This is a genomic window from Thalassospira sp. SN3W (assembly GCF_038070535.1).
In the GTDB taxonomy this organism is placed as follows: Bacteria; Pseudomonadota; Alphaproteobacteria; order Rhodospirillales; family Thalassospiraceae; genus Thalassospira; species Thalassospira xiamenensis.
Window position 1 is genome coordinate 2,931,339 of the sequence record NZ_CP121124.1, and the last position, 56,738, is coordinate 2,988,076.

Sequence of the window (56,738 nt, forward strand, 5' to 3'; positions counted from 1 at the left end):
CGGCGCGGTGCATGGTATTTTCAAGTTCGCGAACATTGCCACGCCAGTGATGGCTACGCAAACGCGTGATTGCCAGCGGGCTGATCGGGCGGATCGGCACATCGTTGGCTTCGGAATATTTTTTTACAAAGAATTCCGCCAGAACCGGAATATCGTCAGGCCGTTCGCGCAGCGAAGGAATATCGAGATTGACGACGTTCAGGCGGAAATAAAGATCTTCACGGAAGTTGCCCGCATTGACTTCGGCCTCAAGATTGCGGTTCGAGGTCGCGAGAATACGGACATCGACCTTGACCGGGCTTTTACCGCCCAGACGGTCGATTTCCTTTTCCTGAATGGCGCGCAGCAGCTTTGCCTGAAGGCGGACATCCATTTCGCTGATTTCATCAAGCAAAAGGGTACCGCCATTGGCTTCTTCAAACTTTCCGATGCGTCGGGCCTGCGCGCCGGTAAATGCACCTTTTTCATGGCCAAACAGTTCGGATTCAAGAAGATTGTCGGGAATCGCAGCACAGTTCACGGCAACGAATGGTTTGTCCGCCCGGTTGGATTTACGATGAACAAAGCGTGATATGATTTCCTTGCCGGTACCGCTTTCGCCCGTAATCAGGATGGAGGCGGAACTGTTGGCGACCTGGGTTGCCAGACGAAGGGTTTCCGCCATGCGGGCATCGCGATGGATCAGGGCATGGCTTTCTTCGGTGACGGCCTCGAAGATGGCGGCAATCAGGTCGGCTTCGGGGGGCAGGGGGATGAATTCCTGGGCACCGGCCTTGATGGCATTGACCGCACCATTGACGTCATTGCCGATGCCACACGCGACAACCGGGACATTGATCCGTTCACGATGCATGGCTTCGATCAAGGCTGCAACATCAAGGGTGATGTCAGCCATGACAAGATCGATACGGTTGCCTGCGCGCAGGATATTCAGCGATGTCGTGACACTTTCGGCCAACTGGACTGTTGCGCCGCGTGCCATCGCGATCTTGCTGGCTGCGCCGATCTGACCGCCCAGTCCACCAACGATCAATACCTGCATAGTCTCATCTCTTTCCGCTTCGTTCCCAATGGCAATTTCAATTGGCGGGTTTCACCGATCAATCGAAATAGCTGACCCGTTTTGACGGGGGCAGGATGGAGTTGATCAGCATTTCCAGACGACGGGGGTTTTCCTGTCGCCCGATGGAGACGGCCCCCACCATATAGACCGAATTCAAAAGTTCTTCTTCGCCCGAGTTGCGTTCAAGTTTGGCAGCAAGCGGCATAAAAACCATGTTTGCCAGAACCGCACCATAGAAAGTCGTCAGAAGGGCAACTGCCATGGACGGCCCGATCGAGGACGGGTCATCAAGGTTGCCCAGCATCTGCACCAGACCGATCAGTGTCCCGATCAGCCCCATGGCCGGCGCGATATCGCCAGCCTTTTTCATGATGTTTGCACCTTTCTGGTGGCGACCGATGGTGGCGTTCATGTCCTTGCGCATGATGGCTTCGACTTCTTCGGGTGGTGTGCCATCGACGACAAGCGACAGTCCCTTCCAAAGATATTCCTCGCTTTGCAGACTGTCGAGATGCCCCTGAAGCGATAGGACCCCGCCTTTGCGGGCGATTTCAGCCAGTTGCAGGATTTGCAGGGCAGCATCGGCAGGGTTGCGCGATTTGTGGAAAATCGTGCGCATCAGAACCTTGCCAGCCCCCAGGAATTCGCCCAGCGCAAAACACACAGCGGTAATCGCAGCCGTGCCGCCGATCACGATCAGAACGGATGGAATATCAATAAATGCCCCGGGCGATCCCCCCAATACGATCGCCGCGATAATAAGTGCGAAGCCAATAGCCAGCCCCGCAACCGTCGCGATATCAAACGACGTTTTAGTCCCCCCGTCCGCCATACCCGCTCATCCTCTCAAAAGACTAGTTTTTCTCGGACTTGATGATTTCCGTCATGGTTACCCCCAGACGGTCTTCGACAACCACCACTTCGCCGCGTGCGACCAGACGGTTGTTTACATAAATATCAATAGCTTCCCCAACCTTGCGGTCAAGCTCTACCACTGCGCCACGCCCCAGTTTTAGCAGCTGACTTACCTGCATGGTTGCTTTTCCAAGGACTGCCGAAACCTGAACGGGAATGTCGTAAACCGCTTCGAGATCCTTGGAGGTCTTCATGGCATCGCTGCCGATCTCGGCGGCGGCCAGAAGTTCGGTACCTTCGCCCTCTAGCTCGATATCATCATTATCGAGTTCCGAGAGTTCAAGATCGTCATCATCGGCCATTTTCGTCTCCTGATCCTTGAGCTTCCTGCGTCACATCGGCTTCTGTTTCGTCCCGGGTATCGGGGTTGCGATCTTCCTGCAACGGGTTCCCATCCTGTTGTCGCGGATCGCTTTTCTCCTCATCCCGGATCTGAGTGTGCGACGCATCATCCTTGGGGGATGTTGGCATATTAACCTGTTCTGTGCCATGACCTTCTTCGATCTGGCCTGTCGGTTGACCGGCTTGGTGTGATCCGGTTCCACTATCCCCGATATGATTATCACCTGTCGGGGCGGCCTGCATTTCGGAAGTATCAGGTTCTGTCGCATAGGTTGGTGTCAAATCATGCCCCGAAACGGTTGTTTCCGGTTTCGCCGACGGGGTTTCTGGACTTGCCGGGCGGGGGGCGGGCGGAAGGTCAGCAAGCCGGGTGTTCTGGACATCAGGATCGCCCATGTCATTTTCTTCAAACTCGTGCTCCTCGCTATGATTTTGAAGGACACGTTCGACGATATCGTTGATTTCGGCCCAGATGCGTTTGGTTTCCCGCACAGCCGTTCCGTCACCCCACGATACATGGCAGTCACCCAGATCAATATCGGGCTCGCCAACAACCGCGACCTTACCCGAAAAACCCCGCGACTGTGCGATTTTTTCAACACTTTCGGAAACCATGTCGCTGATATCGGGGTGGACCTGAACGATCACCTTGGGAACATCGAACAGATTGGCAAGGCACTGACGGACTATGCTTTCGATTTCAGTCAGTTCGAACTGTTTTGACCAGGCTGGGGCGATTTTGCGCATGATGCCGACGGCAACATGAATGGCATCCTCGTTGATGCGGGCATTGGCGCGTTTCTGTTGTTCGTCAATTTGCGCAAGTTTTTCGGCAAGTCTTGCTGACGTATCTGTCAAAGCCTGTTGCAGGGATGACTGGATTTCCGCGCGGCCCTGTTCGACACCGCGCGCAAAGCCCTCTGCGTCGGCGGCCTCGCGCGCAGCTGCCTCGGCCTCTGCGATCATCTGGGCGGCCTGTTCTTCGGTATAAACCGCCGGAGGCGGAGGCGGGGCTTCGTCCTCTTTCTTCTTTTTCTTTTTGCCCAGAGAATAATGTTCATCATCCGAACCGGACGAACGAATGACGTTATCGGCATCATCGAAACTGAGCGAGAATTTGAATTTTTCAATGGCCGTCATATCGAACCGCTGGTTTGATTTGTGCGACAAGCAGGCCGGCGGCCTTACGCCAACCTGCCCATGAATGAACCTTCAGGCATATCAGGTTTCCTGATAAAGCCAGTTGCGAATGATCGACAGGGCCTCTTCCGGGTGCTTTTCGACAATTTCACCAATTTTCTTGACCGAAGATGCTTTAACCCGGCCCTCGACCATCGACAGGTTGATCAGTTCTTCGCCTTCATCACTCATCCCCGGCGCCATCGGTACGGGGGATGGGCCTGTCAATGCGGGGGTGCCGTCTGCGGACATGTCTTCAGACAGCAACTGGCGCTGTGCCATGTCGGCGGCACTTGGCAGTGTTTCGAACGCACGGGTCAGCAGCGGCCTGACCACCAGCAGGATCACAAGGATCGCGACAATTGCCAGCACCAGCATTTCTGCGATGCGGAAGATTTCTGCCTTATCAAGACCAAGGAATGTTTCGACAGCTTCATCCGCGAAGAGGTCTGCTGTATCGGCAAATCTCATATTGATCACTTCGACCTGATCACTGCGCGCCGGGTCATAACCGATTGCGCTACGAACGAGGGCCGCAATCTTTTCCAGATCTTCAGGCGAGCGCTCCTGATAAAGCCGTTCGCCGTTTTCATCTGTTGTGTAGGTGCCATCGACCAGAACCGCCACAGTCACACGCGAAATTTCGCCGATTTCCTTGACCTTGGTGGTCGTGGTTTTGGAAATCTCGTAATTGACAGTTTCCTCGGAACGGGTTTCCTGACTGTTGGTGCCAGCACCCTGTGCTCCACCAAGATTGGGATCCGGAAGATTGTTCTGCAGCGTAACCGGGTCTGCACCCTCTGTCTCGCTGTTGGTCGAGTTTTCATCAATCGTCTGGCTAGAGCGCACCACCCGTTCGTCGGGATTAAATCGCTCGTCCGCTGTCGTCACCTTGTTGAAGTCCATTTCGACAGACACCTCGGCACGAACTTCGCCATAACCAAGGGACCGGGAAAGAAGATCTTCGATCGTGTTGCGCAGACGCGTTTCGTTGCGGATGCGCATCTCATCGGCGGTCTGGGTCAGGAAGGTTGAAGATTGTTCTTCACCCTGACCACGCGCCAGAAGACGACCGCGTTCATCAATGATGGAAACCTTGCTTGGTGTCAGCTGGGGAATAGCCGCAGCAACAAGATGCTGGATCGCTATAACCTGTTCGGGTTTCAGTTCCCCACCGGCCATTTTAACGGCAATTGACGCGCTGGCTTCCTGGGTCTCGCGCGAGAACATCTGACGTTTGGGCAAAACCAGATGTACACGAGCCTGTTGAACGGACTGTATGGAGGCTATGGTACGGGCCAATTCGCCCTCAAGGGCGCGAACATGGTTAATGTTCTGTTCGAAACTTGTTGCACCAAGGCCGCTGCCACTATCGAACACTTCGTACCCGACGGAGCCGCCGGTCGGCAACCCGCTTTCCGCCATTGACAGGCGCATTCGATTGACCTGATCGGCGGGTACAAGAATTTCGGTGCCGTTATTCAGAAGCTGGTAGGAAACCTGCTGTTCTTCGAGACGGTTTACGATCTGGCTCGCATCCGCCGGGTTCAGATCACGATATAGCAACTCCATATTCGGTGCCGAAACACGCAGAATAAGGAATGCAAAAAACACAAGCAGCAACACCCCGACGCCACTGATGGCCATCAGGCGTGTCGGTCCAAGACCTTTAAGCGTTTGCAATAAACCGCCCACGTTCGACTGCTCCGGATCGATTGTTACCACTGTCCCCAATACCGGCAGATGTCCGCACAATAGCTACCAGTATCATCAACGAATAGAAGCGCATATTGAAGAACAGGTTAACGACCGGCAATTATTGCCCAGTAATGTGTTCAAAATTCGCCAGCGATTTGAATCATTTGAATCTTTGGCACGTTCAATATGCTGCCCCCTATGTAGGTATTCTGTTCCCAAAAAAGAAGCCCGGCTAAAAAAAGCCGGGCGAGTCCCTGTAAACATGCAGTGCATCGGGGCAGGAAAACCGCCCCGATGGCCTCAATCAATTACTGTTTGATACGGATCAGCTCGCTGAGCATTTCATCGGTCGTGGTGATCGTCTTGGTGTTTGCCGAATAGGCGCGCTGGGTCACGATCATGTTTGTGAACTCCTCGGCAAGGTCGACGTTCGACGATTCAAGCGCGGATGCCACAACGTTACCTGCACCATTCAGACCCGGCTCACGCAGTAGATAGTCACCCGATTCACGTGTCTGGCGGTAAACGTTGCCAGTATGGTTTTCCATCTCGTCAGGTGCCTCGAAGGTGGCGATCGCCAGTTTGTAAATCGGGCGTTTTACACCGTTGGCAAATTCGACCTGAAGGAAGCCATCTTCGGTGAAGCCGTAGTTAACCATCGAACCTGCCTGCGCACCGTTCTGGTTAATGAAGCGGGTGTCATATTCTACGAGGTTGCCGTTCGAGTCCGAACCTGCGCCAAACTGCGTGATACCATTCGTCAGGCCAACTGTACCGAGATCAATTGTGATCTGGTTTGCATTTGAACCATTGCTCCAGTTAACAGCAATATCCTGATCCACCAGACTTGTTGTTCCGGCATTATCGGTAAAGGTCCGCAGGCTACCATCACCGTTAAAGGTAATGATACCGGACTGGATCAATCCGTTAGGATGAAGGGTCGGATCAAGTTCGTCCGCACCAGTACTGCCTGTCAGTTCAAACCCCCAGCGGTTTTGGCCCAATTTGATAACCTGCAATTCGACAACATGTGCCGATCCAAGGGAATCATAGATTGTCACGGGCATCCTGTTGTTTTCAGCAACAGCCCCTGACGCCAGATTACCTCCTGTATAGGTTGCTGCCAGTGTCGCCGGGAACGGGCCTGTAAAGCCAAGGGCGGTCAGAGGGGTGTTGTTGTTGTTGGTAATCACAACATCCTGATCGGCAAACGAACCGTTAATGGTCAGGGTATCATTGGCACCGGTTGTGGTGGCCGTCGCACTGACGCCCGTCACCGCGCTGATTTTTGTCGCGATGTCTGCCAGCGTATCCGTGCCGGTTATCGTTATTGTCGTGGTGGTACCGTTATAGGTGATATCAAAAGAGTCACCGGCGGCAATACCGGCCTGACCGGCAAGGGCAGCCGTCCCGTTGATGCCCAACGTTGTCGAAACATTCGACCCACCGGCCAGCGGTGTTTCGTTGGCATTAAGGTTTGCCCCGAACTCGATGGTTGTGGTTGACGCCGCTGCTGTCAGGATCGAGTTGATATCAAGAACCTGCAAATCAGAGATCGCCGAACTGTTCGACGTCGTTGCCGTTCCGGTCGGATCAAGAAGACCACCGTTACGATCCGTCGCCCAACCCTGAACGTAATATCCGGCGGTATTGCGCAGATAGCCGTCATCATCCGGTTTGAAATCACCTGCACGTGTGAAGAAAATCTCGTTGTCTGAACCGGGAGTATTCGTATCACGGACAACAAAGAAACCATCACCGGAAATTGCTGCGGCTGTATTTGACGATGTCGCCTGCAACAGGCCCTGTTTGCTGATCAGGGCCGTCGGATGGAACCGCACACCACCGGGGGTGTAACGGGTGTTGGTTGCAGATTCCGTGACAAGCGTTGAAAAACGCCCGACGGTACCCTTGTAACCAACCGTGTTGAGGTTCGAGATGTTATCCGAAATGACGCCCAGGTTTTGCGACTGGGCATTCAGGCCGGATACACCGGAAATCATAGCACCAAAAAGGCTCATTGTATTTCTCCTGCACCTACAGGGTGTTGATCAAAATCCGGATGAAAGCCCTCAGGCTGCTTCGTCCTGTTCGTCTGTTCCGGTATTATTGTTGTCGCCGGTTTCGGTTCCGGTATCCGTGCTGTTCGCGCCAAGTTTGACGTTGGTCAGCGTTCCGAACGGTACAGAAACGTCACCGATACGCAGATAAATATCGTCATCACCAATATCGACGCTGTCGACATTGCCAATGATGCCAATCGCCATCGAGGCCGGTTTACCTTTTTCGTCCTTGAACGTATCACCGTTGGCGGCCATCGGTTTAAGCACGAGGGTATAAGCACCTTCGGCCTGCGCGACGCCGCTATTGTTTTTGCCATCCCAGGTAAAGTTCTGGAGGCCGGAAATGTCGGTGAGATCTTCGGAATAAACCGTCTTGCCGTCTTGATCCTGAACCTGCAATTGCAGGCGCGGAACTTCTGGCGAGATGTTGTATTTGTATTTGAGCTCGCCACCCTCTTCGAGCCAGTTGGTATCACCAACAGCCTCGATTTCTGCCCCGACATAGGACAGGGCGGAAAGCTGACGCTGCTGGCTTTGCATCGCAAGCAGGTTTTCAAGGTTCTTGTTGCTCTGGATTCCTTGCTCCACCTGGGCGAACTGGCTCAGCTGGTCGGTGAATTTGTCACTTTCCATCGGCGAGGTCGGATCCTGGTTCTTGAGCTGGGTGGTCAACAGCGTCAGGAACGTGTCGAAGTTCTGGGCCAACTGGCTGGCGGAGCTGCTGGAGGCAGCATTTGTATTGTTTCCTGCCACGCCAATATTGGTAGTTGATGAAACGGTCATGGTCCTGTTCCCCTACCTTTCCTAAATCCGGATATCAACGAGGCCGTTGGGATTGATCCCATAGCCAATCGCGACATGCTCAGCGAGCTCGGCACCACTCATGACATCGCCTTCATCAGGCATGCTGCCAGAATTGTTTGCCATTCTGGATTGGCCGTTGCCTTCCTGGCTTTGGCCGCCTTCGTTCCTGTGCTCGAAGGTGAAACTTTGGCTGTCTGCGTTCAGGCCAGCATCCTTGAGCGCCTGTTGCAGAGCACGTGAATCCTGACGGAGCATGTCGAGTGTTTCGCGTGTATCGGCCTGAATGACGCCCTGAACACGGCCATCATGGCTGATTTCAAGTTTCACATCGACCCGGCCCAAATGTTCGGGGCGCAGTTGGACCGAAATTTTGTCCACACCCTCGCTGGCGGCATTGCGGATATGAACCGCGACCTGCTGTTGCACCTGCTGGGCGGGGGCGCTGCGCGCCGTATGCGCGGTTTGCCCGGCAGAATTGCCTTGGGTCAGGTTGCTGTTGCCGGTAAGCGTTCCATTGGCTGTCTGACTTGTACTTTCGCTTGATCCGGTTGCATTGATGGTTGTTGCTGCATTACCGGTCGTTGCGGTCTGTGCCTGTACGCCTGGTTGCATATTCGGCACATTTGCCGCAGCAGCCATTGCCTGCTGAGCGGCCTGACTGGTGCCGTTCGCAGCCGTCGCATTACCCGTCGAAGCAGGGTTTTGCTGAGCCGCGCTGCTGTTTGCGTTCGCAGCACTGGTGCTGGTGCCCGAGTTCTCTGTTTTTGTGCCGGATTTGCTATTACCTTCGCCGCTCATGGCATCAACGACCTTGGCGATAAAGCTGTCATTGTCGTCGGCAGCGGAGCCGGTTCCATCCAGACCGTTAAGAGCAGATTTTGCCGTTGCACCCGCTGCGGGTTGCGATAGGGCGGTGGAATTCATCAATCCGTCAGTAGTGCCCTCGGCATTCTGCGCCGGATTTGCTGAAACAGGCTGAGCCGTTGTTCCTGCGACTTCCGTCGCTGTCCGCGTAACCGTACTTCCAGATGTTTGCGGGGGAGCAGCCGGATTGACAGCGGGTACCGCGACCATATTCGGATCAATCGTCTGCTCATCTTGCGAAGCAGGATCTGCAGAAGCGACAGTTTCGTCTTTCACCTTCGCAGGCTGATCGGCATTGGCCGCTTCATCATTCTGCCCGCCAGAAGCTTCTTTGGAATCATTCGTTGGTGCCGTTTGGGTTTCATCCAGATCGTCGCGTGTGTTGTCACCCTTTTTATCGGCTACATCACGTGCCGGGTTGGCATCATCACCGGTGTCCGCTGCGTTGACATCGTCATAACGATCACGGTCATCATTATTGACAGGGGTATTGGTCCGCGGTGCATCGGGTTTGGTATAATCATCGCGCGACTTGCTGCTTGCGGTGTCGCTGCGTCTTGCCTCTATATTCTCGCGGATTTGTGCATGGGCATTTTTTGCCGTGTCATGTTGGACCTGAGCGTTGCGTTCTGCCCAGTTGTCAGTGATCTGCTCCATCACGTCGCCAAAGGATACGTCGCTGCTGGCAGACGCAGTTTGGCCCGGAATGGATACGGTAGGAGATGCCGATCTGATAATCGCAGAGCTGTTCATGACATGGTCCTTCTTAAAACAGTGTCACAACATCTGCAAAAGACGGGCCAGTTTTGAGCGTTAAGAAACTCTATATAAAACAACTACTTGGCCTATGTCTCGATCAGAAGGTATTTTTTGCCGGGCTTTCTTTTCCTTAAACGTCATCAACAAAAAAGCCCCCGAGTGGGGGCTTGAAATGGTACGCGGACACGGTACTACGCCAAGAAAAGCTAGGCAGAAATTGACAAACCGGAAGACCGCAGCCGATTCTGATTCTCGTCAGTAGATGCGTGGGAACGCTGATGCGGAACAGGTTGCATTTGAGGACGAGGCTGGCTTTGCTGAACCGCCATAATAGCCTGACGCATATCGTCTTCACTTTTGTCTGCAAGAGCGGCCCAGGAATCACGCAAAGGCGTCAAAAGGCGGATAACTTCATTTGCCGCGTCGGCGCTATTGTGGCGATCAACATCCATCAACCGGATCATACAGTGGGTATATAAACGTTCAAGGTTGGCAGCGATTTCACCACCTTGATCCATATCCAGTGTGTTCGACAGATGTGCAATAAGTTCCTGTGCCTTGCAATTGGCATTGCAGCGTCTCTGGATATCTTTGTCTTCGATCGCGCGAAGAGCTTCCTGCAAGCACGACAGCGTCTTCTCAAACAGCATGAAAACCATCTTGGCGGGGGATGCTGTATTGACTTGCTGATTCTTGTACGTCTGTGCTGCACGTTCGTTCATGCTACACTCCTTGGTCTGCTAGGCGTCCTGTCAGTGTGCATGTATGGCAGCAAAAAGTTAATTCTTATCTTTTCCTGCCGCCATCAATTCATCGAGAGAGTTCTGGATGTTCTTCATGCGGGCCAAGGCCGTTTCCATGTTGATGAACCGGTCCATCAGGTTTTCACGCTGGCTTGCCAGACGCTCATCAATCCGATCAATCTTGTCTTGATAGGATGTGTTCTGGGTTTCGAGTGCAGTGATTTCCTGGCTTAGGGTGCCGGATTCATCTTTCAACAGCGAATCGAGTTCGAAAAAGATCTGAGCCCCGATGCCTTTGCTTGTGTTTAATGTTGCGGTGCTTGCGGCATTTCCGTCACCGCTATAGATCAAGCGCAGACCATCGGCGGTCGTTACGGTATTTCCGTTGATCATGGCTGTCTTGCCTGTGGTTGTAACACCGTCAACGGTTATATCATACGTAACACTATTCAGTGTGCCACCGGATGCATCTATATTAAAGCTGTATTCCGCAGCATTGGTTTTGCCACTGAAGCCTGTCATGGTCAAATCCGAATTGTCGGATTTGCTGCGGAACAGGAAGAGCTCCATAACTTCATCTGGCTCTTTAAGAAGAGCATCGTTCAATTTGGTTTCGTCAATTTTAAGCGTGTTATTGAGCAAGGAATCCTGGTTGGTGCCGTACGCAATAAAATCAATGCCGATTTCAGCCAGAACCGAATAATCATCCTTGCCGGCCCTGTCGGTCACGCCTTGGGCGAATGAACCTGCAATTTGCTGTAACGCGGATTCAATGGTTTTAACTGTCGAATTGCCCAGCAGAATAGCATCTTCGGATGCCTCGCCTGTGGTCGGATCAACAAATGTTTTTTCGTTGATAAAGGATTGCACGGCATTATATGCGTCAACAAAACCCACGATGGCTGTTTTGGCCTGATTCAAGTCCTGTTCAACATCAATTTTGATCTTTGTTCCGGGTTCCGCATCATAAAGGCTGATGCTCAACCCGTCGACAAGATCCGAAAACTCGTTTGAAGAACGGCTAACAGTAACCCCGTCAAGTTTGATTAGGGCATTGTTTCCACCATCAATCACGTTTGCCGCGTTGATGGTGGTTGGATCACTTAGAACGCCAAGATTTTGCAGAACTGCACCAGTGTCATCGCTAAAGGAAATCCGATTGTCTTCGCCTTCTGATGTCGAAGTAAAGATCAGTGTGCTTTCCGTCGGCGAGACTTTGATTACAGAGGCCTGAACGCCTGTGCTGTCCGTGAGGTTGTTAATCTTGTCGCGAATATCCTGCAAGGTATCACCAGCATTCACGGTAATTTGCGAGCTTCCCGTGCCGCCGGTAATCGTAAATTGGCCTGTACCGGATATTCCTGTCGCATCTGCGCCAGCTGCGACACCAATCGTGTCACTTGAAAGCTTGTGTTTGGTCGCGATTTGATCGACTTCAAAAGAGTAGGAGCCGGTTGCCGCAGCATTGGATGCGGTGATACCAATCAACTCGCCTGCAGTGGTCGAACTGTCGGTCGATGCATATATCTGTTTTGACTCGAAAATATTCTTCGATTTGTCAAAGCTGGTCGCCCCATAAAGATTCGCCATGGAATCCTTGAGCGTTCCCATCAATTTCTGAAGATCTTTCAGAGCTTTCAGTTTGTCGTCATTGGACTCAATCCGTTTTTCCAGAGAGTCCGCAGGAATGCGACGTGCAGCGATCATCTTGTCGACAACATCAACAAAGTCGATGTTCGAAGATCCGCCCGAAAGTTGGATTCGGCCGTTGTCGCCAACATAGATGTTATTCAGGTTTACGCTGCTCATTTGGTTAGCTCCCTGGGCACGTCGGTAGGCAACTATTGCACTTCTTGCCTTAACACGGTTTTCTACGCAAGAAGCGTGCCTTTTCCGGAAAGCCCGATCGCTGAATTAAATTTCTTCGTCAATGATACTGCCAAGATATTCCCGGATTTGCGAGAATAAATGCTGCAACTCTTTTGACGGAATTTCACGAAGAACTTCGCCGTTTGACCGATCCGTAACTTTGGCGATGACACGTCCGGTATCCTGATTGAAGTTCAGTTCGATACGGGCATTGGCATCGGCAAGTTCGGGGATATCAAGTGAGGACAAAGCTTTTTGAAGTCTGTGTCCGGCATCTGCCTGAGCAGGGCCTTTGGTGTCGAATGAAGGCTTTGCTGAAATCGAAACAGACTGGCCAGCTGCATTGTTTGACGCAGTAGGTGCTGAACCAGAAACTGATCCTGCAGAACGTTGATTTTGATATGCGCTTACAATTTCCATCTGACCCTCCTATGCCGCCTTTGCGACAAAGGATAATCCGGATGAAGGATGGGAGGTAAACTCCCATCCTTCCTCGGATATCCGGATTACTGCAGCAGACGCAGCAGGTTCTGCGGCATCTGGTTTGCCTGAGCCAACATCGCGACACCAGACTGAACCAGGATCTGTTTCGAGGTGAACGCGGTCATCTCGGCAGCAACATCAAGGTCCATCAGGGTGGAACGAGCCGATTCAGTGTTTTCCTGCGTAGAAGCAAGGTTCTGACCGGCGAAGTCCAGACGGTTCTGATAGGTACCAATCGCAGCACGTGCGCGCTGCAGATCGTCGATCGCGGTTGTGACAACTTCAACAGTCGCCTGGGCACGTGCGGCCGTGGTGATATCCACAGTAGCAGCATTCAGGGCCGTACCGGTACCAGCAGCACCCGTACCCAAGGTTGCAGTGTCAACTGCCGTCAGGGTAATTCCAAGACGGTCGTTTGCTGTGTTGCCACCGCCGACCTGGAAGTCGATGCTTGCGGGCAACTGCTGACCACTATTGGCAGCCATGTTGACCGTGCTGGCCGTTGTATCAATAACCGCACCACCAATGGTAAAGGCGGTTGCTGTGCCGAAGTCATTCGCCCCGCCAGCGCCAGCCCCAACAACGTCAACGTTATCGGTGAAGTTATCGTTGATGTCGATGGTCAGGCCAAGCTGGTCGAAGTTCAGGGTGCCGGTATCACCTGCGGTCATGGCTTTGCTGCCACCGGTCAGGTAATCGGTCACATCAATCGACTGGGTCAGCGGCGCATCAGCGCCGGCAGTCAAGTCGACATTTGCGGTAACGGTCATGATGATCTGGGTGCCGCCACCGCCAACAGTAACTTCGTTGATCGAAACCGAGAAGTTGTTGTCGGTTACGCCGTCCTGTTCACCATCCGATGCCCACAGATTGTTATCGGTAATGCCAAAGCCGCTGAAACCGGTTGCCGGGGTCAGTGCCGCGCCAGAACCACCGGTATCAAGATCGGCATAATTAAGGGCAACATCGCCACCATCGCCAAGCAACTGAATGCCGTTGAAGTTGGTCGAGGACGAAATACGATCAATCTCGTCACGGAGCTGGGTGAATTCGTCGTTGAGGAAGCCGCGTTCGGTATCGGACAGGTTGCCCGAGGAAGACTGAACAGCGAGCGTTTTCATGCGAACGAGAATGTCATCAATGGTTGCCATGCCGCCATCGGCGATCTGCAGCATCGAGTTGGCCTGGCCAACGTTGGTGGATGCTGTTTTGAGTGCCTGGGTGGTCGCATTCAGACGGGCACCGATAGCCATGGAAGCCGCATCGTCACGTGCGGAAACAACACGCGTACCGGACGACAGTTTCGACAGCGAACGGGTCGCCATTTCATCAGAAGCCGAAAGGTTACGGTGAGCAACGTTGGCAGCATAGTTGGAAATAATATTAAGAGCCATGGTGTAATCTCCTACTTGGATAGCTCGGAACGGCATCTTGCCATTCTTGAACCTGGCAACAGCGCCAGATAGTTCCCAAGGATCTTCCTGATCAATGAAAACTGGACTTCTTGTATTTCGAAATATACCTATGGATGGGGCGCCTGTCCAGAGAAATTTTTCTTTGTGATTCGTCTTTTAAAATCAGTTGCTTGCGGGTTTTTGGGGAAGGTGTTAACCGGATATTCTCTCAACGAGAAGGCGTATTTTGCTGTGGATAGTGGCGTCGTTTTGTGTGGTTTTGCGAATCGTGACCAATGCCTATGTATAGGGTCGCTTGGTGTTGTCGTCGATTGCTAATGAAAAAGAGCGACAGCATTTGCCATCGCTCTTTGTTGGTTCCAGTTTTTAATCCGGTAGTAATTAACCTTGCAGCAGACGCAGCAGGTTCTGCGGCATCTGGTTTGCCTGGGCCAACATTGCGACACCGGACTGGACCAGAATCTGTTTTGATGTGAACGAAGTCATTTCCGATGCGACATCAAGGTCAAGCAGGGTAGAACGAGCCGATTCAGTATTTTCCTGCGTAGAAGCAAGGTTCTGACCAGCAAAGTCCAAGCGGTTCTGATAGGTGCCGATACCTGCCCGTGCGCGCTGCAGATCATCGATTGCTACGGTTACGACTTCAACAGCTGCCTGGGCGCGTGCGGCTGTGGTGATGTCCACAGTAGCAGCATTCAGGGCCGTACCTGTACCGGCGGCACCCGTACCGAGCGTCCCGGAATCAACAGCTGTCAGTGTAATTGCCAAGCGATCATTTGCGGTATTGCCCGCACCAACCTGGAAGTCGATGCTTGCAGGCAGTTGCTGGCCATTGTCGGCGGCGATATTGACCGTGCTGGCCGTCGTATCAATAACCGCACCGCCAATGGTAAAGGCGGTTGCTGTGCCGAAGTCATTCGCCCCGCCAGTGCCAGCGCCAACAACGTCAACGTTATCGGTGAAGTTATCGTTGATGTCGATGGTCAGGCCAAGCTGGTCGAAGTTCAGGGTGCCGGTATCACCCGGGCCCATGGCTTTGCTGCCACCGGTCAGGTAATCGGTCACATCAATCGACTGGGTCAGCGGCGCATCAGCACCGGCAGTCAAGTCGACATTTGCGGTAACGGTCATGATGATCTGGGTGCCGCCACCGCCAACAGTAACTTCGTTGATCGAAACCGAGAAGTTGTTGTCGGTTACGCCGTCCTGTTCACCGTCCGATGCCCACAGATTGTTATCGGTAATACCAAAGCCGCTGAAACCGGTTGCCGGGGTCAGTGCCGCACCAGAACCACCGGTATCAAGATCGGCATAATTAAGGGCAACATCGCCACCATCGCCAAGCAGCTGAATGCCGTTGAAGTTGGTCGAGGACGAAATACGATCAATCTCGTCACGGAGCTGGGTGAATTCGTCGTTGAGGAAGCCGCGTTCGGTATCGGACAGGTTGCCCGAGGAAGACTGAACAGCGAGCGTTTTCATGCGAACGAGAATGTCATCAATGGTTGCCATGCCGCCATCGGCGATCTGCAGCATCGAGTTGGCTTGGCCAACGTTGACGGTTGCTGTTTTGAGTGCCTGGGTGGTTGCATTCAGACGGGCACCGATAGCCATGGAAGCCGCATCGTCACGTGCGGAAACAACGCGCGTACCGGATGACAGTTTGGACAGCGAACGGGTCGCCATTTCATCAGAAGCTGACAAGTTACGATGCGCAACGTTGGCAGCATAGTTGGAAATAATATTAAGAGCCATTTTTCCCTCCTACATGGATCCAAAAGAATGGCTCCAAGCCATCCGATCCGTCGGCGTCATTGCCTTGTATTCTTGTCAGCAAAGATCGTGCCAGTTGAACTAGGCAAAAATTACAGGTCGTGTTGTACCGAGTATTTGTCGTTAGGCATGATGTGCTGCCATGCCACCTGCCGAACGGTGTCAATCAGGATTGGTGCGCGCAGATTGGTCGACATTGTTATGCCTTTGCCATCCGTCGCACTTCTCACTGTCACAACCATAATAATTGCAACATCTTTATGCTCTATCGCCAAGCTCTTCAGCGCGATCTCCAAGTCCTTGTCCGAATAGACACCGCTTTCCATATTATAGGGGGCTACGATAAAGGATAGATTGGCGTCTGTGAGGCTTTGGTAGAGTTTGAATTGATCCAGCGACGTGTTGGGAATGTTGGCGATGCCAAACACATGATGTTCGGGAAAACCAAGCAATCCGACGGGCATATAAATGCCCTTGTCCCAACTGAATTCGATATTGCCAAAGCGCGTTTCAACAATCACGGACTCAGGTATTTCTTTTTCGGCGACTTTTTCGGAATCCATAACCGATTTTACTCCGGCGTTTAGAAGTTTCGGCCACGCATGGCCGTGAAGTTAATAGCCCACGATAATCCGATTATGGATCATTAGCGCAAATAGTTGGCCAAGGACAATTCTGAAGCACGCGAGATTGCGATGAAGCTGGCGTTCAACGCCGTAGAGTATTGCGCTGATTCGGCCACCACTAACGGTACATCGACACCTTCAATGTCACTTATTGCCTGTGATGCAAACACTTTGTAATCTTGGTGCCGTGTTTCAACACGTTCAATATTTGCGATATTAAGGCCAATTTTTCCCTGAACATTTGGCAGATTATCGATAGCGTCGGTGATATGACCCAGTGCAACATTAATCGCATTCTGGTCGGTTGTGCCCGCCGCAATCCCCAAGCCCTGGATCAGGCTTTGGAATGCGGGGTCATCGGCAAGTACGCCATAAGAGACATTATAACCATCATCAACGCGCGACGAGAGGATCTGTTGGTCGCCAGCATAATAAGAAGTATCCGGGCGCGGGTTGGGGATTTTCGTCATGCCCAGCACGTCAAGCAGGTCGCCACCGGCAATTTCGGTGATTGTGATTGACCCGTTGCCCACATTTTCGATGTTCAGCCGCGGGCCTTCATGTTCGTCGAGGCCGCGTAACGTTGCAATTGCACCATCGGTTGTGTTGCCATTGATCGCTGCGCGCAAGTCGCCGATTGTCCATGTAGCCGGATCATAGTCAACAGTTGATGTGACGCTGTTACCGTCGATATCCGTACTGACAATCTGGAGTTCGCCATCCGTAACGCCGAGGGAGGCAAGAGTAAGGCCGTCTGTGATGGTGGTGCCGGACTTGCTCATGTAATTGTCTGGAGCGTACATCTTGTCGATATCGACAGCCGGTAATTCCGAGCGTCCGCCGGCGAATAAATATCGCCCATCAAGGTTGGTATTGAGAAGGCTTGCAATCTGCTCCATCGCCTGCTTGGCTTCGTTGTCAAGGTTGACGTCCGCAGCCTGATTGGCGTTAAGCGACTGGACAAGCAATGTCTTCATCTTGACTGCAATGTCCATCATTGTGTCAACGGCGCTCTCCATATTCTGAAGGCGAAGCTTGGTCTGCGTGGTGTTACGCAAATATTGCTCTGTACGGGTATATTCCGCTTCGAGGTTCAGAAGGCGCTGGGAGCTATCGGCAATTCCGGAATAATTGCGTGATTTTTGCCCGCTGGATTGCTGGGTATTAAGGTCAGCAACCTTGGCTGCGTTTCTCAGCGCCAAGTCGGACAGTAGCGTATGGTTTGTATATGTAGCTACGCGCGTTACCATTTTGCCCTCACAAATCCTTGTCGCAGTTTAAACTGCATTCAGCAGCGTATCAAACAATTCATCAACCGTGGATATGACCCGGGCAGATGCACTGTAGGCGCGTTGGAAAATAATCAGATCCGACATTTCTTCGTCCAGGTTGACGCCCGCTTCATTCTGGATGCGGTTGCCCAAATCTGTAACGAGGTTGGACTGAAACTCGTAGCTGCTGCTGGCAACCGATGCCTTGGTTGCGGCAGTTGCGATGATGCCAGCGGCAAAGTCGGTCAAAGAAGTTCGTTCTGCCGATAGCCCGCCCGCAGATTCAAAATCAATGTCGGTACGTTCAAAGGTTTGGCTCAGCGCAAGTGCAGCACTGTTGTCGCCCTCGTGCACGCCATGCTGAATGCCCAATCCCAGAATTTCTGTCAGACTGTCGCCTGCTCCTGCGCCACTGTCCTGGAAGAAGAATGGGTCGCCATCGGCATCGGTGACACGCAACTTGTATCCACCCAATGCACTGTCGAAAACGACCTGTGCATTAATGTTGTTGTCTGTCAGTGTGGCGCTGTTGTTGATGGCATTTGCGATGTCTTCGAGCGACGAGTTGCTGTCGTAATTGATATTCACACTCGTGAAATCGCCAGCAACCGTAAGTGTATAGTTGACGGGTGGGGGGACAAGAGGCCCCAACCCCGGAATAGCGGTTGCTGTATCGACAACCGCTGTAGATGTTTCATACGTGTCGGCATTCAATTGACCGCGGACAATACGCGCCGGATCATTTTTTATGCTGGAGGCGACGTCCATATTCCCGGCAAGGACAGGCATGTCCTCGGTCATGCCAATCGTCTTGGACATGTTGCCGGAGTCAGTGATTGTCATGTTGGATGTATAACTGATCACGAGACGATAGCGATCGCCATCCTCAACCAGATACGCGGTTTCGGCGGCGTCGGCGGCGGTCATGCCGGCACCCTGAAGGGCAGTCCGGATCGCGTCACGCACATCCGTGAGGCTGTCATTCGCGGTGTAGTTCACTGTAATGCCGGGTGTGGTCAGAACCCCGCTGCCAGCACTGATAACCATGGAGCTCGCCGTGACGCCAAGAGCCGCGGTTGCACTGTCTTGTGCCGAGGAGGTCATTGTATCGGAACGTTTTACCGTCGCCACGAAGTCGTTCAGGCCGAAATAGTGTGACATACCCTGGCTGCGACCATCGCTCGTGGTGATTGAGCTGGTCATTTCATTGATTGAAATGCGGCTGCCGTCCAGTCCTTCGATAACCATCCGGCCATCGACCAGAGATGCGGTAAGATAAGTACCTGCGGTGGAGCCGTTTATCGCGTCGATCATTCCCTGAACCGTAGCGGGAGCAGTCGGCAGACTGATATCGGCCCAGCTGTCTGTCGCGGTCAGGTTACCATCTGCGTCAAGTGCGGCAATACGGAAGGTTCCCGTTGCCGTCAGTGGATCGTTCGCAGCAACCATCCGGGTGCCCGACAAGTTGGCCGGAGGCGGGAAGGCGGTGCCTTTGTTGTGTTCTTCGTTAATGGCGTCCCGCAATTCACCGGCCAGTTCGTTTATCTGGTCGTTCAGGCGCGGCAATTCCGTGTCGCGCATTTCAAGCAAACCCTTGATTGTGCCATTCTGGATGACATCGGTTACATCCTCTCCGTTCAGCATGATACCGGACCCGCCAGTGCCAGGTTCGAAACCTGCGGTGGGGCTGAAGGAAATGGTGGCAGGGGTTCTATCGAGAAGTGTGCGATTGCCATTGGCCGTAAACAGAACCATGGATCCGTCACCACGGTTATACGTGGTCACGTTCATGATTTTGGACAACTGGTTAATTTTCAGGTCGCGCTGGTCCTCAAGTTCGGTGGTCGGCTGCCCAAGGTTCTTCTGGCGTACCACGTCCGTATTGAGTTCGGCGATTTCATTGAGCAAAGTATTCGCGCGGTCGACTTCGTCAGAGATATTTTTGTCAATATCGCCACGCATATGCTGGATCTGTTCGGACAGGTTCTCGAACGCATCCATAACCTGAATGGCGCTTTCGATAACTTCCACTTTTGGGGAATTCTGCTCGGGCGTATTGCCAAGTTGCTCGAAAGCGTCGGCAAGGTCACTGATGCGTTGGCTTATCGCACCGTTGGACTGAGGTGTTCCGAACAGAGTCTGAATGCGTTGAAAGAATTCAAAGCGTACTTCTTCCCGGCCAGCTTTGCCAAGCTCGCCGCGCATTTCACGCACAAGGCCTTCGTTGACGTTGCGATAAATGTCACCGATCTGCGAACCTGCGCCAACCCCGTCTAGCACCAAGGTTTCCTGTCCGGCTATCTTTTTCGAATAGCCGGGGGTATTCACGTTCGAGATGTTCGAGGACGCGATGGAAATCCGGGCTTGGGCAGTGTTGAGGCCAGAAATTGCGCTATTGAGTGCCTGAGTCAGTGACATGATCTTCGCCTTTACCCTTAGAGCGTTTCGTTAACGCTGTAAGACGTGCCGGGTTTGCTGGTCGGGCGGCCGTAACCGCCAATGGATGCCTTGCCGGTCTGGCCAGAACGGTTATAGGTTGTGCACTCTTCCTTGGCCTTGTCATTCACCGCGCGCACGATGGCATTGACCATGCGTTCATTCGTGGCCTTGGCGGCCTGAAGGGCGGTCATGTTACGGCGGGCGGCCTGCTGGAATTCAGCCTGAAGGTCACGAAGTTCGGCTTTGTCGTCTTCGGGAAGCTGGCGCAGTTCGGGACCGCGCGCGCGTAACTTGACGACCAGCTGTTCATACTGCATCGACAGGGCAGATTTTTCCGACACGAACTGCTCATACTCGGCAATTTCGAGCTTGCGCAGTCCCTGAGTCTCACGCTCCAGCAGGGAAATCAGGTCATAAGTGACGCTTTTGAGTTCGATAACCATCTGTTCGGTGGTCATGGTCATTATCCTTCCTGCACCTTGAGGATTTCGCGTGTAACGGCATCTGCAATTCCGATGCCACCTGCGCGCGTCATTTCTTTGGCATATTCATCAACAAGCAGGGACCGCATCATGGTTTCGCCATGACCGCCGCCAAAAGTTTCGTTGGTTTCGATACCTGCAAACATGTGGCTCAGCATCTGGCCTAGAAACATTGATTCAAATTCCTGGCCTGCTTTACGCGCCTGGGCCTCGGTTTTGATATGTCCGTCTGTCAACTGGCTTGCGCGGTTCGAGACATTGTTCTGACTGCCGTACTGGGCAGATGCCTGCGCCTGTGCCATCAATGCATTGGTGCTGTCGATCATCATCACATCACCTCGATTTCGGCTTGAAGTGCGCCGGACGTTTTGATCGCCTGAAGGATGGTGATCATGTCGCGCGGTCCGACGCCAAGGCTGTTCAGGCCATTAACCAGTTCCTGCAGGCTGACGCCGCTTTCAAGCACGCCAAGCTGGTTATCCTCGCCTTCATCCACTTCGATATTGGTTCGGTCGACGGTTTCGGTCGTGCCGGTTTGCGAGAAGGGAGAAGGCTGAGAAACTTGCGGAGTTTCCGTTACGCGGATGGTCAGGTTGCCCTGCGCGATAGCCACGCGGTTGATGCGAACATTTTCGCCCATCACGATCGTGCCGGTGTTTTCATCAATGACGACACGTGCGATCTGATCAGGTTCAACGCGAAGCTGTTCGATGTCCGTCAATAAAGCCACGACATTCTGATTGTAGCGTTCCGGAATGTTGATGCGAACGGTGCCGGGGTCGCTTGGGCGCGCGGCGATTTCTCCAAGATAGGCATTGACGGCTTCGGCAATGCGGCTGGCTGTGGTGAAGTCCGGGTTGCGCAAGACAACCGACATGTTCTGCATGGAATTGAGATTGAAATCGATTTCGCGTTCCACGATACCGCCATTGGCAATGCGCGCGGAAGTCGGAACACCCTTGACCACGGTTTGAGCATTGCCGCCAGCAGAGAACCCGCCGACTGCAAGGTTGCCCTGGGCAACGGCGTAAACTTCACCGTCAGCACCGACCATGGGTGTAACCAGAAGGGTCCCGCCCTGGAGGCTTTCGGCAGTGCCGATTGCGCTGATGGAGACATCAAGGCGCGACCCCTGACGCGAGAAAGGCGGTAGGGTGGCGGTGACCATCACGGCTGCGATATTGTCGGAATCAATGTCATCGATCTGGCTGCGCACGTTGATGCCGAGCCGTTCAAGCATGGCCACAAGGCTTTGGCGGGTAAAGTCGGCATCACCAAGATCGTCACCCGTGCCGTTCAAACCGACAACCAGGCCGTAACCGACCAGCATGTTGTCACGTACGCCTTCAAAGTCGGCGATATCCTTGATGCGCGACTGGGCGTTTGCCGGAGCAACCTGCGTCAGGGCGATCATGCCGAGCACTGCTGCCTTTAATGCATATTTGCCTAGACCTTTGATCATATTCTTTGTTCCGCTTCCGGGGATGGGGTTGCCACCCGATACAATTTGCAAACACTTCTGCGAAAACCGTGCCAAATGGCAGAAAGCCAAAGCTTTGGATCACTGATTGCGCAAGTTGCCGGAAAATCGGTGTGTTTTTGACGAGCAAACGAACTGCACGGCAATAGTGGAGTGCAGACCCGGCATTTTTTTCCCGTTGCGTCAGGCAACGCTTTGGGGGAGACTCGGCCTAACGGGATCACTGTCAAAGGGCTGTGCGGATTGAGCCGACAGGCTTTACACAGCTGATTGACGTAGTGATGGCTGCATGTTCGATCCCGGCAAGCTTACCACATAGCAGGCGGAAGTGAAAAATGAAGGTCAGCGGATCCAAAGCGACAGGCACGAATAGCACGACACGCAAGAAAACATCTGGCGGTGGTGGTGCGGGCGGTTTTGCTGATGCAATTCGTTCACTCGATTCCGCAGGCGGAGCAAGCGGGGCAGGTGGCGTGCATAGTGCGGGAACGGTCAGCGCGCTTGATGCATTGCTGGCGTTACAGCAAAGTGGTGATGCACTTGATTCCCCGAAAAAGCACGCCGTCCTGCGGGCCGAAAGCTTGCTTGAGCAGCTTGAAGGTGTGCGGGATGCTCTGTTGAGCGGGACTTTGCCTGCCAGCCGACTGCGCCAGCTTGTCGGGCTGTTGGATCAGCAGCGCGAAAATATCTCCGATCCAGCCCTTTCTTCTGTGCTGGACGAGATTGATCTGCGGGCACAGGTCGAGCTTGCAAAGCTTGAAGTTTCGGGTCTGGCCTGAAATTTAAGGTTTGGGCAATAGCTTTGGTCGCAAAACCCAAGGTTATGAAGGCTTTCAGGCTAATTCAGATTTATTTACTCAATCAGCTTGCACCCATTGCGCGCGCCCTCTATATTGCCGCGCGTTCGATGAGTCCTGTATAGAGGGCGTACATGACTATCACGCTACCACCAGACTATCGTCCCGCTGAGGACGAAGAGTTCATGAACCCGCGCCAGCGGGAATATTTCCGGCAGAAGCTTTTGGCCTGGCGGGCTGAACTGCTGCAAGAATCTTCGGAAACATTAGCGAGCCTGCAGGATGGCGGGGGACTTCAGGAACCGGATCTGACCGACCGTGCATCGGCCGAAACAGACCGGGCCTTGGAACTCCGCACTCGTGACAGGGCGCGTAAGCTGATTTCAAAAATTGATGCTGCTTTGCGTCGAATTGAAGACGGATCATATGGTTACTGCGAAGAAACCGACGAGCCGATCAGCCTTAAAAGACTTGAAGCTCGTCCGATTGCTACCCTGAGCATTGAAGCTCAGGAGCGCCACGAACGGATGGAGCGCACTCGCCGCGACGACTGATCGCGTCGGGAATAAACACGGGTCGCGCCTGCGTTGATCCGGTCAAATGGCAAAAGCCAAGGCTCTGTTGGGGAATACCGGTTAGGGATAACCAAAATCAAAGGTCCGGCTGTAATTTGCAGCTGGACCTTTTTTTGTTTTGGCCAGATTCAGGCGAAACAAAACCGGCCTGTGGCAGGCCGGTTTTGGTCAATCGTGATTGCCCACGGGAATCCAGGAAGGCGCAGGCGATCAGGATTAATCAGAACGGTAGAATTACATCCATGATTTCGCTGCCGTAACGCGGCTGCTGTACATCGGAAATCGTACCGCGACCACCATAAGAAATACGGGCTTCCGCGATTTTGTCATATTCGACTTCGTTGGACGAACTGATGTCCGCGGCACGTATGACGCCCGCGATCTGAACTTCACGGACTTCGCTGTTTACCCTGATTTCCTGACGACCATGAATGACATAATTTCCATTCGGAAGGACCTGAATGACGATGGCCGCCACACGCAGGTCAATCGCTTCATTACGGTCAAGCGTGCCACTGCCTCTGTTGGACGTCGCGCTGTCCATATCGAACATCGATGACGGGTTGATCGTTTCCGGCAGTACTTTGGTGAGTTCGGACTCGAGGCCAAAAAGGTTTGGCACCGCCAGATCCTCGCTATTGGTGCGGGAACGTGCGGTGGTGTTGGCCAGTGCCGCACTGTCCTGCATATCGACAACAACCGTCAGAATGTCACCAACCTGATTGGCGCGCTGGTCCTTGAAGAACGAACGTGCACCGGAACGCCATAGCGAGTTCGGATTGCTTTCTGCGACCTGCGGTGCAGGCATTGGCAAGCTTACCGGTCGATAGGTTTCTGACTGCGTGGGATTGTCGATTGCCGAGAGCCTCGGTGCCTCGCCGACTTCGGAAAGGCGTTTCATCGCGTTGCAGCCTGAAAGCAGTGCCGTAGCACCGATCAGGCCGGTTACAATTGCCAAGCGGCGCATTGAAATCTGCATGTGATTAACGGGCATTTATTCCTCCTGGAATTCCTGCCTGTATCTACGCAATCCTCATGCCAGATTGCGGCTCCTGAGCGGGCAAAGCTTGCCGGGTCAGCAAGCCTTTGTCTTTCATCGTGAATTGCGCGAAATCGCAGTGTTATTGCGACATTGCGGGCAAAGCGCGAACTTCGTTCTCGGCAACAACTTCCACTTGGATGGTTTTGTTGCTGGTCATGTTCATGACGCGAATGATCGCGCCTTTTGCGCCGTCTTCAAGCGCTTTGCCGCGCGCGGTTAGCGACATGTTGGCGGTGAACAATCGGATCGTAACCAGTGCGCCGCGCCGAACAAGGATCGGATTGGAAAAGTCGCGGAACATCAGGGGTTCATCTGATTTGATCGGGCGCAAAGCTTCTTTGCCGATAACATCGTTGATGTCGCGAATGGCACCCGCTGGAAGGCGTTCCGAGCGGACATTTCGGTATTCAACCTGATCCGGGCGCACGATCTCGCCACGCCGGACGGGCTCGATCACGACGGGAACCTGTGCCAGGGGGAAATATCTGCCGCTCATGCGGTAAGTGCGGCGCTGGGCTGTTTGCGTGCCGGTGGTGACACTGGCAATGAATCGGTTTGTCCGTTGGTTGACGTCAAGACCTGTGATCTCGACTTCGGCCGGTACATCGACAGGCAGATGGATTTGAAATGTCTCGCCGGAAAGGTCGACAGTGAAGGGCGGCTTTATTCCATGGTCGACAAGCGCATCTTTGATCGCTTCGGAAATTTCGTCGATGGAAATTGTCTGGCTTGCGCGGGTGATGACGATCTGGTCCGCCGTCGTTCGGGGGCGCCATGCAATTTTGTTTCGCTGCGCGATGCCATAAAGCCAGCGGTAATCAAGAACGGTTTGCCGTCCGGGCTGCGGGGAATGGGAAACCGGAATATCAGCCTGTTCAACGTCGATGCCGCTGAAAATGTCTCCCAATGTCACATATTGCCCTTCGACAACCGCATCAGGGCGCAGCAGGATATTGGTATCCAGTTCTTGGGAACTGGACGACGATTGCGCGTGCGACGGTTCCGGGTTGCTCAGCAGTACCGAAAGCAAAAGGGCAAGGACAAGGAATATTTTCTGCATTTTCATCCGCCAACCATAGCACGGAACTGTATAAATCGCGTAAACGCAGTTAACGCGGGAAACCACTTTTTCCAAGGCTGCCCGCGCATTCATTTTCCAGCAAATTTTATCAGTTCGGAACCGTATCGAATTAACGCAGATTGCTGACGGAGCTCATCATTTCATCCGTGGTCGAGATCGATTTGGAATTCATCTCGTATGCGCGCTGTGCCTTGATCAGGTTGGTGATTTCCTGCACCACGTTGACGTTTGAGGATTCCAGATAACCTTGCTGCACCGTGCCAAAGCCAACGGCCCCCGGGACGCCGGTCGTGGCATCGCCTGATGCCTCGGTTTCAAGGAACAGGTTATCGCCAAGCGCATCAAGCCCGGCCGGGTTGATGAAGGTTGCAAGCTGGATCTGCCCCAGGTTCTGCAGCGCAACCTGACCATCGATTTCCGCAAACACCTCGCCTGAGGTGTTGATCGTGACCGATGTCGCGTTGTTTGGTACGGTGATGCCCGGCTGAACGGCAAAGCCATCCTTGGTCACAATCTGCCCGTTGGCATCAAGTTTCAGGGTGCCGTCGCGGGTGTAGGCCGTTTCGCCGCTGGGCAAATCAATCTGAAGGTAGCCGCGTCCCTGGATGGCGACATCAAGCTCGTTTTCGGTCAGAGATAGGGTACCTTGCCCCATATAGCGCCCGATGGCGGCGGTTTTTACACCAAGGCCGACCTGCACGCCGACAGGAACAATTGTCCCAGTATCGGATGACGGGGACCCTGCGCGACGCAGATCCTGATATAGCAGGTCCTGGAATTCGGCGCGCTGGCGTTTATAGCCGGTGGTGGTCATGTTGGCGATGTTGTGCGAGGTCACATCCACATTGGTGGATTGTGCCTGCATACCAAGGGCTCCAATATCAAGTGACCGCATCTTCTGTCTCCTGGGTCTGCGCCACGGGCGCATATGAATTCTTTAGGGCGGGCGCCCGTTTAATCAGGCTAATCAGGCGCGAACATCGCCCAGTTTGTTAATCATGTTACGTTGACGCTCGTTCTCGCTTTCCAGCGACCGCGTCACGGACTGATAGGTGCGCAACACATCAATCATCTGTGTCATTGAACTGATCGGGTTGACGTTAGATTTTTCAAGGGCACCCTGAACAACGCCGGGATTCTCAACCGGCTGGGCGCCATCGGGATCGTTCGGGTTTTCTTTCACGACGCTGTAAAGCGAGCTTCCAGTCGTGTTCATTGCCTGGACATTGTCAAACGTGACAACCTTGAGTTTCCCGATCTGACCGATATCGGTTGTCACCGCGCCATCACCCTTGATTTCGATCTGGCCGTCGGCTTCGTTAAAGAAGATAGGCTGGTCGGCATCACTTAGAACGGGATAACCTTCGTTTGTGATCAGTTGTCCGCCGGGATCTAGGCTGAAGTTACCATTTCGGGTATATTGGGTGCCGCTTGGGGTTTCGACGGCAAAAAACATGTCCGGTTGGCTCAGAGCCACATCAAGCGGACGCTCGGTATGTTCAATGTTGCCTACGCGTGTGTCGCGAAACTGAGCGATGTCCTGAACAAGCGATATTTCACGCTCGCCGCGGAAAGGCGCATCCTTGTTCTTCGCAACCCAATCGGTGAACATCATCTTTTCTTCCTTGTACCCGGTCGTGTTCATGTTCGCCAGGTTCTGGGAGATATTGTTCATCATGCTGCGGAGCGTCTTTTGACGCGACAAAGCGATGTAGGTAACGTTTTCCATAATTTTGCTTTCCCAAATCGGGTCGGTGTTCTGAACAGGCTAGTAGCGAAAGTTATGCCAGTTGACTTAAGTTTATGAAATTAAAAGATAAAATTTTGATCGGCATTTGTTGCCGCGCATCTTCTGAGCCTGCTTTGGCAGAACCTACCGTGCATTATTGCCGGGTCATCTATGCCGCAGGTGATAATCGGTAGTTCCTGAACTAATGTACTTTACAGAGTCGCTTGCATGGAAAGAGGCGGGAAACGGAATTTTAACGTCGAGGTATTATGTCTCATCATTCCGGCATAGTGTTTGCTGGATAGACAGGGTAACGGTTTTGAACGCAGGGTAACGCAGACCGATGGGTGATGATGTCGACGAAATAGAAATGGATGGTGGCGGGGGACGCAGCAAGAAATTGCTGGTCGTGGTTATCCTGCTGGTACTCCTGCTATTGGGTGGTGCTGCTGCGGCCTATTTCACGGGGCTTCTTCAGCCTGTGATTGACATGGTGACCGGCGGCGGAGGGGATCACACCGAAGAAGTGATTTCCGAAAGCGCCATCGAAGAGGCGCCGGGGGTTCCGCAAAATGTCGGGTTTGTCGATTTGCCGGAGATTCTGGTGAACCTGAACGCCGGAGGCGGTAAGCAAAGCTATCTTAAAATACGCGTCAGTCTGGAAGTTGCAGACCAGAGCATGTTGCCCCAGATCGAGCAAATGATGCCGCGTATTGTTGATAACTTTCAGGTTTACCTGCGTGAACTGCGACCGGAAGATCTGGCTGGCTCCGAGGGGATGTTCCGCCTTCGTGAAGAATTGCTGATCCGTGTCAGTGCTGCAGCAAAGCCTGCAAAAATCAACGACGTTCTGTTCAAGGAAATGCTGGTACAATAAGGTGCTGGCGGCAATGCCAGAGACACCATACAAGAAAGTATATGGGCAAGAAAATAACGGGCCAGAAGGGCTAGGGACAAATCGCCGATGGCAGATGAAGATGATGATGACGCACTTGCCGCTGAATGGGAAGCCATGGCAGGCGGTGACGAGGATGGAGACGACGGTGGCGAGGATATGGCCGCCGAATGGGAATCCATGCTTGGCGATGAAGATGGCGGTGGCGAAGATGAGGATGTTGGCCCCGGATCTGCGCGTGTTCTGAACCAGGATGAAATTGACAGTCTGCTTGGTTTTGATGATGGATCGGGTGCGGGTGACCAATCCGGCATTCAGGCGATCATCAACTCGTCGATGGTGGCGTATGAACGTCTGCCGATGCTCGAAGTTGTTTTCGACCGGCTGGTACGCATGATGTCCACCTCGTTGCGTAACTTCACATCCGACAACGTTGAAGTATCGCTTGATAACATCCTTTCGCTGCGTTTCGGGGATTATCTGAACTCGATCCCCTTGCCCGCCATGCTGGGTGTTTTCAAGGCCGAGGAATGGGACAACTATGGGCTGTTGACGGTTGATTCTGCGCTGATTTATTCCATTGTGGATGTGCTGCTGGGCGGGCGTCGCGGTACGGCGGCAATGCGTATTGAAGGTCGTCCCTACACCACGATTGAACGCAATCTTGTCGAACGCATGATCCATGTGGTTCTCGGGGATTTGTCGGCGGCATTTGATCCATTAAGCCCGGTGACCTTCCGGTTCGAGCGCCTTGAAACCAACCCGCGTTTTGCGACCATTGCCCGTCATGCCAATGCTGCCATCGTTGCAAAGCTGCGCATTGACATGGAAGATCGCGGTGGTCGTCTGGAACTGCTGATCCCATATGCAACACTGGAGCCGGTTCGTGAACTACTGCTTCAGATGTTCATGGGGGAAAAGTTCGGTCGGGACTCGATCTGGGAAAACCACCTGGCGAACGAGTTGTGGCAAACCCATGTGAACCTTCTTGCGGTACTCGACGAGCAGATCATGTCGCTTGGCGATGTGATTAATCTGGAAGTTGGCAACCGTTTGGTTCTTAATACCAGTCCGACCTCGCCTGTCGAGGTTCGGTGCGGCGATGTGCCCCTGTTCAAGGGGATGATGGGGCGCAAGGGGGACAGGATCGCGATTCAGGTTCGTGACCGGGCGCGGCATAACGAGGACGACAGTTGATGGACTATGCCATCTATCTTGATCTGGTAATGATTGTGTTGCTAATTGCGACGATCATCTACGCCATGATCCTGAGCCGTCGTTTGGCGGCATTTCGCCGCAATCGCGAAGAAATGCAGAACTTTCTGACGGCTTTCAATGCGGCAAACGAACGAGCCGAAGTTTCAATCCGCGCGCTTAAGGAAATGGCCGAGCAATCCGGTGAAAAATTGCGTGAAGATATCGAAAAGGCCAGTGGGCTGCACGAAGATCTGTCCTTTATGGTAGATCGGGGTGAAAGCATTGCCAACCGACTGGAAAAGGCAGCAAGTGATGTCAATGCCACCCGCCGCGGTGTCGGCGGGGCAAAGTTTGCCGAGGCCGGAAATGTTACCGGTAACGAGCGAAACAACGTTGTTGATGACAGGCAGGGTGTTGAAACCCGAGCAGAGGAACTGGCTGCCCGGTTGATGCGTGATGTTGAACGCGGCGCAATGCCTGGCGCATCGACGTCTTCTTCGACCGAACCGTCTGGTGGCGGATATGGTTCGGGCATGCGATCTGGTGGATCGCCTGTACACGAACCTGCTTCTGATCCTTATGAACAAGATGAGGATGCCGGGCGCTCCGAAGCCGAACGTGAACTTCTCGCCGCTTTGCGGTCTGTCCGTTAGAGGCGTTGCTGATAGGATCAATCAGATAAAATCGCCATGATTGCTAAAAAACAGTTAGGGCGTCTTTTTTCGACAAATTTGGTACCTACCTGTTAGTATATGATTTGAAATTCAATATGGGCGTGCAAGCGTCCCATTTGCCGGGTGAATGAATGTCTGCTGTGCGTATCCTACCGTTGGTGGTCGTGGTTGGTTTTGTCGTTTTAACGGTCAAGATCGTCGGACTGTTTTCGGATGAGCCCAAAGGCGATGAAGCGGCTGATGCATCGGGTATCAGTGTGGTTCAGGTTGCGCGTGCCCAGGCTCCTGATCCGGCGGCGGCTCCGGATCAACCTGCGGAAACAGGTGCGCCCGGGCTTGATGACCCGATGGGGATGATGGAAGGTGACGGCACTGGCGGTATTGATGGTGCGGGTGATGCGCCGCCGATGCTGGGCGGTGATCCAACCCTTTTCACACAGGAAGAAATCGATCTTTTGCAGAATCTTTCAGTGCGGCGCTCGGAACTTGATCGAAAAGAACAGCGCCTTGATGAGCGCGAGAGCCTTCTTGCTGCTGCCGAAGCCCGAATTGACGCCAAGATCGAGGAAATGAAATCGCTTAAAACTGCGATCGAGGATTTGGTGGCAACCAAGGAAGAGCAGGAAAGTGATCGGATCAAGAAGCTGATCAGTGTCTATGAGAAAATGAAACCGAAGGATGCCGCGCGCATCTGGAACGATCTTGATATGGAAATCCTGTTGCAGGTTGCACTTGGTATGCGCGAGGCAAATACTGCTGCTGTTTTGGCGGAGATGTCGCCAGACCGCGCACGTGCTCTGACAACAGAGTTGGCTTATAAACAGGATATAAACATGTTGCCGCTTCAATAATCTCAAATGGTGCTGATCCGGGGCGCTGACCGTTATCTGGAAGGGCATCAACCAGACGATTATTACAGTGTGTTCAACATGATGGGTGTTATTAGGGAATTGTGAAAAGCCTTGATTAACCATTGTTAAATAGGTACATCACGATTATAGGGGCCTTACCCTTATGCACAGGGAATACAGGGGTAAGGGTGAGAGATTTGATAGCATGATGGAGTGGTGAATGGCCGTCGATCCGAATATGCCGATCCTGATTGTGGATGACTACAAAACCATGTTGCGTATCATCCGCAATCTCCTGCGGCAGTTGAACTTTACGAACATCGAAGAAGCGACGGATGGCAGCATGGCTTTGCGCAAACTGCGCGAAAAGTCGTTCAGCCTTGTGATTTCTGACTGGAATATGGAGCCGATGACCGGTCTTCAGCTTCTGAAAGAAGTTCGCGCTGATACAAAGCTGAAGGATCTGCCCTTCATCATGATCACCGCAGAGGCGAAAACCGAAAACGTTGTCATGGCAAAAAAAGCCGGCGTTTCGAATTATATCGTCAAGCCGTTCAACGCAGAGACGTTGAAGGGCAAACTCACCACCGTGATCGGTGAGTTTTGATTAGGGGCGCGGGGCTTTAGTCCCGCGATACCGTAGATGTCCAAAACGTCCAAAGACGAATTGCGGCAGCTGTTGCTGGACCTTAAAGCGCGCCTTGATGGCGATGAGCTTAAGGTCGAGCAACTGTCTGACCTGATGGATCAGCTTTCCCGCTTTGTTTCGGAAGGTGACAAGCCATCAGACGACCAGAAACGCCTGTTTGGTGAACTGGATGAACTTTCGGGCATCATTCGCAAGATGAAATCCGAAATAGCATCTTTGCGGCCGGACGATATCAAGGCGGAATATATTCCCAACGCAACGGACGAGCTCGACGCGATTGTCGATGCAACCGCCGGTGCGACGCATGAAATCCTTGATGCGATGGATACGCTTGAGGAATTTGCTGCAAGTCTTCCCCCTGAGCAGGCTGAAATCGTAACCAGCGCGACCATGCGCGTTTATGAAGCCTGCAACTTCCAGGATATCACCGGTCAACGTACGACCAAGGTGATCAAGGCCCTGAAATCAATCGAAGAAAGGGTCGAGGGTTTGGTCAAGGCATTTGGTGATGAAATTGCCAAATATGCTGCGTCCAATCCGCGGAAGAAAAAGGAACCTGAAGGTGAAGAAGCCTTGCTGAACGGGCCGCAGCTCGACGGCAAGGGGGTTTCGCAGGCTGACATCGACGCGATGTTTAGCTAAATGGGACGGTTATGGCGGAAATAGAGGACGACGGACCAAGACCACCAAGCCCGCCCGCAAACGGTGCCGTAGCACTGTTCCTCGCCCTCTATCTCCTGCTTCTGGCGTTCTTCATCCTTCTGAATACGATTTCGACATTCGAAGAAGTCAAAACCCGCGAAGTACAGGAAAGTCTGTCTTCCGCGTTTGCGGCCATTCTGCCGCCAACCACCAGTCTGCAAACGGTAACCTCGATCGAGGGACCGGTGGTTTCGGCCGAAGATACCCAGGACAAGCTGGGATCATTATTTCAGACAGCGATCAAGGTCGTGCGCGTCCAGGTGATACAGCCGGGCACGCTGATGGAAGTCATCATGCATGTCGACCAGTTGTTTGAACCCAACTCGATTCTAATCAGGGACCGTCAAGGCGAATTCATGGATCAGCTCGCGGAAGTGCTGGCCGATGACAGTGGTTATGCGTCTTACGAGATGGAAATGGTCATGGGCAGCGAGGTCGGTTCAAAAGGCACTGTCGAGATTGCAAACAACCTTCAGATCGGTCGGGCGGGGGCATTCGCCCGCGACCTTATTGATCGCGGGGCCCCCGATAAAAATCTTTATGTTGGCATCGATCCGGGGGCTGATCCCTTTATCGTTACTTTCCGTTTCTTCTGGAATTTCGGGCCCAAAGAGCCACCAGCACCTGTAACGACACCAGCCAACGCAGGCGGCACCAGCAATGGCGCGATACCGGCACCTGCGTCGAATGGTTCGGGTAACGCTGGCGGTGGAAAAATGCTTATTCCATTGCCCGGCGCAGGCCAGCCAGGAATAAACGCACCGATTCCCTTGGCTCCGCAATCCGGGGGGAACGGCTGATGGATGAACCAAAGCGCGATGATGGCCCCAAAGGGCCGCCACCATGGATGCTCAGCCTTGCGGATCTTATTTCGCTTCTGCTGACTTTCTTCGTGATGCTGTTTGCAATGTCAAAGGTCAAGATTGACCGTTGGGACGAGGTTGTTGATTCTTTGTCCCAGTCAATAAAACCGTCACCGGTTGAAGAAAGCGATGAGCCCGTTGCGCAGCTTAATATCCCGCGTGTTTATCGCAAGCCCGCGATGAATCTTGATTACCTGAGCGCTGTGATCGATGACGCCATCGATGACAACGATGTACTGGGTGATGCCACGCTGAGCCGTGAAGCAGATAAGCTTGTGATTTCGTTACCCGGGGATATCCTGTTTATCAGTGGCAGTTCCGAGATGACGGATCAGGCCCGCAAGGCGCTGTTTGTCCTTGGCGGAGTACTTGGGAACATTGGGAACCGGATTGGTGTGCAGGGGCATACTGACCCGCGCCCGGTCAGCGGTCGCGGACTTTATGCTTCGAACTGGGAGCTTTCCCTTGCCCGTGCTGCTGCCGTTGCCAACGAACTTAAAAGATCGGGCTATACAGATTACATAAATATTTACGGATTTGCGGCATCAAGATACGACCAGCTTCCGGTTATGGCAGACGAGCAGACACGTTTCACAATGGCTCGTCGGGTCGACATTGTTATTGAACCCCATAGCGGAAGCGGGATCGGAGGTTCGTAAGAATGCTTTTGGTCGTAGCGCGTTTCCTGCTGGCTGCCGTGATTGTGGTAGCCAGTCTGGCAGTATTGCCAGTTACCGGAATGCGCCCCGCACTCGCTCAGGCGGCAGATCCCGTGATCATCCGCTCGGGCGCACATAGTGGCTATGGACGTATCGTTCTGCAATGGAACAAGCCCGTCAATTACACCGCTGAAATCATCGGTGACCAACTTGTTGTGCGTTTTGACCAGCCGCTGGTTGCTTCCATGCGCGGTGTTCTTGGCCCCGTATCCGATTATGTCAGCGATGGTTTTTTTGATCCGGACGGACGTACGGTCGCCTTCGTCCTACGAGACGATTTCGAAGCCCGTGTTTTCAATGTCGGCACCAATGTCGTCCTTGATATTCTGGATAAACCGGCTCTCGCACCTGCTCCTGTGCAATCCGCGTCACCCGCGCCAACGCCGCCGCGTCCTGCACCAAACCCACATGGGGAAGTTGCGTCCGAACCATTCTCGGCACCGCAAACCCGGCCGGATACGGCATCTTCACCTGTAGTTGTTACACCTGCCGCCGCCGCGCCGGAGCTTGAAATTCGGGTTGGGCGGCACCCGACATTCTACCGTCTGGTTTTTGATTGGCCCACCCGCACGGATTATGTGTTGAATGGCGATCAGGGTAATCAGATATTGGCCTTCACCAGCCCTGCCCGCATCGATGCTACTGGTGTAACGCGTCGGTTGCCGGAAGGTGTCACCTTGCGTCAAAGTGCAACAGATCCTTTATCTGTTGAGATCGCGACAAATCCGCCGCGCGCGTTGCGTCATTTCCGTTCAGGCAACAAGGTTGTTGTTGATCTGATGGGAGTCCAGGGCGACCCTGCCGATTCCAGTGCATCGGCAGCCGCTGCGCCGCCTGCCACGGCAGCCAGACGCACGCCATCCCCAAGCCCCGCACCTGCTGCGCCTGCCGCACCAGAAGTGCCGTCGCAAACAACTGTGGAAACGCCGGGTGTTGCTGAGGCTGCGGGGGGAAGCCCGTCGTCCCCCGTGAATGATCCGATTGCACGTGGTTTGGCGGAACAACCCGATATTCCGATTTCGCCAGATGCTGTTGCGCCAGCACGCGAAAGTATTGGCAATCTTGCGGTGACAGTCGCCCAGGATGCAACCAAACTGACACTGGGCTTCCCGTTCAACCGTCCGGGAGGGGCTGCAATATGGTCGCGTGCCGGCTTCCTTTGGATGGTTTTTGATGTTCGCGCGAACCTTGATCTGGATGCCGTACGTCAGAATGCCGCCCAGATCATCGGAGTGATCGAACAGATCGACAGTCCTTATGCGACGGTATTGCGCATGACCATTCCTGACGGTGTGGGGCTTTACAGCACACCATCAGAAAATGGTGACTGGGATGTAACCTTGCAGCAGGGCTCCATGCAGCCGATCGAACGGCTGGGACCTTCTATTGAGCTCGATAATCAAACTCGCGCCCGCCTTGTTGTGCCGTTGATCAATATCAGCCCGACAATTCCGATTGAAGACCCGGAAGTCGGTGATTCGCTTCGCGTCGTGCCAACACGGGAAATGGGGTATGGCATCGAGACAGCGTTGCGGTATCCGGATTTTGAAGTTCTTCCGTCGGTGCAGGGCGTTGTCGTCGCACCGGTTAACGAAAGTGTACAGGTCACGAACCGGGATGATGGAAAGGCGGTTGTGGTGACGGCTGCCGACGGTTTGAATATCTCGCCCGAGGGGGCACGCCTTCTGGCATCGGCGACAGGGGTGCGCGCACGTGCGGGGGATGGCCGCGAAGGTCTGATTTTCGAACTGGATGATTGGCGCCGCGGTGGGCTTGATAACTATAACAAGGCAATTCATCAGTTGCGCCGCGATCTGGCCGAAAGCGGTGATGAGCATCGGAACAAGGCACGTCTTGAACTGGCGCAATATTATCTGGCAAACGGGCTTGGCCCCGAAGCAGACGCGGTTGCCTCTACAATGGAAGACGACGACCCGCTGATTGCCCAGAAATTGCAGTTCCGTGCACTTAAGGCAGCAATCAAGTTTCTTGATCGCGAATATGACGAGGCGGCCCGCCTTCTGGAGGATGAGCGCCTGCGTGCCATTCCCGAAATGCAGTTGTGGCGTGCAGTGACATTTGCTGCGCGTGGTCGTCCGAATGACGGGGCGCGTGATCTGCTTGAAAGCGTTCATATCCTTGATAACTATCCGCCAGAATTATTGTCGCGGCTGGGGCCACTTGCCGCGGAGCAGGCCCTGATCGTTGGTAATCCGGACGCGGGTATGGACCTGATCGAGAAGATGCTTGTGACCAAGGGGATCAACCCGAGCAAGATCAAGGATGTCGAGTATCTTAAGGGCATTTTCGAAGAAGAAGCAGGCGAATTTGAACAGGCTATTGCAACCTGGGACGAGGTTGCCGAGGGCAGTAATCGCAAAGCGCGGGCGCACGCAATATTTGACCGCACCGAGCTTTTGATGCGGCTTGAACGGCTGACACTTGATGATGCGATCGAGCAGCTTGAAAAACTGCGTTTTGCATGGCGTGGCGATGGGTTTGAGATGGCATTGCTGCGTAGACTTGGCGAATTGCAGATCAAGAACAAGCAATATCGCGAAGGCCTTAATACCCTGCGTCAGGCGGCGATCTTCTTCCCCAACAGCCCGTCGGCGACCGAAGTCACCGATCTGATGCATAACACGTTCGAATCAATTTACCTGGGCGACGAGATCAACAACATCTCGGCTATCAAGGCTGTCGCGCTGTATGACGAGTTCCGCGAACTGACCCCGGCCGGAGAAAAGGGCGATGAGCTTATTCGTCGTTTGGCTGACCGCATGGTTGACGTTGAATTGTTCGATCGCGCCGAAACTCTTCTGGAACATCAGGTCGATTTCCGCCTGACAGGAACCGAAAAGGCACGCGTCGGTGCACGTCTGGCGTTGGTATATCTGCTTGATAACAAGCCCGAAGAATCCATTCGCGTGCTTGATAACAGCGACGTTCCCGGGGTATCCAGTGAATTGGAAACCCAGCGCCGTCACCTGCGCGCGCGCGCGCTCCTCGATACCGACCGCGGGGCCGAAGCCATGGCATCGCTTGAAGGTGATCTGTCCAAGGATGCCGAGCTTTTGCGTGTCGAATATTACCGGGATACCCGCGACTATCTCTCTGCTGCTGAAACCTTCCAGCGCCTTGTGGGTGAGGATCAGGGCAATGTCATTGAGAATTTTGGTGACGAACGTGCCCGCTATGTCCTGAATTGGGCGGTCAATCTGGCGATGGGCGGGCAGGAACGCACGCTTAATATGTTGAAGCGGCGCTATGGAATTGTTATGGCGCAAAGTCCGTATGCCGAAGCCTTCAGCCTGATCACCTCCAGTCCGTCTCAGGGCTTGATCGACTATCGCACGTTGGCCAACAAGGTTGATGAAGTCGAGAGTTTCCAAGGATTTCTGGGCAATTATCGTGATCAGTTGGAAAAGTCACAGCTTAGTGCTATAAACTAATAGTGATATTAATGTTTTGATTGGCTTTCTGTGTCTGTAAGGTTCGGAAGTCGGGTCTTGTCCTATTTGGTGGAAGCAGTGCTGTGATGGATCGTGCACTTAAAATGGTCTATTACGATGACGCGAAGGTTGAGCGTGATATTTTCGCGCAGCTTTCGCTTGCGCTGAGGCATTTTCGCGGCGTTGGTATGCCGCGCGACGAGGGTGCCACCCGCAAAATTCTTGATCAGATTCACCGTCAAAGCCGTGCCTTTGCTGCCATTTGCTATGGCTTCATGCGTTCCAAGGGAATCGGTGTGGCCGAGGATCAGGGCGAAGGCGAACAGTGGTACCGCGAAGCGGCATACTGGTTCCGCGAAGAGGCACTGGGTGGTGAAGGTATTTCAGCCAACAATCTTGGTTATCTTTATGCCAAGGGGCTTGGGGTTCCTGAAAACCCGGAAACAGCTGCCGAATGGTTTGAACAGGCTTCGGAAAACGGTTCGATCGCTGCCCTTTATAACCTTGGGGTCTGCTACCTCAATGGATGGGGGGTTGATCAGAGTGACGAGATGGCGGTTGAATATCTCCACCGCGCGAGCGAGCAGAATGATCCCTCCGCGGCCAGTGTTCTGGCCTATCTCTATCTTGAAGGACGCGGGGTAAGACGCGATCCGTCGAAATCGTTTGAATATAACCTGCGCGCGGCACGAGCCGGCAGCGTAGAGGCGGCATCAGCACTTGGTTATGCGCTTGGCGTCGGGCTGGGTGCGGAACGCAATATTGCCGAAAGCATCAGCTGGTTTGAAATGGCCGCGAACGAGGGCGATACCTATGCCCAGGCCAATCTCGCCATGTATTTCTGTCATTCGTCGGATCTGAAGCTGTTTAATCGTGGCTGGACCATGTTGATGAACGCGTGTGATCAGGGCGATATTTCTGCCAAATACCAGATGACACAGATATTGATCTTTGGCGTTGCCCATCGTGAGCCGGATTATGCTGCGGCACTTGATCTTGCCATGGACCTTGCTGAACTTAGCCATCCGGGCGGTTATCACCTGATCGGTGTGATGTATGAACATGGTCTTGGTGTGCCGGTTGATATGGCCCGTTCGGCAAGCTGGTATGAACGTGCCGCACGTAAAGGCTCGGCTAACGGGCAGGCGGCTTTGGGGCGGCTTTATGCGATTGGCAGTGGTGTCGATCAGGACAACATCATGGCTTATTACTGGCTGCGGATGTCTGCACCCTCGGCCGGAAGCCAGGCTTACCGTGAAATGGAAGCGGTGCGTGCGCGCATGAATGAACGTGAACGCCAGCAGGCGGACCGCTACGTTGCGGATAACCCTGCACCGCGCCGTGGCAGCTTTGGTCTGAAGCCACTTGAAAAGAACGTTTTCAAGACGGGTAAGCGCTCAGCCTGACGCAGTCCAAGTCATAATCAAAAAGCCGCCTGCTTCTGCAAGGTGGCTTTTATTTTGGTGTTCTCGTAAATGCTGGCTACCCGCCGAAACTTTCGACCAGTGACCCCGATATCAGATACCATCCATCGACCATCACAAAGAATATCAGCTTGAAGGGTAACGAGATGATGACCGGCGGCAGCATCATCATACCCATCGACATCAGGATACTGGCAACCACCATGTCGATGATCAGGAACGGGATAAACAGCAGGAAGCCGATTTCAAACGCACGGCGCAGTTCACTGATCATGAAGGCCGGGATCAGAGCCCGCAGCGGAATGGTTTCTGGTCCGGTGACTTCGACATTTGCAAGATTGACGAACAGTTCAAGGTCGCGGTCGCGGACCTGCGTCATCATGAAGTCATGAACCGGTCGCACCGATCTTTCCATGCCTTCAAATTCGTCGATATCGCCGTTGATCATCGGTTGCAGGCCTTCGTCCCAGACCCGCTCCATCGTTGGCATCATGATGAATAACGTCAGAAACAGCGCCAGACTCACCATGACCTGATTGGGCGGCGATTGCTGAATGCCAAGGGCAGTACGCAGCAGGCTGAGAACCACCACGATCCGGGTAAAGGATGTCACCATCATCAGGATAGCGGGTGCAAGGCTAAGCACCGTGAGCAGACCGATAAGCTGGATCATCCGGCCAGACGACGTTACGCCCGGACCATCCCCAAGGTCGAAATTGAATGTCTGCGCGTGAACGGTATCACCACCAAATCCGATGGCAATCAATGGCACCAGCGACCAGATCGCGATCAGAACCAGCCAGCGCGGCACGTAACCGTTACGCGCTTGATGCTTCTGTTTGGTTTGATCCTGCCGGGAATGCGAAATGAGCGCGATGGTCATGCGGGTTGTTTCCCGTTGGTCTTTGTCGGCGGGGTATCGATTGGTGATGCATCCGGCAGGCCGTCGTCACTGTGAATGCGGATATCGTCGCTGAGAACTTCGGAAAAATGGGTGCCGATATTGCGTTCGATCACGCAATCGCCGGACGGCCCCAGCAATACCAGATGTTCCGTGTCGTCGCGTTTAAAAAGAACCAGACGTCTTTTTGTATCAACAGGAACGACTTCCACGATGGAAAGTCGGCGTTCCTTGCTGCGGCGGTTTATGTTGCGCGCACCGGGGATAAAACGCCGTGCCACCAGCGCCAAAACCCCGATCATGCCCAGCACAAAAACCAGAGCAGCCACAAATCGGAAATAAGCGCTAAATTCCATCAGGTTACCTTCCCCGCGACGAACCTGTTGCATAGCCCGATTCAGTCAACCGGAACCTGTTCTGTTTACCGTGCACGGCCCCGGCAGGCAAGTCACCATGCAGTTCCGCGATCAGATGGCAAGTCACGGAACGGCGGGACTTGTGTTGCTTAGCGGGTGGTGCGGGCAGCATTGGCATAGGCATTGGTTGCCTGTGCATTATTGCTAAGACCGCGCAACTGGCGTTGCAGTTCGGAATACTCCTTGTGCATTGTGGTTTCCAGACGCGCGAGATCGTCGGTTAGTGCCGCCAGAAGTGGGGCGACTTCGCGACGCTGTTCGCTGTTCATGGCACGGGCCTGAACGCAAAGATCGGAAATCTTGGTTTCGAGTGTATTGAGTTCGACCACTTTGCCGTCATCAACAAATCGTTGGCTGGCAGTGATCAGAGACAATACCCGTTTGAGATCTTTCTTGAACTGGTCGGGTTTGAATTGTTCAGGGCTCATTTCGATCTTCCCGGTTGAGATCTGCAAAACTGGTTGCCGACACCTGATCGATATTCGATGTTGTCGAACGCTTCTTGGCCGGATCACCGTAAATCCGGTTGATACGGTATATGTAGTTCAGAATTTCGGCGACAGCGGCAAACGCTTCGAGCGGAATTTCGCTGTCGACGTCGACGGCCATCAGAATTTCGGCAAGATCGCTGTCTTTTCGGACTTTGATCCCGTTAGCAAAAGCCAGTTGCAAGATTTGTTCCGCAACACTGCCTTCGCCCTTTGCGCTTAATATCGGGGCGTTATCCCGGCCATGCGCATAGCGTAACGCCACAGCTTTCTGATCGCCGGAACCGGGCGCGGCAAGATTTTCCGTGCCAATTTCGCGCGGATCGGTGATGTCGACCTTGGGTCGGTTACCGGTCATTCTTGCTCATCTCGTCAAATTCCAGCGTCTTGATTGACTCTTATTACCTTAGCAAGCCTCGACCATAGCTTGAAGATGGTCAACAAAACGTTGCGCCGATGGTCAGCAGGATAAATGTCGTTGAGGAGGGGCCGTAATGCAAAGGACGCATTGGGGCTTGTGTATGCAGAGGGTCAATATCCCGGCTACCTGCCAGGAGGATGACGATATTGCCTGTCGTATGTTGGTGGTCTTGCTTCCCCGGCTCTTGCCGGTAGATCGCGCGACCGGAAAATCAGTCTTTACCGTCGTCTTCGTCGGCGTCAGGACTGGTTTTCATATTGCCGGCAACCGCATTGGTGACCTGACCCAATTGACGCACAAGATCCGCACTGGCCGCAGCCGAACGGTTTTCTTCCTGAATGCGATCATAAAGTTCGCGACGCAGGACCTGCACATCCTCGGGAAAGGTGAAGCCCAGCTTCACGGTTTTGCCGCGAACCTCAACGACGGTAACTTCGATGTTGTCGTCAATAACAACGGAGTCGCCAACTTTTCGTGTGAGATAGAGCATGAAATGTCCCGGTTTCGATAGATGGCAAAAGAAATTGGCCAGACGCGACACAATATGCCCGCTTTGTTCGTCGCGGTCCAGTGCCGCCAATTGCAACCAGGCCCGGCATTGTAATTTAACGCTTTTCCGACATTTGGCACGGCGCATGCAAAGTAGTTTTCAGGATCGAACCGGGCGGCAAAATTGGCCTTCCGCACGATCCCGGTCCCGATCCGGGCACCACGTTAACTTCGGCTTTACCGGCCCGCCCAATACTGGGGTCGTGATAACAGGAGCAGGCAATGGATATCGGCAAACTTGGCATGTTCGCCAATCTGAAAGAAAAGATGGATTGGCTGACACAGCGTCAGGAACTCATCGCGCAGAATATTGCCAACTCCGATACGCCGAATTATCGCCCTGACGACCTTAAAAAATTCGACCCGAAAACCGTTGGTCGCGACCGTCAATTCATTCTGGCGATGCAGGCAACTACACCGGGTCACAGCCAGGGGCTGCACAAACCGCAGAACTTCAAGGACGAGGAAGTGCGTAAGAACTATGAAGTGGCACCCGGCAAAAACGCCGTGATCCTTGAAGAACAGATGGTCAAGATGAACGAAAACCAGGTCGATTATCAGACCATGACCAGACTGTATGCCAAACATAAAACAATGATGATTTCGGCTTTGGGTCGTTAATTGGCAGCGTTGAAGGAATAAGCGATCATGGAACTTTACAAAGCTTTTAAGATCTCCGCTGCCGGTATGCGCGCACAGGGTACCCGACTTCGTATCGCGGCTGAAAACGTTGCCAACGCCGACAGTCTCCCGACTGCACAGGGGCAGGACCCGTACCGCCGCAAGCTGCTGACTTTCAAGAATGTCATGGATCGCGAAGTTGGCGTCGAACTGGTCAAGGTCAATAAAGTCATGACGGACAAGTCCGATTTTGGTATGAAATACGAACCAAGCCATCCGGCCGCCAACGATCAGGGCTATGTGCAGACCCCGAATGTTGAAACACTGGTCGAAATGATGGATTTGCGCGAAGCACAGAGAAGCTATGAAGCCAACCTCAATGTGATACAGTCTTCGCGTAGCATGTTGCTTAAGACCCTTGATATTCTGCAGTAGTTTACAAAATATCTGGTCAGCAAACGCCGCTTTAAGGATACGAACCGATGGTTGCCAGTTTTAACGATGCCATTTCTGCCTACCGGAACGCTGCAAGCGGCAAAACCGCAAGTGTCGCCGAACGTGTTGGCGGTAACGGTCAGACGGTCAATCCGGGGGAAAGTTTTGCCGACATGGTCAAGGGGGCGGCAATTGATGCCCGCGCAACCATGATGAACAGCGAACAGATGACCCAGAAAGCAATCGTTGGCGATGCAGAACTGCATGAAGTGGTCACCGCTGTGTCGGCGGCCGAAGTCACGCTGCGTACCGTGGTCAGTGTCCGTGACAAGGCAGTCGAAGCTTATCAAAGCGTATTGAGCATGCCGATCTGACGGTGATTGAATTGTCGGATGGATGCCTGGGACAAGCCGCACGACTTTCGTGCGGTTTTTTGTTTTCGGGGCGATCAAATTGAAATTTCAGGAAATCATGGCCCATCACCGGCCTTATCCTGTATGAATGATGTAACGTGACGGAAGACGAGGCAGGAAGACCCTATGGATCAAGCGGAAATCATGGACGTGGCCTATGATGCCGTATGGACTCTTCTAAAGGTCAGTACGCCCTTGATGCTGATCGCATTAGGGGTGGGGTTGGTTATTGCGCTGTTTCAGGCTTTGACCCAAATCCAGGAAATGACTCTGACTTTTGTGCCTAAAATCCTCGTGATTTTTATCGCTCTTCTGGTTCTTTTGCCTTTCATGATGACGGAAATGAACGAGTTCATGGGACGAATGGTTGATCATTTTATCGGCCTGCCGAACTAGCAAAGCGAACCAATAACGGGACATCCTGAAAGAAGATGAATCTCGAAGATCTTCTGACGCTTAATGTCTATGTGGTCCTGATGAGCTTCGCCAGGGTCGGGGCGGCGTTCGCCTTTATGCCGGGCATCGGGGCGCGAGTTGTACCGGCGCGTGCGCGCTTGGTTTTTGCCTTTTGGGTCGCCGTGGTGATTTCGCCGCTGGCCGGGCCACTTATCCCCGAACAACCGGCCGACGCGCCGACGCTTTTTTTGCATTTGGCGTATGAGTTAACCGTTGGGGCGTTTTTTGGCCTGTTTGGGCAGGTCATGATGGCCGGCCTGCAGACGGCAGGATCGATCATTGCCTATAGTTCGTCGATGGCGAACGCGTTTAGCGGTGATGCATTGTCTGGTGCACAAAGTGCCGTCACGGGCAATTTCATCACGCAGATTGGCATGGTCCTGATTTTTGCGACCGGTCTTGATCACCTGATGATACAGGCTGTGTTTGAAAGCTATTCCCTGTTTCCGCCAGGCGGGGTATTGCCGGTCGGAGATATGAGCGAATTTTTCGCACAAGCGATAAATGAGAGCTTTATCATCGCGATGAAAATCTCCGCCCCGTTCCTGATCGTTGCTATCGTGCTTCAGGTGGCGTTGGGTATTTTGAACAAGTTGATGCCCCAGTTACCGGTGTTCTTTGTGGCGATGCCAATCCAGATCGGATTGGCTTTTGTTCTGCTGGCACTGGCATTGCCGACTATGATGATGGTATTTTTGGAATATTATGAAAACGGGTTGGAAAGTTTCGTCAACCCCTAGGGATAGCCAACCTTCCGGCATAATGCCGGGCAGCCCGGAATGGTGTGGGAATGGCCGAAGAAGACGACAGCCAAAAGACAGAAGACCCAACAAGTAAAAAGCTTGAAGATGCCCGAAAGAAGGGACAAGTGCCGGTTTCCAAGGAAGTCGGTAGCTTCATGCTGCTGTTTGGTGGCGGTCTGGTGATGGTCATGATGGCGCCCGATATGGCGCGATCTGTTCGCGATCTGTCCTTAGGATTTATTGAACATCCGCATATGTATGATGTCAGTCAGGCAGGCTTGCCGGTACTGATGAAGGATGTGCTGTTGGGAATGCTTTACGTGCTCGGTATCCCCTTCGTTCTTTTAGTGTTTTTTGCTGCCGCCGGGCATTTGCTGCAAAACGGTCTTGTAATCGCGGCTGAACGCATTTCTCCCAAACCGGATAAACTTAACCCTCTGAATGGGGCAAAGAACCTATTCTCGATGAAGAACATGGTTGAATTCGTCAAGAACGTTTTCAAAATCGTTTTGGTCGGGGCCGTGCTCGGGTTTGTTATCGTTCCTGAATTGATGGATGTCGAACTTTATCCTCAGATCCCGGTCGAACTGATGCTGGAACGGCTTTACGACATGATCGTCATTCTGATGATCGCGGCCATTTCATTGACAGCAGTGATTGCCGGGCTGGATTTTGCCTATCAGCGGTATGAATTCAATAAACAGATGAAGATGTCCAAGCAGGAGATCAAGGACGAATACAAACAGACTGAGGGCAGCCCGGAAATCAAGGCCAAGGTCCGCCAGATCAGGATGCAGCGCGCCCAGCAACGCATGATGCAGAACGTTCCGACCGCCGACGTCGTGATCACCAACCCGACCCACTATGCCGTGGCGCTTAAATACGACATCAATGCGATGGAAGCTCCGATGTGTGTGGCGAAAGGTCAGGACAATATCGCGCTTAAAATCCGTGAAGTAGCCGAAGAAAACAACGTGACCATTATGGAAAACCCGCCAGTTGCGCGTGCCCTGTTTGCAACAGTGGAAGTCGATCAGGAAATCCCGCCGGAACATTACAAGGCGGTGGCCGAAATCATCTCGTTCGTTTTCCGCCAGCGTGGCAAGAAGCTGGGCTGATTGCACGACCTCCTGCCAATCGCAAATTCGGCCTTTCGACATTATTGCGCCAAAATTCAGCCGTTAATCCCGGTGACAAGCAGCCTGCCTCGTTATCTGTTTGTTTCTGTTTCCGGGAAGTCGACAAAACATGCCTGCCTTTAAAAGAGCCGTTCTGGCAACTGCTCCCATTCTATTTTTTATGGTTCCGTTTGTGATATCAATGGCTGCATCGGCCAATGATCGACTGTTGGATGCCGTTCAAACGGTTGAAACCCGGCTTGATGCGCGGGTTGGTGTCAGTATTCTGAATGTTGAAAACGGACGAGAATGGCAATATCGCGCCGATGAACGTTTTCCGTTAACCAGTACCTTCAAGCTGCTTGCCTGTGCGGCGGTGCTGCATAAGGTAGACCGTGAAAGCGAAACGCTGGATCGCCGGATTACTTACCGCTCAGATGATCTGGTCACTTATTCCCCGATTACCGAAAAACATGTTGATAGCGGGATGACGATTGGGGAGCTGTGCGAAGCCGCATTGCATCTGAGCGATAATACAGCGGCGAACCTTGTTCTGGATGTGCTGGGTGGGCCAGATGTGCTGACGGCTTATTTGCGCGATATCGGTGACGATGTGACGCGCCTTGATCGGATCGAACCCGATTTGAATGCTGCAACACCTGGCGATGCGCGCGATACGACCACACCGAACGCCATGCGTGCCACGCTTACCTATTTGTTGCTTGGTGATGCACTGTCTCTGGAATCCAGACAGATTTTGGAAGATTGGTTGACGGGAAATCAGGTTGGTGGTCCGTTGCTAAGGGCCGGTTTACCCGATGATTGGAAAATTGCGGACCGTACTGGTGCGGGGGGCTTTGGATCGCGTGCGATTGTTGCTGTGATCTGGCCGCCGGAACGAAAACCAGTGATTGTTGCGATCTATATCACGCAGACTTCCGCCTCAATGGAGGAGCGGAACGCTGCGATTGCCGATCTGGGGCAGGAAATTGCCGCTGCGATCATGCGCTAGGGCGCGATCCCACACAGGGTGCATGATGCGTTCCAGCTAATGTAAAACTTGCCGGTAGCCAGTCAGGCCAATAGCAGCTAAAAGTATAGAGCAATATTGTAAGTTATTGGCGTTAAAGGCGGTCGCGTGCTGTTTCGGGGAATTATCCTTGCTGTAAGTGTCGCATTTGTCGCTTTTGTTTATGTCCTGTTACAGGTCATGGCAAAGGCTGGTCTTGATGCGCGTATCATGTGGATCATCGGGTCCATGGTAACTGGGGTGGCGATCGTCGCGGTGGCCGCCCTGTCCCTGTCTGCGCGCTGGCGATCATCAGCTGATCATGATCTCGCCCCGCTGTTAAGTGGCCTGTCGCATTCCGATATTGGTGTTGCCCTGATTGATGCCTATGGTCGCACGCTTTATGCCAACCCCGCGTTCCCCCGCAAGCTTGGTATTGAGCCGGGCGAAGACATGCTTGCCGCCCTTGAGGCACGTTTAAGTTATCTGGACGTCGGCAGTTCCGAGTTGGCCGATTTGCGGACACGTGCAATGCGGGGGGAAGCGGGCGAGATTTATGTCGATTTTTCGCAAGCCAAAAAGCGTGAACAGCTTGCGCTTGCTGCACCTTCCGACACCGCAGCAGATGATGCCGAACGAAACAGTGATACCGCGATCGACGATGCTTCGGCAGAAAACATTGTTGAAGAAGCCTATGATGCGGGTACGGTCTGCCTTCGGATTTCGGTAACAGCAGCAAATGCGCACGCCGGTCAGATGCTCTGGACCGTTGACGGTATCGATCCATCCGCCATGCCCAAAGCAGGACGTTCGCTTGTCGTTGCCGAACAGTCTGCTGCCTTTGGCGCGTTTGTGACGGGTTCCGATGATGAGATGACCGTCGGCGGGGTGGCTTCGCGGATGGCAGATGGTGCCGGAAGCGAGCAGGCTGATCAGATGATTGAGCGCCTGCCTGTGGGGGTTTGCGGTCTTGATGAAGAAGGTCGTATTCTTTACCTGAACCGGCGTCTGGCAAACTGGTTGGGCGGTGAACCGCAAGATTTTGCCAGTGGTACGCTGGAACTGGCGGACCTTATCGTCGGCGATGGCATGAATGGCGAAGTCAAGCTTAAGGTCAAAGGTGGCGAGCCGATCAAATGCTTTGTCACTCATTCGATCAATGCGCCCGGCACCGGTCCGATCCGAAGCCAGGCTGTCGTATTCCCCGATCCGATGCCAGCCCATGAATGGGAACATGCCCTTGCCGAAACCGAACGTCGGGTGCGCTGGTTCTTTGATGACAGTCCGCTTTCGATTGTTCTGGCTGATATGTCGGGCACGGTTACCGACGCCAACCGTGCCTTTATCGAAACGGCGGGTCAACGTCATGAACAGGTGATTGGTCGTTCCATTCTTGAACTGATCCTGCCGGAAGACCGCGACGAGGTCGCGCGCTATCTGTCCAAGGCGGTCATGGGCATGGGTAAGGGGGGGCAGATCGAGGCTCGTTTGCAGGGTTCACGCGGCGTTGCCGCGCAGATTTACCTGCAACGTGTGGCCGGACGGTCGGGTGAAGCCGGTGCGCTTCTGCTGAACTTCCTTGATACGACCGAACAAAAGAACCTTGAGGAACAATTTGCCCAGTCGCAGAAAATGCAGGCGGTCGGGCAGCTTGCGGGTGGGGTTGCGCATGATTTCAATAACCTGCTGACCGCGATGATCGGCTTCTGCGATCTGCTGTTGTCGCGCCATGGGCCGGGTGACCCAAGCTTCGCCGATATTATGCAGATCAAACAGAATGCCAATCGTGCGGCCAATCTTGTCCGGCAGCTTCTGGCGTTTTCGCGACGTCAGACATTGCAGCCCAAAATCATCAATATCACCGATGCGCTGGCGGAAATGTCGAACCTGCTGCGTCGTCTGATCGGTGAAAAGATCGATCTGAAGGTCAGCCATGGTCGCGATATTGGTCTGGTGAAGGTTGATCCGGGCCAGCTTGATCAGGTGATCATCAATCTGGTTGTCAATGCGCGCGATGCCATGGCGGCCAATGGCGGGACCCTGACGGTTCAGACCGGCACCGAGATTGTTGACGAAGCCCGCAACACAGGCACCGAACTGATCCCGCCGGGGGATTATATCCGGATCGAGGTTTCCGATACCGGTATCGGTATTCCCAAGGATAACCTGACGCGTATTTTCGAACCCTTCTTCTCGACCAAGCAGCGGGGCGAGGGCACAGGCCTTGGTCTGTCGACCGTTTACGGGATCGTCAAACAGACCGGTGGTTTCGTGGCCGTCCAGTCCGAGCCCGGTGTCGGCACGACCTTTACGATCTATCTTCCGCATTACGAGGCGACCGAAGAAGAACTGGCCGAAACCCGTGCGGTGGCCGAAGAAGCCCCCTCACGCGATCTGACCGGTACCGGCGCGATCCTTCTGGTCGAAGACGAGGACGCGGTGCGGACATTCGGTGCGCGTGCGCTTCGCGGCAAAGGCTATGACGTGCTTGAAGCCAATAATGGCGATAACGCGCTTGAGGTTCTGGCGAAAACCGACAAGACCATCGATCTGGTTATTTCCGATGTGGTGATGCCAGGTATTGATGGCCCGACCCTGATCCGTATGTTGCGCGAAAAACGCCCGGATTTACGCGTGATCTTTATTTCGGGCTATGCCGAAGATACCTATCGCGACGAACTTGATGAAGAAAACGGCGTGCATTTCCTGCCCAAGCCCTTCTCGCTGAAGGAGCTTGCGACCAAGGTCAAGGAAGTGCTTTAAGAAGCCAGACTCGTTCTCATAAGCTGGCTGCGGATTCTGCCCCCAATGTTGATTGTCAAAATTGTTTGCTGTTCGGATCATGTGTCCCGTCACGGACCGGGGACGATGAATTAATGCGTCCTCGCAATGTCGGCCTTTGCACGTTTTGCCATGAATTCGGCAAGCATGCGACTTTCCGTATGTCTGGCCTGACAGTTTTGGTTCTGGTTTCGATCCTGAGCCTTTCAACATTAGCCCGCGCCAGTGAAAAGTGCCTGTTGATTGCCATGCCCGAAGTCCGGATGACCGGGGACGGCATCGAGCCATATCGTTCTGCGATGCAACAGGGAGGGCTATGCGTCAAACCTGTGCGCATGCCCCTTGCAAGGGTTGCTCAGGCATTGTCCCATGGCGAAATCGACGGTGTTTTTGCCGAGCTTGAGGGATTTCAGCAAAATGTTGACCGGCCGATCCTAAGGGGAAATATACGTGTTGGTTTGGTGGACGGAATGCTGGTTGTACCGTTGGGAAAGATATCGGGAATTGACGATTTAAAGGATGAAACCGTTGGTGTTTGGCTGGGGGCGAAGTGGTCTAACGCACTTTTGGCTGATTATCCCAATGTCGTGCATGTTCCGCGCGGTCCCGAAATGATGCAGAAGATGCTGCGATACGGGCGATTGGATGCAATTCTGCTCGATAACTATTCGTTGTCGGTCACCGGCGGTGTCCCCGACGGATTTCAGGCTGTTCCTGTCATGAGCCTTTCAGTTTACAGCTGGCTTGCTGCGGACCATGCCGATTTGCTCCCAGCTTTTGATAAGGGCACGGAACTGTTTTTACAGACGATCATCGAGTGGCGCCAAAAGGGGCAATAACCTGCGGACGGTATCCGTTGGCCTATCCCGAAAGATAAAATATCGACATGCCATAAAGGCACAGGATTGAAACGCTTTCCCAGCCGATATTGGCAATTCCCCTGCGTTCGCGGTTAAGCATGCCCAACAGAAGGATGCCGGTCATCAGAATGACAAGGGCGATGGTGAACAGGTGCTGCTGGTTGAAGGCTGCGTAAATCGATCCGTCGCGATAAGAAAAGTCTGATGCCGCCAGAAACAGAACATCAAACGCATTGCCGCCGATAATATCCCCGACTGCCAGATTGACAGCCCCCATACGGACAGCCGCAATTGCCGAAACAAGTTCGGGAAGTGATGTAGCTATCGCAGTCAGGAAAGTACCCACGGCGGTTTCGCTGATGCCGGTTTTCTCGACAATTGCCAGCCCGCTTTCACCAATAGTGTAACCGGCGACTGCTGTTATCGCGGCAAAGCTCAGAAACTCCGTCCAAAGGCGAAGTGTGCTTTCGGGATGGTAGTCTGCATCGTCTTCCTTGGCGTCCTCGTCGGTCAGGTCGGTCCTGCGAGGTCGCCACATCGGTTGATGGCGGATTTCGGCAAGCAATGACAGGCCAAAGCCATACAGAACGAACAACAGGATCGATACCGGGTGGATGTGAAACACCATCCAGTCAGGTCCGCCATAGGCCAGAAGCGGCAGGGCAAGCATACTGACCAGAAGGGTGGCCTGCGCCAGTCCCGTGGCGCTGGCGGCGGCATGTTCCAGATTGCCCTTGCGATACAGAAAATCAGCGATTGCCAGAAAGGTCGTCTGGGCCGCAATGCCACCCAGCGCATTACCGATGGCAAGATCGGTGTGTCCTTGCCACGCCGTCGTTACCGAAAGCACACTTCCGGGCAGGCTGGTCGACATGCCGACAAAAACAGCACCGGCTATGATTTGTCCCATGCCGGTCTGTTCGGCGAGCTTGAGGGCAATCGTTGCCAACCGAGTTCCAGCGAAGCCGATCACCACTGCACAGATTGAAAACAGTCCGATAACGGACCAAAGCGGAAGGGTTGCAATTGCAGGCAGCATCAAAACGTCTTTTGTTCGGATCTGGCCGCATTTGCATCGGGGCGGCTTTACCTGAACTTTAAGACGCGTCGGGTGCTGTCATGTTCCATGATTGTGTAAAGTTAAAACACTTCGTCTTCCGGGCGTGTCAGCGGTTTGTTTTCTGAGTGTTCTATTGCTTCTTCGCGGGCGCGATGCGTGATGTCAATCGGCTCGCCCTGACGGTTATCGGGGCGAACGCGCCCAAAGAAATCGGAAAGTTCCTTGGCAACGGTTTCCGGTGCCGTGACTTGACGCAGTGTAAAGCTGTGCCCCAGCCGGTCGGTAACATGCAGATCGCCATAATCAAAGATATTGCCGATCACGCTTTTGCTGATCTGGGTGCTTTTGATCGACTCAAATCCGCGGTCATCCTGATCCTTGCGCAACACACCGCTTCGCGTGACGATGCGGTTGTTGGTGATAACGCGTTCAAAGAAAAACAGATCGCGAATGGCGGTCAGGGGCAAAAGGATGCTGTCGCGCGCCGCGCGCGTTGAAACGCCAAGGGCCCGTTTCAACAGCTTCCAGACAATCGAGATCAACGCGATGATCACACCAAACAAGGCAATCGAAAAGACGAATTCATATTCTTCCCAGACCCGGTCAAGTGCGGCAAAGGCTTCGGGCCCAGTCAGAAGTGCGCGGGCCTGTGGCATCAGAAAATCGTAAATTGCGCGCCAGTGGTAGGATGCATAAATCAGCACCGCAATCCAGATGATCTTGATGAGACCGGGGACAAGGATCGAAACCGGCGAAATCGGCAGATCCATGATCACCACCTCGCCATCATGCAAATGGCGGCGGATGCCCTTGAACGGTTTGGTTTCCGCTGCGGTCTCGTTTTTCCGGATCATGTATGTCGTCCTGTTTCAAGCAATCGGTTCAACATACGGCGCGATCAGAATTTCGCAAGCGGGTGAAGGGTTTGCTTTGGTACTATTCGTTGTTTTACTGGGATAATCTGTGATTTTTACAGTTGCCAAAAAGGGCAAAGTCGCGCTTATCTTCCCGAACCGGCTGCGCCACATCCCGGTCAACAACCAAAACAACGTCCAAGCAAGAGCCCCGCATGATCCCGTTCTTCGGTGAAGCAGCCGCCTTTACTGCCGCGATGGCCTGGGCGACGTCGAGCATGATTTTTTCCAACATTGGCGGCAAGGTCGGCGCGCAGACGGTCAATCGCGGGCGTCTGGCCTGCTCGATTACCTGTCTGACGGTGTTGCACTGGCTATTGAAAGGCCAGCCTTGGCCGAGCGCGGTAACGTGGGAGCAGCTTGGCTGGTTGTCACTGTCGTCGGTTCTTGGCCTTGTGATTGGCGATGCCATGCTGTTTCAGGCCTTTGTGACCCTGGGGGCGCGGTTATCGATGCTGATGATGTCGACCGTGCCGATCATGGGGGCGGTGTTGGGCTGGTTTCTGTTTGACGAAGTCCTCAGCCCTCAGGAAATGTCGGGTATTGCGCTTGGCATTGGTGGCATTCTTTTGGTCATCATGATGAAAAAGGGGCGTCCTGTCGGGTTGGAAGGACGCAATTATCTGGTTGGTATCTTGTTTGGACTTGGCGGTGCCATTGGTCAGGTCGCGAATCTGGTGACGGCGAAATATGCACTGATCAGCGGTTATTCTGCGCTGTCGGCCACATGGATCAGAACCTTTGTCGCGGTTGTGATCATGTGGGGAATTGCGATTGCCATGGGGCGTGCTCGGCGCACGATTGTGGCGTGCAGCGCACCTGATGTCGGGCGGTGGCTGTTTCTGGGGGCTTTTATCGGCCCGGCGCTTGGCGTGTGGCTCTCGATGGTGGCGGTTCAGAATGCCAATGTCGGTATCGCATCAACGCTGATGGCGTTGCCACCGGTTTTGCTGATTGTCTATGAAGGTGTGGTTCTGCGCCGCCCCGTTGGCCTGCAGGCCATCGTCGGGACCTGCATGGCCTTTGGGGGTGTTGCGCTTTTATTCCTGCATTAAGTGCGATTTTCTCTGCCTTTTGATCCTGGTGATCCAGCCCGGCAGAAAGGCAAGATTGGTTATCAGGCTGAAACCGAACAGGATTGCAGCCCAGACCGGCAGGTCAAGCAAGGCGCTGTTTCCCTGCAATCCGGGGGTTGGGGCCGAGGATTGTGTCCCCGGTGGCGGTGTTTTTTCCGATGAATGGATCAGGACAACCTGATGACCCATGCCGTCTGATACCATTATTTTCCAATGCGCATCGGTATGATCTTCAGGGCGTAATGCCGGAACCGCGACGGCAAGGCGTCCTTCACGATCAGTTCTTCCTTTTTGCCAGGTTTTCCCGTCCGGTGACGTCACTGTGGCTTCGGCAAATATCATTGGTGAGCCATCTGTATAGCCGAACTGATAGACGGTGGCGGTCCGGTTTTGGTCAATCTGCCATCCCGCACCGTGGGCAATCGCCGGGAACGATCCTGCACAAAGCAGGATCGCGCAGGCAATTGCCGCGATCATCAAACGCCCAAACGATTGCAGCATGTGGCGGCCTATTGGCTGACATCGAAAGTCAGGGTTGCCCGCAGGTTATGTACCCGGACAGATGCATCAGAGTCCGGGACATCGGCCGCAACCCGAACCATCCAAAGACCCGGTTTCGTAATCCGGATTTTGGCAATGCCGCTGCCACGATCATCGCTGAAAGTTTCGGTGTAATAGGCATAAGACGATGGCGTGTCGGTAAATCCGGCATAGGTTGCCAGGACACTGGTCGAATAAGGTTGCCCGTCCAGCAGGATTTGAACCGCAACGTCTTGGCCGATTGCCGTCATGCGCGGATCGGAAAGCGGCACGATTTCAAGTTTGTGCCCCAGAGGGGAAGAAATGAAATCCGCGTTTTGGGAGCCTCCAGTCAGGTTTTTGGAAAATTTTTCAAATCGGGATGACGCAACCGCATCGGGATGTGCGTCCGGCCCGCCTTCTTTCCAGCCATCGGGCGTTTGTGACCAGATTACCGGCAGGCGATGCCCGACAAGCCATGCGGGTTCTTCTTTGGAAAGGGTGAATGTGCCAGTCAGATTGGGGGCATCCGCATTTTCAGTGACATCAAGTTCGGTGTTGGCCGAGGGGGTGATCAATTGTGCACGGACATGCTTTGGCGCTTCGGCTTCTTCCGGAGTGCCGAAAACATGAGTCGAATCGAGGATGAAGGCAGCAGTGTCCTTGCCATTCGCGGGGGTGGTTTTGCTGCTGGCGACAAATTCATGGGCCGCTGCGCCAAAGCCGATCAGGCACCCCAGTGCGGCAATTGCAAGCGGGGTTGTGAACTTTGATTGAAACATCTGCTATCCTTTGGGAGATTAGGGAAGTTGAAAGGCGGTATGAACTTTTCAAAAATGTTCATACGAGTCAAGCTGATGATTCTGAAAGGGAATTCGTATGACCCGCGTGACCGTATCAATCGAAGACGATTTGATGGAGGCGTTCGATGCTTTCCTTGAGCATCGCGGCTACACCAACCGGTCAGAAGGTTTTCGTGACCTGATCCGGGAAAAGCTCCAGAATACCAAGCTTGACGAAGACACCGGTGGCGTTGGCATAGCGGTCCTGAATTATGTTTATGATCATGAAGAACGCATGCTGGCATCACGGCTGATGAGTGCGCAGCACGAACATCATGACCTGACCGTTTCGACCGTGCATTTCCATATTGATCACGATACGTGCCTTGAAAGCGTGACCTTACGCGGCAAGCTTTCCGATATTCGCAAATTCGCCGATCAGGTTCTGGCACAACCTGGCGTGCGCCATGGGCAGCTTTATTCGGTTCCGGGTGAATTGCATGTCGAAACCCATCATCACGGCGATGACGATCATGGACATGCACATCGGCACGAACATCTGAAAATCACGACCTGAACCGGGCTTCTCCGAATTGTTTTAAAAATCCCGGCACAAGCCCGGCGACAATTTTATTTATCCGGGTTCGAATTCTTACCCACCAGAATGAGAACAAACTTGCAACATCCATTTTTTTGTGCGAGTGTTCACATTATGTTCTCAATGCGTTTGCCGGAAAATGGTTGGCGTGATGTCAGTTATCCGGCGGGGCACCTAGCGGTGGCGTTCCGCATTTAGGACCGGGGAACCGCCTGCGTTGCATCCTACCCGGCCCTGTGGAATAAGAGAGTTCGAAAAATGATTCAGACCGCGCTGCATTTGGTGGATAAGGATACGATGGATAAGCAGAAGGCACTCGAAGCCGCCCTTGGGCAGATCGAACGCGCATTTGGCAAGGGCTCGATCATGAAGCTCGGCCAGCGCGATAGTGCGGTTGATATTTCAGCCATTTCGACCGGATCGCTTGGCCTTGATATCGGGCTTGGCATTGGTGGTCTGCCGCGTGGCCGCATCGTCGAAATTTACGGCCCGGAAAGTTCGGGTAAAACCACACTGGCCCTGCACACCATTGCCGAGGCCCAGAAACTGGGCGGCACCTGTGCTTTTGTCGATGCCGAGCACGCGCTTGATCCGGGTTATGCCCGCAAGCTGGGGGTGAATACCGACGAACTCCTGATTTCGCAGCCTGACGCCGGTGAACAGGCGCTTGAAATCGCCGATACGCTGGTGCGTTCCGGTGCGATTGATGTTCTGGTCGTCGATTCGGTTGCCGCCCTTGTGCCACGTGCGGAACTTGAAGGCGAAATGGGCGATACCCACGTTGGCCTGCAGGCCCGCCTGATGAGCCAGGCATTGCGAAAGCTGACCAGTTCGGTCTCGCGTTCCAACTGCATGGTCATCTTCATCAACCAGATCCGTATGAAGATCGGTGTGATGTTCGGTAGTCCGGAAACCACCACCGGCGGTAACGCGCTTAAATTCTATGCGTCTGTCCGTCTCGATATTCGCCGTATCGGCCAGATCAAGGATCGTGACGAAGTCGTGGGTAACCAGACCCGCGTGAAGGTTGTCAAAAACAAGATGGCCCCGCCGTTCAAGCAGGTCGAATTCGACATCATGTATGGCGAAGGCATTTCCAAGATGGGTGAAATCCTTGATCTTGGCGTCAAAGCAGGCATCGTCGAGAAATCCGGTTCCTGGTTCTCGTACAATTCGACCCGTATCGGTCAGGGCCGCGAGAATGCCAAGACCTTCCTGCGTGAAAATCCGGAAATGACCGCCGAGATCGAACGCAGCATCCGCGAAAGTGCCGGCCTGATTGCTGAGGCAATGACCAGCATGAGCGATGATGAACCGTCAAATGACGATGATGCGTGATTGCTGACTACCGATTTTCGCCAAATACATCAAACGGGTCCTTCGGGGCCCGTTTTTTGTTGCGAGGTAGGCAAATCCGCAATTGCCCCAAAATGATCAAGATTGGCTGCAACCCGCAAAAACAAAGACATCGGCTCTGCCTTAATTGCGTCAGATCAGACACTTGGCAACCGCACAGGGAACTTTGTCTTTCCGGCTCCGTTATGAGGAATGTCAACAAAATCACGTCGAGCAAACAGGAGAAACCGAAATGTCTGACTTTCTGAAAAAGCTTTTCGCCGTTGCAATGATTTCCGGCATGGGTCTTGGCCTTGCCGCCTGC

The 56,738-nt window shown here is 53.6% G+C and carries 57 protein-coding genes (2 of these 57 cut by a window edge); 25 read left to right on the forward strand and 32 right to left on the reverse strand.

The genetic code is table 11. From position 1 onward, the window contains the following. From P8T57_RS13185 to P8T57_RS13275, 19 genes are all read right to left on the reverse strand, one after another. A protein-coding gene (locus P8T57_RS13185) for a sigma-54 dependent transcriptional regulator (protein WP_341363355.1) crosses the window boundary here: on the reverse strand, positions 1 to 1,042 show its 5' portion. 536 nt of this gene lie to the left of the window's left edge; only the first 1,042 of its 1,578 coding nucleotides appear in the window; it begins with the start codon at positions 1,040 to 1,042; the stop codon falls past the left edge of the window. Between the two features lie 58 nt (positions 1,043 to 1,100). Beyond that, on the reverse strand, positions 1,101 to 1,895 hold the full coding sequence (locus tag P8T57_RS13190; protein WP_007091337.1) for a MotA/TolQ/ExbB proton channel family protein: 795 nt from the start codon (positions 1,893 to 1,895) through the stop codon (positions 1,101 to 1,103). A 22-nt stretch (positions 1,896 to 1,917) separates the two neighbouring features. Further along, entirely contained in the window at positions 1,918 to 2,280 is a 363-nt protein-coding gene (fliN, locus tag P8T57_RS13195) for a flagellar motor switch protein FliN (RefSeq protein WP_007091338.1), read from the reverse strand. After that, positions 2,270 to 3,460, reverse strand: a complete 1,191-nt coding sequence (locus tag P8T57_RS13200) for a FliH/SctL family protein (protein ID WP_341363356.1) — start codon at positions 3,458 to 3,460, stop codon at positions 2,270 to 2,272. The genes fliN and P8T57_RS13200 overlap by 11 nt, the downstream gene beginning before the upstream one ends. Before the next feature lie 81 nt (positions 3,461 to 3,541). Further along, entirely contained in the window at positions 3,542 to 5,194 is a 1,653-nt protein-coding gene (gene fliF, locus P8T57_RS13205; RefSeq protein ID WP_083379450.1) for a flagellar basal-body MS-ring/collar protein FliF, read from the reverse strand. A 311-nt stretch (positions 5,195 to 5,505) separates the two neighbouring features. Further along, positions 5,506 to 7,218 (reverse strand): flagellar hook-basal body complex protein, encoded by a 1,713-nt coding sequence (locus P8T57_RS13210; RefSeq protein WP_114095378.1) that lies wholly within the window; start codon positions 7,216 to 7,218, stop codon positions 5,506 to 5,508. 51 nt (positions 7,219 to 7,269) lie between these two features. Continuing rightward, entirely contained in the window at positions 7,270 to 8,043 is a 774-nt protein-coding gene (locus P8T57_RS13215; protein ID WP_114095377.1) for a flagellar hook capping FlgD N-terminal domain-containing protein, read from the reverse strand. A 21-nt stretch (positions 8,044 to 8,064) separates the two neighbouring features. Next, entirely contained in the window at positions 8,065 to 9,681 is a 1,617-nt protein-coding gene (locus P8T57_RS13220; RefSeq protein ID WP_341363357.1) for a flagellar hook-length control protein FliK, read from the reverse strand. A 212-nt stretch (positions 9,682 to 9,893) separates the two neighbouring features. Further along, positions 9,894 to 10,409: a flagellar export chaperone FliS gene (gene fliS / locus P8T57_RS13225; RefSeq protein WP_341363358.1), complete on the reverse strand. Its 516-nt coding sequence runs from the start codon at positions 10,407 to 10,409 to the stop codon at positions 9,894 to 9,896. A 57-nt stretch (positions 10,410 to 10,466) separates the two neighbouring features. Continuing rightward, complete coding sequence (fliD, locus tag P8T57_RS13230; RefSeq protein ID WP_341363359.1) at positions 10,467 to 12,239, reverse strand: flagellar filament capping protein FliD; 1,773 nt, start codon at positions 12,237 to 12,239, stop codon at positions 10,467 to 10,469. A gap of 105 nt (positions 12,240 to 12,344) precedes the next feature. Continuing rightward, positions 12,345 to 12,719, reverse strand: a complete 375-nt coding sequence (locus P8T57_RS13235) for a flagellar protein FlaG (protein ID WP_071241088.1) — start codon at positions 12,717 to 12,719, stop codon at positions 12,345 to 12,347. Between the two features lie 86 nt (positions 12,720 to 12,805). Beyond that, positions 12,806 to 14,176: a flagellin gene (locus P8T57_RS13240; protein WP_341363360.1), complete on the reverse strand. Its 1,371-nt coding sequence runs from the start codon at positions 14,174 to 14,176 to the stop codon at positions 12,806 to 12,808. Between the two features lie 402 nt (positions 14,177 to 14,578). Then, positions 14,579 to 15,952: a flagellin gene (locus P8T57_RS13245; protein ID WP_071241086.1), complete on the reverse strand. Its 1,374-nt coding sequence runs from the start codon at positions 15,950 to 15,952 to the stop codon at positions 14,579 to 14,581. Positions 15,953 to 16,062: 110 nt separating this feature from the next. Continuing rightward, positions 16,063 to 16,533, reverse strand: a complete 471-nt coding sequence (gene fliW, locus P8T57_RS13250; protein ID WP_071241085.1) for a flagellar assembly protein FliW — start codon at positions 16,531 to 16,533, stop codon at positions 16,063 to 16,065. 83 nt (positions 16,534 to 16,616) lie between these two features. Then, on the reverse strand, positions 16,617 to 17,846 hold the full coding sequence (locus P8T57_RS13255; RefSeq protein ID WP_063092727.1) for a flagellin: 1,230 nt from the start codon (positions 17,844 to 17,846) through the stop codon (positions 16,617 to 16,619). A 27-nt stretch (positions 17,847 to 17,873) separates the two neighbouring features. Next, entirely contained in the window at positions 17,874 to 20,285 is a 2,412-nt protein-coding gene (gene flgK / locus P8T57_RS13260; RefSeq protein ID WP_341363361.1) for a flagellar hook-associated protein FlgK, read from the reverse strand. Positions 20,286 to 20,302: 17 nt separating this feature from the next. Continuing rightward, positions 20,303 to 20,764 (reverse strand): flagellar protein FlgN, encoded by a 462-nt coding sequence (locus P8T57_RS13265; protein ID WP_139190000.1) that lies wholly within the window; start codon positions 20,762 to 20,764, stop codon positions 20,303 to 20,305. A 5-nt stretch (positions 20,765 to 20,769) separates the two neighbouring features. Beyond that, positions 20,770 to 21,117, reverse strand: coding sequence for a rod-binding protein (locus P8T57_RS13270; RefSeq protein WP_063092730.1), 348 nt, complete (start codon positions 21,115 to 21,117; stop codon positions 20,770 to 20,772). Then, the gene (locus P8T57_RS13275; protein WP_071241082.1) at positions 21,117 to 22,250 is read right to left on the reverse strand and encodes a flagellar basal body P-ring protein FlgI; all 1,134 of its coding nucleotides are present in this window, start codon (positions 22,248 to 22,250) and stop codon (positions 21,117 to 21,119) included. Before P8T57_RS13275 ends, P8T57_RS13270 begins: the two co-directional genes overlap by 1 nt. Positions 22,251 to 22,603: 353 nt before the next feature. Here P8T57_RS13275 and P8T57_RS13280 point away from each other — a divergent pair, with 353 nt between their 5' ends. After that, on the forward strand, positions 22,604 to 23,047 hold the full coding sequence (locus P8T57_RS13280) for a flagellar assembly protein FliX (protein ID WP_007092331.1): 444 nt from the start codon (positions 22,604 to 22,606) through the stop codon (positions 23,045 to 23,047). Between the two features lie 152 nt (positions 23,048 to 23,199). Beyond that, on the forward strand, positions 23,200 to 23,619 hold the full coding sequence (gene dksA, locus P8T57_RS13285) for an RNA polymerase-binding protein DksA (RefSeq protein ID WP_007092332.1): 420 nt from the start codon (positions 23,200 to 23,202) through the stop codon (positions 23,617 to 23,619). A gap of 241 nt (positions 23,620 to 23,860) precedes the next feature. Here dksA and flgH read toward each other — a convergent pair whose 3' ends face one another. The 4 genes from flgH to flgF all read right to left on the reverse strand — a co-directional run bounded on the left by flgH (position 23,861) and on the right by flgF (position 27,492). Next, complete coding sequence (gene flgH / locus P8T57_RS13290; RefSeq protein ID WP_223304999.1) at positions 23,861 to 24,634, reverse strand: flagellar basal body L-ring protein FlgH; 774 nt, start codon at positions 24,632 to 24,634, stop codon at positions 23,861 to 23,863. 127 nt (positions 24,635 to 24,761) lie between these two features. Beyond that, on the reverse strand, positions 24,762 to 25,742 hold the full coding sequence (gene flgA / locus P8T57_RS13295; protein WP_341363362.1) for a flagellar basal body P-ring formation chaperone FlgA: 981 nt from the start codon (positions 25,740 to 25,742) through the stop codon (positions 24,762 to 24,764). 130 nt (positions 25,743 to 25,872) lie between these two features. Beyond that, on the reverse strand, positions 25,873 to 26,658 hold the full coding sequence (flgG, locus tag P8T57_RS13300) for a flagellar basal-body rod protein FlgG (protein WP_063092732.1): 786 nt from the start codon (positions 26,656 to 26,658) through the stop codon (positions 25,873 to 25,875). A gap of 72 nt (positions 26,659 to 26,730) precedes the next feature. Further along, on the reverse strand, positions 26,731 to 27,492 hold the full coding sequence (gene flgF / locus P8T57_RS13305; protein ID WP_063092733.1) for a flagellar basal-body rod protein FlgF: 762 nt from the start codon (positions 27,490 to 27,492) through the stop codon (positions 26,731 to 26,733). Positions 27,493 to 27,835: 343 nt separating this feature from the next. Between flgF and P8T57_RS13310 the strand changes: the two genes are divergently transcribed. From P8T57_RS13310 to P8T57_RS13355, 10 genes are all read left to right on the forward strand, one after another. Further along, on the forward strand, positions 27,836 to 28,369 hold the full coding sequence (locus P8T57_RS13310; RefSeq protein WP_007092337.1) for a flagellar basal body-associated FliL family protein: 534 nt from the start codon (positions 27,836 to 27,838) through the stop codon (positions 28,367 to 28,369). A gap of 87 nt (positions 28,370 to 28,456) precedes the next feature. Then, positions 28,457 to 29,584, forward strand: coding sequence for a flagellar motor switch protein FliM (gene fliM, locus P8T57_RS13315; RefSeq protein WP_007092338.1), 1,128 nt, complete (start codon positions 28,457 to 28,459; stop codon positions 29,582 to 29,584). Then, a complete protein-coding gene (locus P8T57_RS13320) occupies positions 29,584 to 30,237 on the forward strand; it encodes a DUF6468 domain-containing protein (RefSeq protein WP_037990305.1) in 654 nt (217 codons plus the stop codon). Before fliM ends, P8T57_RS13320 begins: the two co-directional genes overlap by 1 nt. 152 nt (positions 30,238 to 30,389) lie before the next feature. Next, positions 30,390 to 31,109 (forward strand): hypothetical protein, encoded by a 720-nt coding sequence (locus tag P8T57_RS13325; RefSeq protein WP_037990307.1) that lies wholly within the window; start codon positions 30,390 to 30,392, stop codon positions 31,107 to 31,109. Positions 31,110 to 31,329: 220 nt separating this feature from the next. Next, positions 31,330 to 31,716, forward strand: coding sequence for a response regulator (locus P8T57_RS13330; RefSeq protein WP_007092341.1), 387 nt, complete (start codon positions 31,330 to 31,332; stop codon positions 31,714 to 31,716). Between the two features lie 36 nt (positions 31,717 to 31,752). After that, complete coding sequence (locus tag P8T57_RS13335) at positions 31,753 to 32,400, forward strand: protein phosphatase CheZ (protein WP_007092342.1); 648 nt, start codon at positions 31,753 to 31,755, stop codon at positions 32,398 to 32,400. Positions 32,401 to 32,411: 11 nt separating this feature from the next. Further along, positions 32,412 to 33,260, forward strand: a complete 849-nt coding sequence (locus P8T57_RS13340) for a flagellar motor protein MotB (protein WP_007092343.1) — start codon at positions 32,412 to 32,414, stop codon at positions 33,258 to 33,260. Beyond that, positions 33,260 to 33,982 carry a flagellar motor protein MotB gene (locus P8T57_RS13345; protein WP_063092735.1) on the forward strand — a complete coding sequence of 241 codons (723 nt, stop codon included), beginning with the start codon at positions 33,260 to 33,262 and terminating at the stop codon, positions 33,980 to 33,982. The genes P8T57_RS13340 and P8T57_RS13345 overlap by 1 nt, the downstream gene beginning before the upstream one ends. A gap of 2 nt (positions 33,983 to 33,984) precedes the next feature. Then, positions 33,985 to 37,494 (forward strand): hypothetical protein, encoded by a 3,510-nt coding sequence (locus P8T57_RS13350; RefSeq protein WP_341363363.1) that lies wholly within the window; start codon positions 33,985 to 33,987, stop codon positions 37,492 to 37,494. Between the two features lie 86 nt (positions 37,495 to 37,580). Continuing rightward, positions 37,581 to 38,900 (forward strand): tetratricopeptide repeat protein, encoded by a 1,320-nt coding sequence (locus tag P8T57_RS13355; RefSeq protein WP_037990314.1) that lies wholly within the window; start codon positions 37,581 to 37,583, stop codon positions 38,898 to 38,900. 76 nt (positions 38,901 to 38,976) lie between these two features. Here the strand turns inward: P8T57_RS13355 and fliP are convergent, their stop codons facing one another. The 5 genes from fliP to csrA form a co-directional block, all read right to left on the reverse strand. Then, positions 38,977 to 39,801 (reverse strand): flagellar type III secretion system pore protein FliP, encoded by an 825-nt coding sequence (gene fliP, locus P8T57_RS13360; protein ID WP_063092737.1) that lies wholly within the window; start codon positions 39,799 to 39,801, stop codon positions 38,977 to 38,979. Further along, on the reverse strand, positions 39,798 to 40,175 hold the full coding sequence (locus P8T57_RS13365) for a flagellar biosynthetic protein FliO (protein WP_037990338.1): 378 nt from the start codon (positions 40,173 to 40,175) through the stop codon (positions 39,798 to 39,800). The genes fliP and P8T57_RS13365 overlap by 4 nt, the downstream gene beginning before the upstream one ends. A gap of 149 nt (positions 40,176 to 40,324) precedes the next feature. Beyond that, positions 40,325 to 40,663, reverse strand: coding sequence for a hypothetical protein (locus P8T57_RS13370; RefSeq protein WP_037990317.1), 339 nt, complete (start codon positions 40,661 to 40,663; stop codon positions 40,325 to 40,327). Further along, positions 40,653 to 41,081, reverse strand: a complete 429-nt coding sequence (locus P8T57_RS13375; protein ID WP_341363364.1) for an EscU/YscU/HrcU family type III secretion system export apparatus switch protein — start codon at positions 41,079 to 41,081, stop codon at positions 40,653 to 40,655. The genes P8T57_RS13370 and P8T57_RS13375 overlap by 11 nt, the downstream gene beginning before the upstream one ends. 274 nt (positions 41,082 to 41,355) lie before the next feature. Continuing rightward, a complete protein-coding gene (csrA, locus tag P8T57_RS13380) occupies positions 41,356 to 41,634 on the reverse strand; it encodes a carbon storage regulator CsrA (RefSeq protein ID WP_341363365.1) in 279 nt (92 codons plus the stop codon). A gap of 281 nt (positions 41,635 to 41,915) precedes the next feature. On the opposite strand from csrA, the gene P8T57_RS13385 reads away from it, so the two are divergent. The 9 genes from P8T57_RS13385 to P8T57_RS13425 all read left to right on the forward strand — a co-directional run bounded on the left by P8T57_RS13385 (position 41,916) and on the right by P8T57_RS13425 (position 50,108). After that, on the forward strand, positions 41,916 to 42,314 hold the full coding sequence (locus tag P8T57_RS13385) for a flagellar basal body protein (RefSeq protein ID WP_063092738.1): 399 nt from the start codon (positions 41,916 to 41,918) through the stop codon (positions 42,312 to 42,314). 27 nt (positions 42,315 to 42,341) lie between these two features. Then, on the forward strand, positions 42,342 to 42,749 hold the full coding sequence (flgC, locus tag P8T57_RS13390; RefSeq protein WP_007090579.1) for a flagellar basal body rod protein FlgC: 408 nt from the start codon (positions 42,342 to 42,344) through the stop codon (positions 42,747 to 42,749). Positions 42,750 to 42,796: 47 nt separating this feature from the next. Next, positions 42,797 to 43,123, forward strand: coding sequence for a flagellar hook-basal body complex protein FliE (gene fliE, locus P8T57_RS13395; RefSeq protein ID WP_007090578.1), 327 nt, complete (start codon positions 42,797 to 42,799; stop codon positions 43,121 to 43,123). A gap of 165 nt (positions 43,124 to 43,288) precedes the next feature. Beyond that, entirely contained in the window at positions 43,289 to 43,558 is a 270-nt protein-coding gene (fliQ, locus tag P8T57_RS13400) for a flagellar biosynthesis protein FliQ (protein WP_063092739.1), read from the forward strand. A 35-nt stretch (positions 43,559 to 43,593) separates the two neighbouring features. Then, the gene (gene fliR, locus P8T57_RS13405) at positions 43,594 to 44,358 is read left to right on the forward strand and encodes a flagellar biosynthetic protein FliR (protein ID WP_063092740.1); all 765 of its coding nucleotides are present in this window, start codon (positions 43,594 to 43,596) and stop codon (positions 44,356 to 44,358) included. A 50-nt stretch (positions 44,359 to 44,408) separates the two neighbouring features. Beyond that, a complete protein-coding gene (gene flhB / locus P8T57_RS13410) occupies positions 44,409 to 45,479 on the forward strand; it encodes a flagellar biosynthesis protein FlhB (RefSeq protein WP_063092741.1) in 1,071 nt (356 codons plus the stop codon). A 181-nt stretch (positions 45,480 to 45,660) separates the two neighbouring features. Next, on the forward strand, positions 45,661 to 46,491 hold the full coding sequence (gene bla / locus P8T57_RS13415) for a class A beta-lactamase (protein ID WP_065701915.1): 831 nt from the start codon (positions 45,661 to 45,663) through the stop codon (positions 46,489 to 46,491). A gap of 126 nt (positions 46,492 to 46,617) precedes the next feature. Then, on the forward strand, positions 46,618 to 49,251 hold the full coding sequence (locus tag P8T57_RS13420) for an ATP-binding protein (protein ID WP_341363366.1): 2,634 nt from the start codon (positions 46,618 to 46,620) through the stop codon (positions 49,249 to 49,251). A gap of 197 nt (positions 49,252 to 49,448) precedes the next feature. Next, positions 49,449 to 50,108 (forward strand): hypothetical protein, encoded by a 660-nt coding sequence (locus P8T57_RS13425; RefSeq protein WP_156487981.1) that lies wholly within the window; start codon positions 49,449 to 49,451, stop codon positions 50,106 to 50,108. Between the two features lie 22 nt (positions 50,109 to 50,130). Here the strand turns inward: P8T57_RS13425 and P8T57_RS13430 are convergent, their stop codons facing one another. Next, positions 50,131 to 51,168 (reverse strand): sodium:calcium antiporter, encoded by a 1,038-nt coding sequence (locus P8T57_RS13430; RefSeq protein ID WP_341363367.1) that lies wholly within the window; start codon positions 51,166 to 51,168, stop codon positions 50,131 to 50,133. A 101-nt stretch (positions 51,169 to 51,269) separates the two neighbouring features. Further along, complete coding sequence (locus P8T57_RS13435; protein ID WP_063092746.1) at positions 51,270 to 52,043, reverse strand: PH domain-containing protein; 774 nt, start codon at positions 52,041 to 52,043, stop codon at positions 51,270 to 51,272. A 215-nt stretch (positions 52,044 to 52,258) separates the two neighbouring features. Here P8T57_RS13435 and P8T57_RS13440 point away from each other — a divergent pair, with 215 nt between their 5' ends. Next, entirely contained in the window at positions 52,259 to 53,158 is a 900-nt protein-coding gene (locus tag P8T57_RS13440) for a DMT family transporter (RefSeq protein WP_341363368.1), read from the forward strand. Here P8T57_RS13440 and P8T57_RS13445 read toward each other — a convergent pair. Together P8T57_RS13445 and P8T57_RS13450 are read right to left on the reverse strand one after the other, a co-directional pair. Then, positions 53,144 to 53,680 carry a hypothetical protein gene (locus P8T57_RS13445; protein ID WP_341363369.1) on the reverse strand — a complete coding sequence of 179 codons (537 nt, stop codon included), beginning with the start codon at positions 53,678 to 53,680 and terminating at the stop codon, positions 53,144 to 53,146. The two genes, P8T57_RS13440 and P8T57_RS13445, sit on opposite strands and share 15 nt — an antisense overlap. A gap of 8 nt (positions 53,681 to 53,688) precedes the next feature. Next, positions 53,689 to 54,480: a DUF4198 domain-containing protein gene (locus P8T57_RS13450; RefSeq protein WP_341363370.1), complete on the reverse strand. Its 792-nt coding sequence runs from the start codon at positions 54,478 to 54,480 to the stop codon at positions 53,689 to 53,691. A 97-nt stretch (positions 54,481 to 54,577) separates the two neighbouring features. On the opposite strand from P8T57_RS13450, the gene nikR reads away from it, so the two are divergent. The 3 genes from nikR to P8T57_RS13465 form a co-directional block, all read left to right on the forward strand. Beyond that, entirely contained in the window at positions 54,578 to 55,057 is a 480-nt protein-coding gene (gene nikR, locus P8T57_RS13455; protein ID WP_007090566.1) for a nickel-responsive transcriptional regulator NikR, read from the forward strand. 279 nt (positions 55,058 to 55,336) lie between these two features. Next, positions 55,337 to 56,416 (forward strand): recombinase RecA, encoded by a 1,080-nt coding sequence (gene recA / locus P8T57_RS13460; RefSeq protein WP_341363371.1) that lies wholly within the window; start codon positions 55,337 to 55,339, stop codon positions 56,414 to 56,416. Positions 56,417 to 56,666: 250 nt separating this feature from the next. Then, positions 56,667 to 56,738, forward strand: partial view of an entericidin A/B family lipoprotein gene (locus P8T57_RS13465; RefSeq protein ID WP_097051001.1) — the 5' portion only. It continues 69 nt past the right edge of the window; the window shows 72 of its 141 coding nt (coding positions 1-72); the start codon lies at positions 56,667 to 56,669; its stop codon lies beyond the right edge, outside the window.

What these genes read in the sequence shown, in the direction of transcription:
- P8T57_RS13215 (WP_114095377.1), bottom strand. Translation starts at nt 8,043, where the DNA reads ATGACCGTTTCATCAACTACCAATATTGGCGTGGCAGGAAACAATACA.
- flgK (WP_341363361.1), bottom strand. Translation starts at nt 20,285, where the DNA reads ATGTCACTGACTCAGGCACTCAATAGCGCAATTTCTGGCCTCAACACT.
- P8T57_RS13330 (WP_007092341.1), top strand. Translation starts at nt 31,330, where the DNA reads ATGGCCGTCGATCCGAATATGCCGATCCTGATTGTGGATGACTACAAA.
- P8T57_RS13350 (WP_341363363.1), top strand. Translation starts at nt 33,985, where the DNA reads ATGCTTTTGGTCGTAGCGCGTTTCCTGCTGGCTGCCGTGATTGTGGTA.
- bla (WP_065701915.1), top strand. Translation starts at nt 45,661, where the DNA reads ATGGTTCCGTTTGTGATATCAATGGCTGCATCGGCCAATGATCGACTG.
- P8T57_RS13430 (WP_341363367.1), bottom strand. Translation starts at nt 51,168, where the DNA reads ATGCTGCCTGCAATTGCAACCCTTCCGCTTTGGTCCGTTATCGGACTG.
- P8T57_RS13450 (WP_341363370.1), bottom strand. Translation starts at nt 54,480, where the DNA reads ATGTTTCAATCAAAGTTCACAACCCCGCTTGCAATTGCCGCACTGGGG.
- P8T57_RS13255 (WP_063092727.1), bottom strand. Translation starts at nt 17,846, where the DNA reads ATGGTAACGCGCGTAGCTACATATACAAACCATACGCTACTGTCCGAC.
- recA (WP_341363371.1), top strand. Translation starts at nt 55,337, where the DNA reads ATGATTCAGACCGCGCTGCATTTGGTGGATAAGGATACGATGGATAAG.
- csrA (WP_341363365.1), bottom strand. Translation starts at nt 41,634, where the DNA reads ATGCTCTATCTCACACGAAAAGTTGGCGACTCCGTTGTTATTGACGAC.
- P8T57_RS13235 (WP_071241088.1), bottom strand. Translation starts at nt 12,719, where the DNA reads ATGGAAATTGTAAGCGCATATCAAAATCAACGTTCTGCAGGATCAGTT.
- P8T57_RS13200 (WP_341363356.1), bottom strand. Translation starts at nt 3,460, where the DNA reads ATGACGGCCATTGAAAAATTCAAATTCTCGCTCAGTTTCGATGATGCC.
- nikR (WP_007090566.1), top strand. Translation starts at nt 54,578, where the DNA reads ATGACCCGCGTGACCGTATCAATCGAAGACGATTTGATGGAGGCGTTC.
- P8T57_RS13445 (WP_341363369.1), bottom strand. Translation starts at nt 53,680, where the DNA reads ATGCTGCAATCGTTTGGGCGTTTGATGATCGCGGCAATTGCCTGCGCG.
- fliN (WP_007091338.1), bottom strand. Translation starts at nt 2,280, where the DNA reads ATGGCCGATGATGACGATCTTGAACTCTCGGAACTCGATAATGATGAT.
- dksA (WP_007092332.1), top strand. Translation starts at nt 23,200, where the DNA reads ATGACTATCACGCTACCACCAGACTATCGTCCCGCTGAGGACGAAGAG.
- P8T57_RS13325 (WP_037990307.1), top strand. Translation starts at nt 30,390, where the DNA reads ATGTCTGCTGTGCGTATCCTACCGTTGGTGGTCGTGGTTGGTTTTGTC.
- P8T57_RS13320 (WP_037990305.1), top strand. Translation starts at nt 29,584, where the DNA reads ATGGACTATGCCATCTATCTTGATCTGGTAATGATTGTGTTGCTAATT.
- fliD (WP_341363359.1), bottom strand. Translation starts at nt 12,239, where the DNA reads ATGAGCAGCGTAAACCTGAATAACATCTATGTTGGCGACAACGGCCGA.
- P8T57_RS13280 (WP_007092331.1), top strand. Translation starts at nt 22,604, where the DNA reads ATGAAGGTCAGCGGATCCAAAGCGACAGGCACGAATAGCACGACACGC.
- flgG (WP_063092732.1), bottom strand. Translation starts at nt 26,658, where the DNA reads ATGCGGTCACTTGATATTGGAGCCCTTGGTATGCAGGCACAATCCACC.
- flhB (WP_063092741.1), top strand. Translation starts at nt 44,409, where the DNA reads ATGGCCGAAGAAGACGACAGCCAAAAGACAGAAGACCCAACAAGTAAA.
- P8T57_RS13385 (WP_063092738.1), top strand. Translation starts at nt 41,916, where the DNA reads ATGGATATCGGCAAACTTGGCATGTTCGCCAATCTGAAAGAAAAGATG.
- P8T57_RS13220 (WP_341363357.1), bottom strand. Translation starts at nt 9,681, where the DNA reads ATGAACAGCTCTGCGATTATCAGATCGGCATCTCCTACCGTATCCATT.
- flgA (WP_341363362.1), bottom strand. Translation starts at nt 25,742, where the DNA reads ATGCAGAAAATATTCCTTGTCCTTGCCCTTTTGCTTTCGGTACTGCTG.
- fliW (WP_071241085.1), bottom strand. Translation starts at nt 16,533, where the DNA reads ATGGATTCCGAAAAAGTCGCCGAAAAAGAAATACCTGAGTCCGTGATT.
- flgF (WP_063092733.1), bottom strand. Translation starts at nt 27,492, where the DNA reads ATGGAAAACGTTACCTACATCGCTTTGTCGCGTCAAAAGACGCTCCGC.
- fliM (WP_007092338.1), top strand. Translation starts at nt 28,457, where the DNA reads ATGGCAGATGAAGATGATGATGACGCACTTGCCGCTGAATGGGAAGCC.
- P8T57_RS13210 (WP_114095378.1), bottom strand. Translation starts at nt 7,218, where the DNA reads ATGAGCCTTTTTGGTGCTATGATTTCCGGTGTATCCGGCCTGAATGCC.
- fliE (WP_007090578.1), top strand. Translation starts at nt 42,797, where the DNA reads ATGGTTGCCAGTTTTAACGATGCCATTTCTGCCTACCGGAACGCTGCA.
- P8T57_RS13435 (WP_063092746.1), bottom strand. Translation starts at nt 52,043, where the DNA reads ATGATCCGGAAAAACGAGACCGCAGCGGAAACCAAACCGTTCAAGGGC.
- flgH (WP_223304999.1), bottom strand. Translation starts at nt 24,634, where the DNA reads ATGCCCGTTAATCACATGCAGATTTCAATGCGCCGCTTGGCAATTGTA.
- flgC (WP_007090579.1), top strand. Translation starts at nt 42,342, where the DNA reads ATGGAACTTTACAAAGCTTTTAAGATCTCCGCTGCCGGTATGCGCGCA.
- P8T57_RS13365 (WP_037990338.1), bottom strand. Translation starts at nt 40,175, where the DNA reads ATGGAATTTAGCGCTTATTTCCGATTTGTGGCTGCTCTGGTTTTTGTG.
- fliP (WP_063092737.1), bottom strand. Translation starts at nt 39,801, where the DNA reads ATGACCATCGCGCTCATTTCGCATTCCCGGCAGGATCAAACCAAACAG.
- P8T57_RS13275 (WP_071241082.1), bottom strand. Translation starts at nt 22,250, where the DNA reads ATGATCAAAGGTCTAGGCAAATATGCATTAAAGGCAGCAGTGCTCGGC.
- P8T57_RS13190 (WP_007091337.1), bottom strand. Translation starts at nt 1,895, where the DNA reads ATGGCGGACGGGGGGACTAAAACGTCGTTTGATATCGCGACGGTTGCG.
- P8T57_RS13375 (WP_341363364.1), bottom strand. Translation starts at nt 41,081, where the DNA reads ATGACCGGTAACCGACCCAAGGTCGACATCACCGATCCGCGCGAAATT.
- fliQ (WP_063092739.1), top strand. Translation starts at nt 43,289, where the DNA reads ATGGATCAAGCGGAAATCATGGACGTGGCCTATGATGCCGTATGGACT.
- P8T57_RS13440 (WP_341363368.1), top strand. Translation starts at nt 52,259, where the DNA reads ATGATCCCGTTCTTCGGTGAAGCAGCCGCCTTTACTGCCGCGATGGCC.
- fliR (WP_063092740.1), top strand. Translation starts at nt 43,594, where the DNA reads ATGAATCTCGAAGATCTTCTGACGCTTAATGTCTATGTGGTCCTGATG.
- P8T57_RS13355 (WP_037990314.1), top strand. Translation starts at nt 37,581, where the DNA reads ATGGATCGTGCACTTAAAATGGTCTATTACGATGACGCGAAGGTTGAG.
- P8T57_RS13240 (WP_341363360.1), bottom strand. Translation starts at nt 14,176, where the DNA reads ATGGCTCTTAATATTATTTCCAACTATGCTGCCAACGTTGCTCACCGT.
- fliS (WP_341363358.1), bottom strand. Translation starts at nt 10,409, where the DNA reads ATGAACGAACGTGCAGCACAGACGTACAAGAATCAGCAAGTCAATACA.
- P8T57_RS13265 (WP_139190000.1), bottom strand. Translation starts at nt 20,764, where the DNA reads ATGACCACCGAACAGATGGTTATCGAACTCAAAAGCGTCACTTATGAC.
- P8T57_RS13245 (WP_071241086.1), bottom strand. Translation starts at nt 15,952, where the DNA reads ATGGCTCTTAATATTATTTCCAACTATGCTGCCAACGTTGCGCATCGT.
- P8T57_RS13370 (WP_037990317.1), bottom strand. Translation starts at nt 40,663, where the DNA reads ATGAGCCCTGAACAATTCAAACCCGACCAGTTCAAGAAAGATCTCAAA.
- P8T57_RS13340 (WP_007092343.1), top strand. Translation starts at nt 32,412, where the DNA reads ATGGCGGAAATAGAGGACGACGGACCAAGACCACCAAGCCCGCCCGCA.
- P8T57_RS13310 (WP_007092337.1), top strand. Translation starts at nt 27,836, where the DNA reads ATGGGTGATGATGTCGACGAAATAGAAATGGATGGTGGCGGGGGACGC.
- P8T57_RS13345 (WP_063092735.1), top strand. Translation starts at nt 33,260, where the DNA reads ATGGATGAACCAAAGCGCGATGATGGCCCCAAAGGGCCGCCACCATGG.
- P8T57_RS13335 (WP_007092342.1), top strand. Translation starts at nt 31,753, where the DNA reads ATGTCCAAAACGTCCAAAGACGAATTGCGGCAGCTGTTGCTGGACCTT.
- P8T57_RS13270 (WP_063092730.1), bottom strand. Translation starts at nt 21,117, where the DNA reads ATGATGATCGACAGCACCAATGCATTGATGGCACAGGCGCAGGCATCT.